The organism is Gilliamella sp. Nev3-1 (assembly GCF_001690435.1).
Lineage (GTDB): Bacteria > Pseudomonadota > Gammaproteobacteria > Enterobacterales > Orbaceae > Gilliamella > Gilliamella apicola_C.
In genome coordinates this window covers 1-57,671 of sequence record NZ_LZHN01000074.1, presented here as the reverse complement: position 1 = coordinate 57,671, position 57,671 = coordinate 1, and the positions used below count along the sequence as shown (strand labels likewise).

The 57,671-nt window shown below is 35.3% G+C and carries 45 protein-coding genes, 1 tRNA gene, 2 rRNA genes and 3 pseudogenes; 23 read left to right on the top strand and 28 right to left on the bottom strand.

Features of this window, described 5'->3' with window-relative positions:
* Nucleotides 1–76 precede the first annotated feature (76 nt).
* Together A9G40_RS11820 and recC are read right to left on the bottom strand one after the other, a co-directional pair.
* Nucleotides 77–868, bottom strand: coding sequence for a TatD family hydrolase (locus A9G40_RS11820; RefSeq protein WP_065583198.1), 792 nt, complete (start codon nt 866–868; stop codon nt 77–79).
* A gap of 10 nt (nt 869–878) precedes the next feature.
* A complete protein-coding gene (gene recC, locus A9G40_RS11815; protein WP_065583197.1) occupies nt 879–4,085 on the bottom strand; it encodes an exodeoxyribonuclease V subunit gamma in 3,207 nt (1,068 codons plus the stop codon).
* A gap of 766 nt (nt 4,086–4,851) precedes the next feature.
* Between recC and A9G40_RS11810 the strand changes: the two genes are divergently transcribed.
* Nucleotides 4,852–5,064 carry a Flp family type IVb pilin gene (locus A9G40_RS11810; RefSeq protein WP_065583196.1) on the top strand — a complete coding sequence of 71 codons (213 nt, stop codon included), beginning with the start codon at nt 4,852–4,854 and terminating at the stop codon, nt 5,062–5,064.
* A gap of 689 nt (nt 5,065–5,753) precedes the next feature.
* Here the strand turns inward: A9G40_RS11810 and treC are convergent.
* The 6 genes from treC to A9G40_RS11785 all read right to left on the bottom strand — a co-directional run bounded on the left by treC (nt 5,754) and on the right by A9G40_RS11785 (nt 13,292).
* Nucleotides 5,754–7,427 (bottom strand): alpha,alpha-phosphotrehalase, encoded by a 1,674-nt coding sequence (gene treC, locus A9G40_RS11805; protein WP_065583195.1) that lies wholly within the window; start codon nt 7,425–7,427, stop codon nt 5,754–5,756.
* 74 nt (nt 7,428–7,501) lie between these two features.
* The gene (gene treB / locus A9G40_RS11800; RefSeq protein WP_065583194.1) at nt 7,502–8,929 is read right to left on the bottom strand and encodes a PTS trehalose transporter subunit IIBC; all 1,428 of its coding nucleotides are present in this window, start codon (nt 8,927–8,929) and stop codon (nt 7,502–7,504) included.
* A 178-nt stretch (nt 8,930–9,107) separates the two neighbouring features.
* Nucleotides 9,108–10,070: a trehalose operon repressor TreR gene (gene treR, locus A9G40_RS11795; protein ID WP_065583193.1), complete on the bottom strand. Its 963-nt coding sequence runs from the start codon at nt 10,068–10,070 to the stop codon at nt 9,108–9,110.
* A 35-nt stretch (nt 10,071–10,105) separates the two neighbouring features.
* The gene (locus A9G40_RS15070; protein WP_176700494.1) at nt 10,106–10,270 is read right to left on the bottom strand and encodes a hypothetical protein; all 165 of its coding nucleotides are present in this window, start codon (nt 10,268–10,270) and stop codon (nt 10,106–10,108) included.
* A gap of 209 nt (nt 10,271–10,479) precedes the next feature.
* The gene (locus A9G40_RS11790) at nt 10,480–11,592 is read right to left on the bottom strand and encodes a 5-methylcytosine restriction system specificity protein McrC (RefSeq protein ID WP_065583192.1); all 1,113 of its coding nucleotides are present in this window, start codon (nt 11,590–11,592) and stop codon (nt 10,480–10,482) included.
* The gene (locus A9G40_RS11785; protein WP_065583191.1) at nt 11,592–13,292 is read right to left on the bottom strand and encodes an AAA family ATPase; all 1,701 of its coding nucleotides are present in this window, start codon (nt 13,290–13,292) and stop codon (nt 11,592–11,594) included. Before A9G40_RS11785 ends, A9G40_RS11790 begins: the two co-directional genes overlap by 1 nt.
* A 465-nt stretch (nt 13,293–13,757) precedes the next feature.
* Here A9G40_RS11785 and A9G40_RS11780 point away from each other — a divergent pair, with 465 nt between their 5' ends.
* Nucleotides 13,758–14,285, top strand: coding sequence for a hypothetical protein (locus tag A9G40_RS11780; protein ID WP_065583190.1), 528 nt, complete (start codon nt 13,758–13,760; stop codon nt 14,283–14,285).
* A 29-nt stretch (nt 14,286–14,314) separates the two neighbouring features.
* Here A9G40_RS11780 and A9G40_RS11775 read toward each other — a convergent pair whose 3' ends face one another.
* Nucleotides 14,315–14,644, bottom strand: a complete 330-nt coding sequence (locus tag A9G40_RS11775; protein ID WP_065583189.1) for a winged helix-turn-helix transcriptional regulator — start codon at nt 14,642–14,644, stop codon at nt 14,315–14,317.
* Nucleotides 14,645–14,829: 185 nt separating this feature from the next.
* Here A9G40_RS11775 and A9G40_RS11770 point away from each other — a divergent pair, with 185 nt between their 5' ends.
* Nucleotides 14,830–15,465: an NAD(P)-dependent oxidoreductase gene (locus A9G40_RS11770; protein ID WP_065583188.1), complete on the top strand. Its 636-nt coding sequence runs from the start codon at nt 14,830–14,832 to the stop codon at nt 15,463–15,465.
* A gap of 395 nt (nt 15,466–15,860) precedes the next feature.
* On the opposite strand, the gene A9G40_RS11765 is transcribed toward A9G40_RS11770, so the two are convergent.
* Complete coding sequence (locus A9G40_RS11765; protein WP_065583187.1) at nt 15,861–16,367, bottom strand: NADAR family protein; 507 nt, start codon at nt 16,365–16,367, stop codon at nt 15,861–15,863.
* A gap of 331 nt (nt 16,368–16,698) precedes the next feature.
* On the opposite strand from A9G40_RS11765, the gene A9G40_RS11760 reads away from it, so the two are divergent.
* The 6 genes from A9G40_RS11760 (at nt 16,699) to A9G40_RS11735 (ending at nt 25,497) form a co-directional block, all read left to right on the top strand.
* Nucleotides 16,699–19,278, top strand: a complete 2,580-nt coding sequence (locus A9G40_RS11760) for a type I restriction-modification system subunit M (protein ID WP_065583186.1) — start codon at nt 16,699–16,701, stop codon at nt 19,276–19,278.
* Entirely contained in the window at nt 19,275–20,519 is a 1,245-nt protein-coding gene (locus A9G40_RS11755; RefSeq protein ID WP_065579465.1) for a restriction endonuclease subunit S, read from the top strand. Before A9G40_RS11760 ends, A9G40_RS11755 begins: the two co-directional genes overlap by 4 nt.
* 13 nt (nt 20,520–20,532) lie before the next feature.
* Nucleotides 20,533–23,613, top strand: coding sequence for a type I restriction endonuclease subunit R (locus tag A9G40_RS11750; RefSeq protein WP_065583185.1), 3,081 nt, complete (start codon nt 20,533–20,535; stop codon nt 23,611–23,613).
* Nucleotides 23,614–23,672: 59 nt separating this feature from the next.
* Nucleotides 23,673–23,888, top strand: a complete 216-nt coding sequence (locus A9G40_RS11745) for a hypothetical protein (RefSeq protein ID WP_065583184.1) — start codon at nt 23,673–23,675, stop codon at nt 23,886–23,888.
* Nucleotides 23,889–24,057: 169 nt separating this feature from the next.
* Nucleotides 24,058–24,372 carry a hypothetical protein gene (locus tag A9G40_RS11740; RefSeq protein ID WP_065583183.1) on the top strand — a complete coding sequence of 105 codons (315 nt, stop codon included), beginning with the start codon at nt 24,058–24,060 and terminating at the stop codon, nt 24,370–24,372.
* Between the two features lie 1,048 nt (nt 24,373–25,420).
* Nucleotides 25,421–25,497, top strand: a tRNA-Met gene (locus tag A9G40_RS11735).
* A 39-nt stretch (nt 25,498–25,536) separates the two neighbouring features.
* Here A9G40_RS11735 and metF read toward each other — a convergent pair.
* From metF to A9G40_RS11715, 4 genes are all read right to left on the bottom strand, one after another.
* Nucleotides 25,537–26,412: a methylenetetrahydrofolate reductase [NAD(P)H] gene (metF, locus tag A9G40_RS11730; protein WP_065583329.1), complete on the bottom strand. Its 876-nt coding sequence runs from the start codon at nt 26,410–26,412 to the stop codon at nt 25,537–25,539.
* Between the two features lie 132 nt (nt 26,413–26,544).
* Nucleotides 26,545–28,818 (bottom strand): 5-methyltetrahydropteroyltriglutamate--homocysteine S-methyltransferase, encoded by a 2,274-nt coding sequence (gene metE, locus A9G40_RS11725; RefSeq protein ID WP_065583182.1) that lies wholly within the window; start codon nt 28,816–28,818, stop codon nt 26,545–26,547.
* A gap of 175 nt (nt 28,819–28,993) precedes the next feature.
* Nucleotides 28,994–29,545, bottom strand: coding sequence for a YagU family protein (locus A9G40_RS11720; RefSeq protein WP_065583181.1), 552 nt, complete (start codon nt 29,543–29,545; stop codon nt 28,994–28,996).
* A gap of 597 nt (nt 29,546–30,142) precedes the next feature.
* On the bottom strand, nt 30,143–30,706 hold the full coding sequence (locus A9G40_RS11715) for a hypothetical protein (RefSeq protein ID WP_065583180.1): 564 nt from the start codon (nt 30,704–30,706) through the stop codon (nt 30,143–30,145).
* Between the two features lie 304 nt (nt 30,707–31,010).
* On the opposite strand from A9G40_RS11715, the gene recN reads away from it, so the two are divergent.
* The 5 genes from recN (at nt 31,011) to A9G40_RS11690 (ending at nt 35,877) form a co-directional block, all read left to right on the top strand.
* Nucleotides 31,011–32,672 carry a DNA repair protein RecN gene (gene recN, locus A9G40_RS11710; protein ID WP_065583179.1) on the top strand — a complete coding sequence of 554 codons (1,662 nt, stop codon included), beginning with the start codon at nt 31,011–31,013 and terminating at the stop codon, nt 32,670–32,672.
* A gap of 51 nt (nt 32,673–32,723) precedes the next feature.
* Nucleotides 32,724–33,950 carry a bifunctional phosphopantothenoylcysteine decarboxylase/phosphopantothenate--cysteine ligase CoaBC gene (gene coaBC / locus A9G40_RS11705; RefSeq protein ID WP_065583178.1) on the top strand — a complete coding sequence of 409 codons (1,227 nt, stop codon included), beginning with the start codon at nt 32,724–32,726 and terminating at the stop codon, nt 33,948–33,950.
* Entirely contained in the window at nt 33,934–34,392 is a 459-nt protein-coding gene (gene dut, locus A9G40_RS11700; RefSeq protein ID WP_065583177.1) for a dUTP diphosphatase, read from the top strand. The genes coaBC and dut overlap by 17 nt, the downstream gene beginning before the upstream one ends.
* Entirely contained in the window at nt 34,389–34,982 is a 594-nt protein-coding gene (gene slmA / locus A9G40_RS11695; protein WP_065583176.1) for a nucleoid occlusion factor SlmA, read from the top strand. Before dut ends, slmA begins: the two co-directional genes overlap by 4 nt.
* A 61-nt stretch (nt 34,983–35,043) precedes the next feature.
* Nucleotides 35,044–35,877 carry a mechanosensitive ion channel domain-containing protein gene (locus A9G40_RS11690; protein WP_065583175.1) on the top strand — a complete coding sequence of 278 codons (834 nt, stop codon included), beginning with the start codon at nt 35,044–35,046 and terminating at the stop codon, nt 35,875–35,877.
* Nucleotides 35,878–35,940: 63 nt separating this feature from the next.
* On the opposite strand, the gene cysE is transcribed toward A9G40_RS11690, so the two are convergent.
* The gene (cysE, locus tag A9G40_RS11685) at nt 35,941–36,702 is read right to left on the bottom strand and encodes a serine O-acetyltransferase (protein ID WP_065583328.1); all 762 of its coding nucleotides are present in this window, start codon (nt 36,700–36,702) and stop codon (nt 35,941–35,943) included.
* A 188-nt stretch (nt 36,703–36,890) separates the two neighbouring features.
* Complete coding sequence (locus A9G40_RS11680; RefSeq protein ID WP_065583174.1) at nt 36,891–38,132, bottom strand: oligosaccharide MFS transporter; 1,242 nt, start codon at nt 38,130–38,132, stop codon at nt 36,891–36,893.
* 210 nt (nt 38,133–38,342) lie between these two features.
* Between A9G40_RS11680 and A9G40_RS11670 the strand changes: the two genes are divergently transcribed.
* The 3 genes from A9G40_RS11670 (at nt 38,343) to A9G40_RS15550 (ending at nt 41,585) form a co-directional block, all read left to right on the top strand.
* Nucleotides 38,343–39,347 (top strand): LacI family DNA-binding transcriptional regulator, encoded by a 1,005-nt coding sequence (locus A9G40_RS11670; protein WP_065583172.1) that lies wholly within the window; start codon nt 38,343–38,345, stop codon nt 39,345–39,347.
* A gap of 558 nt (nt 39,348–39,905) precedes the next feature.
* Nucleotides 39,906–41,387 carry a SulP family inorganic anion transporter gene (locus tag A9G40_RS11665; protein ID WP_065583171.1) on the top strand — a complete coding sequence of 494 codons (1,482 nt, stop codon included), beginning with the start codon at nt 39,906–39,908 and terminating at the stop codon, nt 41,385–41,387.
* A gap of 75 nt (nt 41,388–41,462) precedes the next feature.
* The gene (locus A9G40_RS15550; RefSeq protein ID WP_255307315.1) at nt 41,463–41,585 is read left to right on the top strand and encodes a hypothetical protein; all 123 of its coding nucleotides are present in this window, start codon (nt 41,463–41,465) and stop codon (nt 41,583–41,585) included.
* Nucleotides 41,586–41,588: 3 nt separating this feature from the next.
* On the opposite strand, the gene A9G40_RS11660 is transcribed toward A9G40_RS15550, so the two are convergent.
* On the bottom strand, nt 41,589–43,058 hold the full coding sequence (locus A9G40_RS11660) for a glycoside hydrolase family 32 protein (RefSeq protein WP_065583170.1): 1,470 nt from the start codon (nt 43,056–43,058) through the stop codon (nt 41,589–41,591).
* Nucleotides 43,059–43,373: 315 nt separating this feature from the next.
* Between A9G40_RS11660 and A9G40_RS11655 the strand changes: the two genes are divergently transcribed.
* Complete coding sequence (locus A9G40_RS11655) at nt 43,374–44,333, top strand: aminoimidazole riboside kinase (RefSeq protein WP_065583169.1); 960 nt, start codon at nt 43,374–43,376, stop codon at nt 44,331–44,333.
* Nucleotides 44,334–44,428: 95 nt separating this feature from the next.
* On the opposite strand, the gene ispC is transcribed toward A9G40_RS11655, so the two are convergent.
* The 3 genes from ispC to deoC are packed head-to-tail and all read right to left on the bottom strand — an operon-like array spanning nt 44,429 to nt 47,093.
* The gene (ispC, locus tag A9G40_RS11650) at nt 44,429–45,607 is read right to left on the bottom strand and encodes a 1-deoxy-D-xylulose-5-phosphate reductoisomerase (protein ID WP_065583168.1); all 1,179 of its coding nucleotides are present in this window, start codon (nt 45,605–45,607) and stop codon (nt 44,429–44,431) included.
* A gap of 1 nt (nt 45,608) precedes the next feature.
* Nucleotides 45,609–46,370: a DNA-binding transcriptional repressor DeoR gene (gene deoR, locus A9G40_RS11645; protein WP_065583167.1), complete on the bottom strand. Its 762-nt coding sequence runs from the start codon at nt 46,368–46,370 to the stop codon at nt 45,609–45,611.
* A 57-nt stretch (nt 46,371–46,427) separates the two neighbouring features.
* Nucleotides 46,428–47,093: a deoxyribose-phosphate aldolase gene (gene deoC / locus A9G40_RS11640; RefSeq protein WP_065579448.1), complete on the bottom strand. Its 666-nt coding sequence runs from the start codon at nt 47,091–47,093 to the stop codon at nt 46,428–46,430.
* A gap of 1,279 nt (nt 47,094–48,372) precedes the next feature.
* On the opposite strand from deoC, the gene A9G40_RS11630 reads away from it, so the two are divergent.
* The 5 genes and pseudogenes from A9G40_RS11630 (at nt 48,373) to A9G40_RS14800 (ending at nt 51,572) form a co-directional block, all read left to right on the top strand.
* A complete protein-coding gene (locus tag A9G40_RS11630; protein ID WP_081302198.1) occupies nt 48,373–48,675 on the top strand; it encodes a transposase in 303 nt (100 codons plus the stop codon).
* Between the two features lie 53 nt (nt 48,676–48,728).
* On the top strand, nt 48,729–49,037 hold the full coding sequence (locus tag A9G40_RS11625; protein ID WP_176700493.1) for an IS3 family transposase: 309 nt from the start codon (nt 48,729–48,731) through the stop codon (nt 49,035–49,037).
* Between the two features lie 174 nt (nt 49,038–49,211).
* Nucleotides 49,212–49,565, top strand: a pseudogene (locus tag A9G40_RS11620) (integrase core domain-containing protein); the annotation flags it as partial.
* A gap of 96 nt (nt 49,566–49,661) precedes the next feature.
* Nucleotides 49,662–50,222 carry an NAD(P)H-dependent oxidoreductase gene (locus A9G40_RS11615; protein WP_081302253.1) on the top strand — a complete coding sequence of 187 codons (561 nt, stop codon included), beginning with the start codon at nt 49,662–49,664 and terminating at the stop codon, nt 50,220–50,222.
* Nucleotides 50,223–50,460: 238 nt separating this feature from the next.
* Nucleotides 50,461–51,572 (top strand): annotated as a pseudogene (locus A9G40_RS14800) (IS3 family transposase).
* Nucleotides 51,573–51,833: 261 nt separating this feature from the next.
* Here A9G40_RS14800 and A9G40_RS11600 read toward each other — a convergent pair.
* From A9G40_RS11600 to A9G40_RS11565, 8 genes and pseudogenes are all read right to left on the bottom strand, one after another.
* Nucleotides 51,834–52,205 carry a hypothetical protein gene (locus A9G40_RS11600; protein WP_141675262.1) on the bottom strand — a complete coding sequence of 124 codons (372 nt, stop codon included), beginning with the start codon at nt 52,203–52,205 and terminating at the stop codon, nt 51,834–51,836.
* Between the two features lie 471 nt (nt 52,206–52,676).
* Complete coding sequence (rpoH, locus tag A9G40_RS11595) at nt 52,677–53,537, bottom strand: RNA polymerase sigma factor RpoH (RefSeq protein WP_065566153.1); 861 nt, start codon at nt 53,535–53,537, stop codon at nt 52,677–52,679.
* Nucleotides 53,538–53,738: 201 nt separating this feature from the next.
* Nucleotides 53,739–54,698 (bottom strand): permease-like cell division protein FtsX, encoded by a 960-nt coding sequence (ftsX, locus tag A9G40_RS11590; protein WP_065583163.1) that lies wholly within the window; start codon nt 54,696–54,698, stop codon nt 53,739–53,741.
* Nucleotides 54,695–55,354 (bottom strand): cell division ATP-binding protein FtsE, encoded by a 660-nt coding sequence (gene ftsE / locus A9G40_RS11585; RefSeq protein WP_065583162.1) that lies wholly within the window; start codon nt 55,352–55,354, stop codon nt 54,695–54,697. Before ftsE ends, ftsX begins: the two co-directional genes overlap by 4 nt.
* Nucleotides 55,355–55,363: 9 nt before the next feature.
* Nucleotides 55,364–56,287 (bottom strand): annotated as a pseudogene (ftsY, locus tag A9G40_RS11580) (signal recognition particle-docking protein FtsY); the annotation flags it as partial.
* 135 nt (nt 56,288–56,422) lie between these two features.
* Entirely contained in the window at nt 56,423–56,986 is a 564-nt protein-coding gene (locus A9G40_RS11575) for a pseudouridine synthase (RefSeq protein ID WP_065583161.1), read from the bottom strand.
* 147 nt (nt 56,987–57,133) lie between these two features.
* Nucleotides 57,134–57,249: ribosomal RNA gene (rrf, locus tag A9G40_RS11570) — 5S ribosomal RNA — on the bottom strand.
* A 170-nt stretch (nt 57,250–57,419) separates the two neighbouring features.
* Nucleotides 57,420–57,671, bottom strand: a 23S ribosomal RNA gene (locus A9G40_RS11565); the annotation flags it as partial.

Sequence of the window (57,671 nt, the reverse complement as noted above, 5' to 3'; positions counted from 1 at the left end):
AACAGCTGATTACATAGTCTGATCATATAAACCTGCGATGAGTTTAATAAAATCATTCTATAATAATAAAGTTATTTTAGTTGCTTTGTGTGATTTTTATTCTATTAATGCTACTAAATAGCGTTAAGGTATTTGTTAAAATCGTGTTCAGTATGTGATCTGCTGATTCATTGCGTAATTGGGTCAAAATTTTAAATACTTCAGCGATATATTCAGGGCGATTTATTTGTCCTTGGCGGCCACTTAATGGCATATCGGGGGCATCAGTTTCAAGCACAAGACATTCTAACGGTAATTGAGCAATCGTATTGCGAGTTTTGTTCGCTCGTTCATAACTAATTACGCCACCTACACCAATATAATAACCCAGCTTAACAAATTGCATGGCTTGCTGATAGCTACCTGAAAATCCATGTATTACACCACGACAAGGTAAGTTGGCTCGGTGTAATTCGTGGTACATAATATCGTGCGCTTTGCGTGAATGAATCAAAACGGGTAAATCAAACTGTTTGGCAAGCGCTAATTGTGACCTAAAAAATAATAATTGTTGTTGCCAATCAATACGTAAATCATAGCGATCGAGTCCGATTTCACCAATGGCAATTAATTTTTTAGGTTTTTGTTTAACAATATTGGTTAACCGCTCTAAATCAGCCATGGTATGTTGATAAATAGGATGCAATCCCAAAGCGGCATAGAGTTCATAGTAATTATCCGTTAGTTGTAAAACAGTATCAAAATAGTTAGCACTAACTGCAGGTATGATTAACCCAACAATACCCGCTTGGCGAATCTTATCTATTGAATCGGCAAGATAATCGGTAAAAGGTGGAAAATCAAAATGACAATGTGTATCAATAAACATAATACCCCCCTTATTTTACCGTTGTTTGATGTAATAAAATAGGCAATAAAAACCGCTGGCAAGCAAATATAATTTGTTCAATTAATGCATCCGTTAAGTCAGGGTAAAGGCGAGTATAATAACTGTCGCACTCAGCAGATCGGTTAAATCCGCCTTGCCAAGTATTTAAAAGCTGATTGGTAGCTTTATCGCTCGCGACAATCTCACCGGTTTTTTTATTATAAGCAGCCATTAACCAACTCCATGCGCTTTGTACTGGCAATAATAAAGGCTGATTAATACCGTGTAAATAACCCTCCACTAATGTGGTTAATATCGCAATTGCTTTATCATGGGGTAAGTGTAAAAAACGCCACTCAGTATCTTCCCGGCCATAGAGGCGGCTTTGATTTTCAACTTGATCTGGATTTAAGATACAATAAACTAAATGATCAATCCACAGTGAAATACCATCTCGAATCGACAGTTTTGCAGGACGCCATGCCAATATACCGTCTTCTTGCACATGGGTTAACCAACCTTGTAATTGGACATGTTGCCCATTGGTCAAAATAGTTAAATTGACCTCTTGCGTTGTCATAACCAATCGTTCTTGGTTAATTTTATTCGCTAATGGTTGCAATGATTCGACTTGTTTATCATAAATAATTTCACCAAAGGTACCATCGGGTAATTCACCCGTTAACGCTAAACGTTGATAAAAATCATCGTATTGTTGCAGTTCATTGCTGATCAGCTGATTTAAAATCAGCAAGTTCAATTGATAACGTTTTAAACTATCAAGATTAAAATTTTCGGTATCGGGTAAGGTATCATCCAGATAATTGATATAAAAATTAAACCGTTTTTGTAAAAAAAAACGAATAGAGTGTTGGTAAAATCGTTTTAATTCATCGAGATTGATATTATCGACATCAATAACAGGTATTTCACTAATAAATAATTGGCTTTCACCTTGTTGTAATGCCGCAGGTAACCACTCATCGGCATAGCTTTTGGGTTCCTGTAAAAAATTTTGAGGATTAAAGGGTGTGCGTGTATGGTTTACACGTAAAAAATCCAAGCTGTTAGCAAAACTAACCGTGTTTATGGGTATATTATAATATTGGGCAATATAATCCCAAAGTTCATTAACTAGTATAGAGGGATAACGTTCACTGTTATCTTTCATCTCACGACCAATATAACTAATATACAGCTGTTTTTGTGCAGATAAAATTGCCTCTAAAAAAAGGTAACGATCATCGGTGCGACGACTGCGATCGCCTCGTCTTGGATGCTGTGCGATTAAATCAAAGTCAAGTGGAAGCGACATTCTTGGATAATCCCCGTCATTCATTCCCAATAAACAAACAACTTTAAAGGGAATGGAGCGCATTGGCATCATGGTACAAAAGTTTATCTTACCGACTAAAAAACGATGTGCTAAATGATTTTGTTCTAAGCGTGATTGCATGGCATCATGCAAAATCGTGATAGAAATATTTTCCATATAATTGGCTGACAGACCACTATTAGTCAACGCTTGCCACTCTTGTGCTATCATCAATAAAATGGATTCACGTTGTGAATTGCTGACAAAAAAATCATTAATTAATTCAAGACAACAAGGCTGCCAATCAATGAGTGGTTTTTCTTCGTTTAAGATAACAAACCACTTATTTACCACTTTAATAAATTCGGCTAATTGACCGATTAATTCGGCATCTAAACCGGTTGCACCATCATAAGGTAATATCTGTTGCCACCCCCCATGCTCACTACTCATCGTATAGCCAAGTAATAACCGTTCAAGCCCAAATAACCAACTATGTGCACTATCAAGCCCAAAACGAATGCCCGATTCCACAATCCAAGTTCGTAGCAAGGCTAATTGCGATTCACTAATGGCAAATTTTTCGGCAATAGCAGGGATTTCTAATAAGTTAAATAGCTCTTCGGCCGTAAATCGGCTTTGAGGAAAATTTAAGATAGTGAAAAAACCTTGCACAATCGGATCAATATTTCGGGCTTTTTGATCAGAAATAGTAAAAGGTAAAAATCGCTTTCCAGAAGCATTTGCAAAAACAGCGCGAATATAAGGAACATATTTATCAATATCCGACACCATAACAATGCAATCACGTAACTCCAATGTAGGATCTTCATCAAAAACCGATAACAGATAATCATGTAACACTTCAACTTCTCGCTGTTCACTATGGCAGGCATGAAATGAAATGGACTTATCCATAGGTGACATATGTTTATTACAAAATTCGCTTTGATAAAGATCCAAAATATCTTGTTGTATGGTCTGTAACAAACAAGAACAATCCAGATCGACAAACGCTTCAATATCTTGCTTATGGCTAAATTCTTGTAGTAAAAATAGATTATCTCGACCTAATTTCCCCCACGAAGTTAACAATGGATTAGGGATTTTATCTGGTGTGTTTTCGATATCTGATAATTGTTTTTCAACAATATCTCCCCAATACCATTTACATGGATTATTAAACATTAAATGGACATCAATATGTTGCCCAAGTGCTGAAAGTAATGAGAGATAAATAGGGGGAAGCGAAGTAATACCAAAAATAAAAATACGATCAGGTAACGGATCTAAACAAGCACGATCAAAATGTTTATCTAACAAAATCTCAAGCATTTGCTGATAAATATTAGCCCGATGATAAGGTTGGCTGATAGCTATTAGCTTACGCCAAAGCTCGGCTTGCCACGTTTCATCAGAATGATAATTTAATTCGGCAACAGTTTGATTGGCTTCCCATTTTGCCAGCCAATCAGGGCGATAAACTAAATATTGGTCAAATAACCAAGCGATACGAGTTGCTAATTGATAACGTTTTCTATCGTGTTTATCATCATTAAGATAATGGCTAAGTGCAATAAATTCAGGCTGCTTAATAACTTGGGGTAATAAGTAATATAAACGCCACGTCATTGATTCAATATTATAACTATTTTCAGTTGGCGCATTGGGTAACAATTTTTGGTATAGCTGCCAAATAAACTGTGTAGGAAAAAGAAAGTCAACATTAGCCACAATACCCAATTCATCAGCTAACGCAATTTGTAACCATTGTGCCATACCTTGACTTTGCACCATAACGATATCAGGTATGAATACGTCCTCTAATGGTTGTCTGAGCATCAATTCACTTAATAGTGTCTTAAGCAGATCAACTTGGTTAGAATGATAAATGATAAACATATTAGTGTAGCAGCAAATTTGATAAGGTTGTTTAGGATTATCGCTGATCGTTACTAATAAATCTAGCCATCTAAAAACTATTCTTCTACTTTATATTTTTGCTTAATTTTGGCTAGATGTTCTTGCAATGTAGCATTAAATGCCTCCACTATCCATTTAGGTCAGCCTTGACCTTTAATGATATCATGGTTGGTTGAATTAAGTTTCTTGTTCCCATTTGTATTTACCATCTCTCAGGCTAGCTAAGTCTTTATCGAGCACATCAGATGGCAAACAATAACGCTTCAATAGTTAATCAAGGTTGAAATTATTTTTTGCTACTTAATTTAATTGGCAAATTGCCAACTACAATGTCGATCAACATAAAACAACAGTTTTTTCATATCTGTATTAAACCAGATTAAACACGACTAGCATCGTTAAATTTCTCTCATTCTGATTAACGAAGTTTACTCATCGATTACTCGATGAGTGTTTCAATACATTCAATAGAATTGCAACAAGTCTTTGCTGTTTATGCTTATTGGTACAATCGCAAACAATGACATTCATCGTTAGGTTGACCAACAATAGAAAGTAACGAAAACCGACTTCTTAATCTAATTGCTTGAATATTGCTATTTCTCTGGCTTTTTTATTGATATTATTCTTTAATTTTTACGAATAATTATTGTTTCTTTGGTGTTAAAGTTATATAATCGACGAGCCTTATAAAAATTGAAAGAACTAGGTTTACGCAATAAAGGAAATATTTAGGGAGAAAGTTATGGTGTGCTTATCGGGTCTTAGCACTCAAATAAGAGCTTTTTTAAATAAATCTATTAAAAACAAACAAGGTGTGATTGCCATTGAATACGCCGTTGTTGCTGCAGGTTTAGCAGCAATTATTGCAATTATTTTTAGCACAAACGGTCCAGTTAGCTCAACGCTATATTATATATTTACCCAAGTATCAGCGAAAATAGCTACCGTAATTTAGCTAATGTTCCCCCCGCCTTTTCCTACTTGTGTGAATAATCAATGACAATACTGGAAACGTTAATTTTAAATAGCTCTGGTCATCTGATGTATTGAGAAATTTGGCATTGCTAAAGCTTTTCCAATTTGCTCATTAATTTTATGCTAAAAATTCCACCTATTGTTTTTTTAGATTATATTTTTTGTAAAATTTATTCAGAATTTTATACCGTTTAAATATGAACAATTATATAAAATGAACTGTTTTAATGATTATAGACAAAATGTCGCCGTATGTTAATAGACATTTAGTATGTATACGTTAAATAGAGCATTAGATATTTAATATCTTTCCTTATAATATTACACTTTACTCTTCCGCCTTATTTATCTTATAAGACAAGGTAAATATTGTATTTCCTTACTCGATTGGCTAGATCGCCAGGTAGGTTAGTGAATGTTTGCCATTGATAGGATTTGTATGCGCTATTTGATCCTAAATTAAGCCTCCGCACTAACCAAATTGAATAGTACATGGTTTGCCACCCATTGTGACGACATAATAGGCATTCAGCGATTTGATACACGAAATGTCAAATTCAGCTAAGGAAATATAAATTTTGGTTAATATGTACAAGTTTTTATATCACTTACTACCATTATGATCATATAAAAATAGGCAATCTATCTTTGATTGCCCATATTGCTTGCTTAATTATTTTGTTGTAGCCAATACATTGCTTCATAAGGCCTTAATGTTATTTGCGAACCTAAGAACGGGCTATCTGGATAATTACTTAATAATTGACTCCAGTTTAGATGTTGTAATTGTGTTGGTAATTCGTAATTGATTTTTTTATCAGTAAGATTAATTATTACCAATAGTTGTTGCTGATAGTAACTACGTACATAAACCCAATAATCGGCAATATTTGGGGTAAAATCGTGATAGTCACCTAAAATAAAAATCGGATGCTGCTTGCGGAGCGCAATTAAAGTTTGATAACAATAAAACACTGAATCGGGATTATTGAGTGCAGTGTTAACATTAATTTGTGGATAATTATCGGCAACCTCAATCCATGGTTCACCTTGCGTAAAGCCAGCATTAACTGAGTTATCCCATTGCATTGGGGTTCGACTATTGTCTCTGGATTTGCTGGCTAAAATGGCTAAGATTTCCTGCTTTGTCATGCCTTGCGCGAGTTTTTCTTGATAGATATTCAGGCTTTCAACATCGCGATATTGAGTAATATCCGTAAAATGAGGGTTAGTCATACCAATTTCTTCACCTTGATAAAGATAAGGTGTTCCTTGTAAACCATACAGCAACATGGCTAGCATTTTGGCCGATTGTGTATGATATTGGTTTTCGTTGCCAAGTCGCGATACAATGCGTGGCTGATCATGATTACACCAAAAAATGGCATTCCATGCTTGATTATGCATGCCCGTTTGCCAATAACCGATAATTTTTTTAAGCTCAATTAAATCAGGTTTAGCTAAACACCACTTATAGCCATTAGGATAATCGACTTTTAGATGATGAAAATTAAAGGTCATAGTCAATTCTTTACCATCTAATGCGGCATATTTTCGGCAGTTTTCTAGTGTGGTTGATGACATTTCGCCAACCGTTTTCAACTGATAGGGTTGAAACACATTAGCACTCAGATCCTGTAAAAATTCATGAATACGTGGGCCATCGGTATAAAATCGTCTTCCATCACCATTTTCATCATTAGGAAAATTCTGTTGTTTAGATACTAAATTAACCACATCAAGCCTAAGCGCATCGACCCCCTTATTCGCCCAAAATTGACACACTTTCTTGATTTCATCACGAACGGTTGGGTTTTCCCAGTTGAGATCGGCTTGTTCTTTAGCAAATAAGTGTAAATAGTATTGCTCCGATGGTTGATGCCATTGCCACGCTTTACCGCCAAATTTTGATAACCAATTATTTGGCTCTGCTCCATTTGGAGAGGCATCTTTCCATATGTAAAAGGAGCGGTAAGGGCTATTTTTATCTAAAGCTGCTTTAAACCAAGGATGCTGGATTGAAGTATGATTAAACACCATATCCATCATAATTCGGATATCTCGTTGATGAGCTTGTGCAATGAGTAGCTCAAAATCAGCCATTGTGCCATAGCTTGGATCAATATCGTAATAATCCGAAACATCATAACCGTTATCAATTTGCGGCGACGGATAGATTGGCGTTAACCAAATGGCACTAATTCCAAGGTTTTTTAAGTAATCTAATCGCTTAATAATACCTTGTAAGTCTCCAGTTGAATTTGCGCCACTAGCTTGAAAACTTTTTACATAAATTTGATAGATAGTCCCATTTTGCCACCAAGGAATTGTAATTTTGTTCATTGTGCACTCTTTTTGTTAATCAGTTAATCACTTATCGTTTAGTTAATACAACGATAAAAAGTGACATCAATAAGTTAGCGGATATTTAACGTGCCTTGCTTCTGTTTTATTTTATAAACTAACGAGGTTAAAACAATCGGAACGACAATTGCTACCAACATAGCAACGGCATAAATTGACCAATATATCGGTTTGATAGTTAATATGCCAGGTAAGCCACCAACACCAATGCCATTAGACAACACGCCAGCTAACCCACAAATTAATCCAGCTAATGCCGAGCCAATCATGGCGCATAACATCGGGAACTTATAACGCAAATTAATGCCATACATAGCAGGCTCAGTCACGCCTAAATAGGCTGATATCGCCGCAGGTACAGAGACTTCACGTTCATTTTGTTTTTTACTGGCTAAAATAATACCAACCACGGCTGAAGCTTGAGCTATGTTAGATAAAGCAATAATGGGCCAAATTGGTGTTCCACCCATACTATTGGTCATCTGCATGTCAATAGCAAGCGTGGTGTGATGAATACCTGTAATCACCAGTGGTGAATAAATAAAGCCAAAAATAGCCGAACCAATAAAGGCATAATCACCTGTCATTAAGTATTTAACAATATAAGCAATACCATTACCTAACATGCGGCCAAATGGACCTAAAATAAAATGGGCTAAAAACACAGAAACAAGAAGCGCACCAATCGGCACAATCACTAGATTCAAGTAATCAGGTACAATTTTGCGTAATCGTGTTTCGATCCAACCCAACGCTAAACCAGCAAAAATAGATGGAATCACCTGCGCTTGATAGCCGACTTTTTCGATACTAAACCAACCAAAATCCCAAACATCAGGTATTTTACTGCCAAGATCATAAGCATTCATCAATTGTGGTGAAACCAAAGTGATACCTAAAACAATACCTAAAATTGGCGATCCTCCCATCTTTTTCACAGTAGACCAACAAATGGCAACTGGTAAAAAGTGGAAAATCGCTTCGCAAGGTAACCAAAGTATACTGTAAATTGGAGCCAGCCAATGATAGGTTTGTATAAGCGGCTTACCATCAATAGTTGGCATTTCGCCAATAATATTACGTAATCCAAGTAATAAACCACCAGCGATTAAAGCTGGTAATAATGGCACAAAAATTTCCGCTAAGTTAGAAATAAACCTTTCAAAAAAAGACATATTCTTTTTAGCTGCAACTTTAGTTTGCTCTTTGCTTGCTTCATCTAAATTTAATTGCTGGATCAATACTTTGTAATAACTATCAACATTGGTACCAATGATAACTTGAAATTGCCCAGCATTATTAAAACAACCTTTCACAAAAGGCAGTTCTTCTATAGCTTGGACATCAGCTAGCTTAGGATCAACTAAGGCAAACCTCAATCTTGTTAGACAATGGGTAACACTGGCAATATTTTCTTTCCCACCAATCAACTCGATCAATTGCATTATCGATTGGCTAGTTAATTGGGTATTTTTAGCCATAAAAGGTCTCCTTTAAATTAGAATTAGCCTTTTTATTTCACTAATAATCTGGCTATTTTGAATATAGATTAAGCATAGATGGAATTGAATAATTAATAAATGGGAACGTTCCCTTTTTTGTGATTGATATCACAAATTAGAGCAAAATAAGCACAAATTAAATAAAAATAACTACGGGTTAACTTATTAAATAGCAAGGAATGGTGATACTTTTCAGCTCAAATTGATTTTGTAACATATTCAGTAACTCTTGAGCCGCATAACTACCGGCTTTATCAAAACCGAGTTCAACTGCACAAGTCTTAGGGAAAAGAAAACTCAGTAGCTCACTAGTGCCAATACTACCAACCACAATATGTTCAAACTGTTTTTCGTGTAAGTATTTATTTAATCCTAATGCGATGCTATCTGTTGCACAAACAATTGCCGATGGGTTTTGTGCTAATACCGGTATGGCGAGCTCATAGCCTGAGCGATAACTTAATTGACCTAAGGCTGCATTTGGGATCAGTTGATATTGCTGACAAAAATTCAGATAAGCTTGGTAACGCCGAGCGCCAGTGGTCTGGTCTTGTTGATCAATACCAAGATATCCAATTTTTTGATGTTTTTGTGAATGATATAAATAGGTAAGTAGCGTGTTTACTGCTCCTATATCATCATAACAAATACAAGTATGAGCAGGAAACTTTCTGGCAATCACCACACTTTTATTTTGCCAGAAGGGTAATAATGAATGTTCAAGCCCAGTAAAAGCAAAAATAACCACACCATCAGCTTGCTTGTCTTTTAGCATGGATAAATGCTCTTTAACTTTAGCAGCACTAAATTGACTCTCCATAATAATAGGATCATAACCATGCTGATAAAAAATAGGCAACATGCTGCGAACAGCTTGATTTTCTGACCATGAATCAAGACGGGTCACAATAATACCAATGACCTTATTGCCATAACCACGCATGGCTCGAGCTGATTTTGACGGCGTAAATTGATGCTGTTCAATCATTGCCATTACCTTGGAGCGTGTACTGGCTTTAACCATTGGGTCATGATTGATCACCCGTGACACCGTCGATTTGCTTACCCCACAAAGCTTTGCAATATCTTTAATCGTCAAATTGTTTGAAGATATGCCCATAATAAATTTAGCCAACAAAAATCAATAAAATCATACTAATCTATTTTAGAAAAAATAGCGATTTTAGATTGTTGATATCGACTTGATAAACTAGCGACACAATTAATGACTAAAACAAAAAAGATGAAAAATTTCATTGCATTTCTATATAAAAATCGTTCAGGAAAGCCATTGATTTTATTGAAGTTTTTATTTGACATTTTTAAGTGAAATCAAGCAGTTATAAGGTGGATGCTGCCTGTAGTACTGTTAGATTTCAAGTTGTTTCCTTTCACAATATCTTGAAATTATTATCAATAAGCTTTCAGAAATGAACTTTCAGATTAAACCCTGTTTCAATATGATATTTAGGTTTTCCATTTTGACTGTTTGGTTTTTTAGCAAAAATTATCACAGCATCCAATTTAAGCTAGTAAGGTAAAAAATCATTTAATAATGCCAATAAGCTCTCTTTGATTTTTGTATTATCTTGGGTTAAATCAATAGTACAAAATGATAATTTATGTCCTTGAATAGTCATATTTTCATTCACCGTCGCACCGACAGTTGGGTATAGCAACATGCCAGAGGCGCAAACCGATAAAGGATCACTATCTTTTTCCTGACTTCTTAAATAAGCATACAATTGATAAAGGTGATGACTACTAAACGAGTTAGATCTAAATCGTGTTTCTTTTAGAATTGAAGTACATTTAGTATCAATAATTAAACGTTGTGTATGACCGCGATTTTCAAGAATTAAATCGGTTTTCATAGTTGGCAAATAGGTGGTGATATTATCAGTCGCATTGCTATATTGCCAATTTAATTTTTTACCCGCATAAATAGTCCATTGCCGAGGATCTAAATTTACACGATAAAAGCCAACTATCGCTTTTTCAAATAATTCACGTAACCAATGATCGGTTTTTTTTAGTTGTTCAATGGTATGTAATCCTTGGAATTGAGTGGGAATTGACAAGCTAAAAATCAGTTTTGCTAAAGAGATTAAAGTATTATCTTTAAAATTTGCATGGTTAAAACGCTCCTTTTCATAGCAATAATACGTTGTTTGACCAATTTTCAACGCAGTAAATTGATGAATGATTTTTCTACATTGTTCAATTAAGCTCGCATCTTTCAATTGTTTTACTAATAGATGAGCCGCAGCATGAATATAGCGATTTTTAGGGGTATCAATCGTTAAATCATCATATCGACATTGAATTTTACCTTTTGCCAATAATTGCTTACGCTGAGTAGTTAAAACCTCTATTTTTCCTCTGACACGATTAAGCGCTTTTGTTGTGAGCTGATAATCTGCGGCAAGATGATGTATTAACCATTTATTTGCTGCCTGACAATATAGTTTGGCAGCGAGCATTATTAATTCCTCTGGGTTATTTTCTAGTTCTATTCTCTGCTTTTGCCCTACAGTTTTATAATAATCAGAAGCATAGAGCAAAAGTAGCCATATGTTTCTAATTGGTATTTTGGCAACGGTCGTATTGGTTAATAGCGGATGATTATTTATTGTGGTCATTATTGTGCATTACCTAATAATATATTCATCGCATCGCTAAATTTTTCAGGCTCGCCAAACCAATACTCTTCTAATAGAGGCTCGATTTCTGAACGAACAATATGTTCAAACCAATCTTGCGCAGCCATTTCTTGGTTAGGACAAGTAAAATAGCTATGTCCAATGGTAAATGCCTTGCCGAGTGAACTATCATTACTAATATATTGATTTAATGCCTCTATACGGTGCCTTATATCTTGTAATTGTTGCGGTGAAAAGGCGTGTTTTTCTTGCACATAGTTGAGCCAATTTTCGCCAAAATGAGGACTTAAATGGTAAAAGGCAAAACGACGACGTAAAGCAAAATCGAGCATCGCTAACGAACGATCGGCAATATTCATAGTGCCGATAACATAAAGATTGGCGGGAATAAATACGCCTTTTTCATTTTGGTGTTGGTATGTTAATTCTAATGCCTCATTTGGATTTCGTTTATCAGCTTCAAGTAGCGTTAACATTTCACCAAAAATTTGTGCTGGATTGCCACGATTAATTTCTTCAATCACAATCACATAATTTGATTGAGAATCTCTCCTTGCTTGATTAATTATCTCTAAAAAAGGTCCATCAATCAGCGCTAATTTTCCATCACTGGTTGGTCGATAGCCGCGGATAAAATCCTCGTAAGACATATTAGGATGAAATTGAATTGCTTTGATATTCTTTGAATCTTTATAACCAACAATAATATTCGCTAAACGCTTGGCTAACCATGTTTTACCTGTCCCTGGTGGACCTTGTAAAATAATATTTTTTTTAAACCTTAAGCTATTTAATATGGCTTGCAACTGTTGTTTATCAACAAAACAACCTTCATTGATTAAATTATCCAAGGAATAAGATTGCTTCATTATTACTGGCTCAGTCGTGTCTTGATTATCTGAACTGTCTTTTTCTAGATAGCTTGCATCTGTCTCTAGTAATTGGTATTTTCCATTTCCCAAAAATAACAAAATATTATCATTTCTCAGTTCTTGAAGCCTATTATCAATGCTTGATTTTATCGTTTTATTATTAGGAAATAATTGCTGAATTTCTTCTTTATAATGATCAAGAAATTCCGATCGAGTAAATATATTATCATTTTTCTGATAACATAATTGTTTAACACGACTTAATACAATATCTTTCCAAGTATCATTACTTGATTCGTTCATATTGTCAGCATTGTTATTACTATTAACATTGTTACTATTAATATCCCCATACCGTGAACGCCAATAAGGAGCATTACGGAACACGTCAATTTCTTGTGGCTTATCATCAAAAGTAAAATTAATTAATTGTTCTGAAAACCAATTATCAGCTTTAACTTGCCAAATGACAGCGACATTAGTGTAAAAATACCACTTTTTATTTAAATCAGTTCGTTGCCAATTGACTTCCAATAATTTACCATCGCCGTAGTTCTTTGTTACGACCCCAATAGCCTTAATTTTCATAACAGAAACATTAAGGCCTTTATTATCAAAGGGTAAATTGTGCTTTTCCGTATAAGTTGATTTGATGGCAATTTTGTCACCAACCGCAATTGAACGCACTAGCTTTAAATATTTATCGTTATAACCACTTTCCCAAATGCCTGCACTAATAAAGTGATCGGTTTGATCTTTGCCATTATAGCTAGCACTCAAAAACCAATATGTTTTTGTCCCGTCCAATTGCTTTCCTTTCTGATTATGTTATTTATTTTTATGCATATTTTAAACTAATTTATTGTTAACCAAAAATAGAATGTTGATAATTTTTTGCTGACTATTGTTATAAAGTTATTTATGTTTTTACAATACATAATCAAATAGTTAAATAATAAAAAAGTAGATGGTTTTGAATAAATCTATTAATGACTTAAAAGTGTTGTGCATGCATATCAGATTGAATTTTTTTACATAAAATGATCTTGTTACTAGGCAAAAGAAATTGGTTAAGTTAGGTTATAAAATTATGCATCCTAATACATTGTCAATCACATAACTGATATAGGATGTAATATCATGTCCACCATTTTACCATTGCAATTAAAATGACTTTATTTAACTAAATTTTGATAAGCGCTATTCGATAAAATTATTTTTTGCAATAATACGAAATAATTGAAATGATGATTTTAAAAGGAAAATATAAAGGTGTCATACAGATTTTTATGCAGTTCACTGCTTATTTTCGGCTTTTCAACATATGCATTAGCGATCGAAACAAATAATACCATTGAGTCACAATTTAAAGCGGCTTTATTATGCAAGGTTGATCCAATTGATGGTCGTGATGCAAAAGTGGTTAAACAACTCAGCGAGCAAAACATTACCGTAAAAAATTTAGAAGAAGATGGACTGATTAATTTAGAGTATCACTTTGCTAAACCGCTGGAAATAATGAATACCACTGTGTCACAGATTAAATATCAAGGCGATAGTGGTTCATACTTTTATGCGATTGCTAAAGGTGATATAGATACATTTGCCAAATCAATGGCAGCAACCCCAATCCCTGCCGATTTAAAAGAAGCAATGTCTTGGGGTGATATAGGTCAATATTATCAATATACAGCCCCAGTCACGGAAGAAAATCCTTTTCCTAGTATCATTCTTATCGGCCGTGACAAAAATGTTAAATCAGATGAGTTTTATTTTGGCTGTGAAGAATTTGACGGCTAATCATGATTAATTTAAGGATGGGTAAAAGGTTACTCATCCGCTTTTAATTTGTAAGCCTTTCCCCACGCTAACATGGCATCATGTACCTGTTTTAGACTTTGTCCAACCTCAGTTAACGTATATTCAACCCTTGGTGGAACCTCGGCATACACTTTACGGGTTAATAGCCCACTTTTTTCCATAGCTCGCAGGTGCTGAGTTAAGACTTTTTGCGATATGCCAGTCAGCGATTTTTTTAGTTCACCAAAGCGTTTGGTTCCCGTAAGTAAATCACGCACAATTAATATTTTCCATTTGTCACCCATTAACATTAATGTGGTTTCAACAGGACAAGGTGGTAACTTTTCATTAAGTGACATAAATAATAAATCCTTTAAATTCAATAATAATATTATTTTGGTAACTATCTTACTAATTAGTACCTACTTTACAATAGAAACGTTGAATACTAATCTAAAAATACTTATTTAGTAACTAATTTTTTCGAAAAGATATTTATTAAATTTAAAAAATATTAATTTAAACAATACGAAAGGAGTATACAATGAAAATTGCTGTAATTGGTGCAAGCGGTAAATCAGGCTCATTAATTGTTAAAGAAGCGCTTTCACGTGGGCATGATGTCACGGCGATTGTACGTAAGCCAACTTCTCACGTCGATCCAAAAGCAAAAGTATTGGTTAAAGATCTGTTTGATCTGACTTATGAAGATTTAAAGCCTTTTGATGTGATTGTCGATGCTTTTGCCACATGGACACCAGAATCATTGCCATTACATCAAACCAGCTTAAAACACCTTACTGATATTTTAAAAAATAGACCTAATCGATTATTAGTTGTAGGTGGTGCAGGAAGCTTATACGTTAATCCAGAAAATACTATTCGTTTAGTCGATACACCTGAATTTCCTGATCAATTTAAACCATTAGCGACTAATATGGCTAATGCGCTTGATGAACTTAGAAAATGTGATGATGTGCAATGGACTTATTTAAGCCCTGCTATTGAGTTTATTGCGGATGGAGCAAGAACAGGCCACTATAAAGCTGGCGGTGAGCAAGTGTTATTCAATAATAAAGGCCAGAGCCAAATTAGCTATGCCGATTACGCCATTGCAATGATTGATGAAGCAGAAAACGCTAAACATATTAAGCAACGCTTTACCATTGTTACTGAATAATCACACTAAAATAGCGTGATTAAGTTTTTTGAGTAGTTATAGAGATTTATGTTAAACAATAGCTAGTAGAATAATTCAGAAAAATTTTTAAACCCTTTACACTTTTATTTATTGTTTAGCATTGTACCTCGTTTTAAACGTTTTTAGCGTTTAGTGAAACACATTAACCCAGAGCCATAACCCAAAGGGAGCGAGAGGATCCCTTTGGGTCATTTTATCGATACTCTCGTAAAGTGTTGCCTACGGTAAATTGCCCTACCAAGCGAGAATAATTTTGTTTAGACTTTAGTGAAAAGCAGTAAATTATTGTCGATAAGGCTTCAGGTAATATGGTATTTGAGTATACAAATCTACTTATTGGGGAAAATATACCTAAAAATGTAAGTCCGCCTTATTTAATAACTTAATTTAGATTGTTCTTTTAATGCCTTGCGCACTGCCATCAAAACTTCACCTAATAAGTTTTTTCCTCGCCATTTGGCCATATTAAATCGCATTTCATCATCCATGCTTAAACCGATTCCCCAAACTTTATCATAAGGGCTGGCTTCTGCTAAAACTTTATCTTTGGTTGATAATAACGATTTTTTAAGCTCCGCATTTTGAGAAAACTTTGCATAATTACCTTTAAAAACAATTTTTTTCTTATTGTTATCCCATATCGTTTCATCAAAATTACGCACAGCTTGCCCGATCTGCTTTTGCATTTTCGAGGAAGTGATAGATAAAATGGTATTGGCGCTTTCTACATCTTGAAATAACAATGCTTTAGCATACATCATCCACTGCTCTGCACTAGTAAATGTAATATTATCAATGACAAAATGGCAAGGGTACCATTGAGATAAGTAATTGTCAGGACTAAAAAAGAAAATCATTTTCTTTTTTCCAACTTGTTTCATCTTTTGAAATCGCTCCTTGTTTAGAATAATCAAGCTAAAAATTCATTAACGTACAAATAAAACCTAACCATTGATAAAAGTAATACATATTGTATTGGGCTATCACATAATTTCCAATTTAAATACATTCTATCAAATAACAAGCTTCCAGATACCCTAAGCATAATATCTTTTCTTCTCTATTTTACAGCGATATTGACTTTGACTGATTTAGCTAGGATTTTGCGCTAATTATCGCTAAAATACAGTGCAAACTAGGTTGGTTATAAAACCATTAAAAATAACCCTATTTTTATACCAAGATAACATTAGCAAACGAGGTTAATACGTTGTGATTACATCTGAAGAGATTAAAAGTCGATTATGGGATGGCGCCAATGAGCTGCGTGGTTCGATGGATGCCAGCCGTTATAAAGATTATATGTTAGGTTTAATGTTTTATAAATTTTTAAGCGATAAAACATTAGCTGCATTTAAATCGATGACAACCCGAGATGAGATCACCGAGTCCGAGCTTATCACCAATTATTACAATGGTATGGCTGAACGTGGTCCTCAATTAGAAAGCATGTTACAACGTACGTTGGGTTATTATGTTTTACCCGAGCATCTTTATCAAACTTGGATCGCGGATATTAATAAAGGCAATTTTGAAGTGCAAAAAGTGATCGACAGTTTAAATCACTTTGAACGTTCAATTGCCAATAGCAAAGATGCCGATGACTTTAAAAATCTATTTTCTAATTCAACCTTAGATTTAACCGATACCGCTCTTGGTAGTAATTTACATGAACGCAGTAAAAATATTAAAGCCTTAATCTTATTATTTGCCGATCTTGATATGGTCACTTTGCAAAAAGGCGATGTATTAGGCGATGCTTATGAATACCTGATTGGGCAATTTGCCATGGAATCGGGTAAAAAAGCGGGGGAATTCTATACGCCTCGCCAAGTAAGTGAAGTGATGGCACAAATCGCCGCCAAAACACCAAATATCCGTTCGATTTATGACCCGACGGTTGGATCTGGTTCATTACTGCTAACAGTTAAAAAACATTTAACTAAACAAGCACAACAAAGCTTAACCTATTACGGTCAAGAAAAAAATACCGCCACCTATAATCTAGTGCGGATGAATTTATTACTGCATGAAGTTAAACCCAATAAAATGACTATCAGAAATGGCGATACTTTAGCCCATGATTGGCCTGAAGATCCTGAACGTCCTAGCGAGGGCGTCCAATTTGATGCGGTGGTAATGAATCCCCCATATTCGGTAAAAAACTGGAATCGTGCAGGGCTAAAAGTGAGCGATCCCCGTTTTGAAATAGCTGGCGTATTGCCGCCTGATTCAAAAGGTGACTTTGCCTTTTTATTACATGGACTATTCCATTTAGGACAAAGCGGTACCATGGCAATTGTATTACCCCATGGAATCTTATTCCGTGGTGCAGCCGAAGGAGAAATCCGCAAACGATTATTAGAAAAGAATTACATTGATACCGTAATCGGCTTACCAAGCAACCTGTTTACCAACACTGGCATCCCCGTTGTGGTTTTAGTGTTGAAGAAGAATAGACAGCTCAGCGATCCCGTATTAATCATTGATGCCTCAAATACCTTTATCAAAGTCGGTAAGCAAAATGTCTTGCAAGAAAAAGACATCGCCAAAATTGTTGATACTTATGTATCACGTCAAGAGCAAGCTGGCTATAGCCATTTAGCCACTCGCCAAGAGATTATCGCCAATGAATACAACCTCAATATCCCCCGCTATATTGATGCCATTGATGATGATATTGCTCACGACGTTGAAGGTCATTTATTAGGTGGTATACCACAGCACAATATTGAGCAACTGGCGGTTATTCGTGCCACCACCCCCGATCTATTACAGTCGGCATTAGAGCCTGTTCGTCCGAAATATTTCATTTTAAAAGAAGAGATTAGTCAATTAAGCGCTAAAATTTTAAATGATGCACGTGTTCTACAACAATCTGAGCAATTAGCGAAGCAAACGCAAGCTTATATTGACCGCTATTGGTCACAAATCATTGCAATTAATGATCCTGAACAGATTCACCCGCTGATGGAAGTAATGTTAAACGACATAAAAATCTTACTAGCAAGCTTTAATCATCTTGATATCTATGACGGCTATCAGATTATTGCCGAAATTTGGCAAAATACATTACTCCATGACGCTGAAATTATTGCCGCCACTAATTTTTATACCGCAGCACGTAACCGAGTACCGAATATGGTCAACAAAGGTAGCGGTGCTAAAAAACGGTCTGAGCAAGACGGCTTTATCAGCAGTTTAATTCCAAGCGAATTAATCGCTACGGAATTATATGCCGATGAATTAGCTAATATCGACCACAATAAACAGCAAATCCAAACGCTAGAAAGCGAACTTGCGGATCTTATTGAAGCAGCCAAAGTCGAAGACAGCCCTGAGTACGATGCGCTGTATGAATCATTGAAAAAGAATGATGATGACGAACCGCTTGATACATTTGATAATAAAAAACTCAAACAAGAGTTAAAAGAGACACCAAAAGATGCTGAAGCATATTTAACACTTAAAAAAGTCGATAAATTAATCAGCCAAAAATCGACATTAAGTAAACAAATTAAAGCGGACGAATTGGCATTAAAAGAAGCGGTACAAGAACGGATTTTGAGCTTAACGGATCAAGAAATTGACACACTAATGTCTAAAAAATGGTTTGGTAATACCATTGTGTTACTGAGCGAATTAATCGAAAAACCGATTAAAGCCGAATTAAAAACCCTGCAAATGTTAAACGAACGTTATCAAGACACCTTAACTTCGATTGATAAAGAGATCGAACAACTCGAAGCCGAGTTACAAGCAATGATGCAAGATCTGGTGGTAACGCAATGAGTCAAAGTAAGAAATTAATTCCTAAGCGGCGGTTTAAGGCGTTTGAGGATAGAGAGGCTTGGAGTCTTTTAAAACAACTCAATGAATATGCTGAAATATTAACTGGTGGTACTCCTAGTACTCAAATTAAAGATTTTTGGATGCCGAAAGAAGTTCCATGGATGTCTTCTGGCGAAATAAATAAGAAAAGAATTTTTTCTACAGATAATATGATTTCCCAAAAAGGATTTGATAGTTCTAGTGCACGCTGGATAAAAGAGAAGTCAATTCTTATCGCATTAGCAGGACAAGGAAAAACTAGAGGAAAAGTCGCAATAAATGAATTACAAATAACAACAAATCAGTCTATTGCAGCAGTAGTACCAAATGAAAAACTTGATTCAGAGTTTTTATTTCAAAATTTAGGTATGAGATATGAAGAATTACGTTCGATTTCTTCTGGGGATGGTTCTCGTGGAGGATTAAATAAAAAAATCATATCCGAGCTGCATGCTACTATTCCGAATATTGATGAACAGAAAATTATTGGAATTTTTTTCCAAAAACTTGATAACCTTATTAATACTCAACAAAAAAAATTGGAAAAAGCCAAAACCCTAAAATCAGCTTATCTAAGGGAAATGTTTCCGAATGAGGGGGAATTAAAGCCTAGATTGCGGTTTAGTGTTTTTTGTGAAGATTGGACGCCTAACAAATTAGGGGATGTGACGATATGGAGTAAGGGAGCTAATTTAGCAAAAGATGTGTTAAATAATGAAGATAACGGACATCCAGTAATACACTATGCTGACTTATATAAATTTTCTCCCGTAATTGATAATGTAATTCATTGGTCTAAAAGTAATGAAGGTCATATTATACCAAAGAATTCTTTACTTTTCCCTATGTCAGATGTTACTCCTAGAGGTCTGGCTCGAACCACTACTATCACTAAAAAAAATGTAAGAGCTGGTAGTGATACTCTAATTGCAACAATTTCAGATGAAATTAGTGCAGAATATTTATCCTATCAAATAAATGCTAATCATAAGAAAATTTTTCCCTTAGTGACAGGAACCACAGTCAAACATATTAATGCTAGCTCTTTGTCAACATTATTTATTACACTAACGGATATAATTGAACAAAATAAAATATCGACATTTTTTAATTTATTAGAAAAGCACATAAATTTAGAACAAAAAAAATTAGATAAATTAAAACACATCAAACAAGCCTATTTAAACGAAATGTTTGTATAAAAGGAGTTAAGGAATGAGTCAGGTTGTAAAAGATGCCGCAGAAAAAATTTTTCAAGAAAATTTTGTCAGGGAATTAGAAAAATATAAATGGCAGGCGCCTGACTTTTTAGATGGTAATCGACGTAAAGTAACGGTTAATGATTTAGTTACGCATTGGCGGGGTGAACTTAATCGTCTTAATGCCGATCAACTTGAAGGTGTTGAATTAACCGATAACGAATTTAGCCAAGTAATGGCAAAAGTTAACCAACTACAAAACAGTTACCAAGCGGCAAAATTGCTCGCCATGGAAGAGTCAAAAGGCAAAATTGATGGCATCTATCGCGATGATAACCCGCTTATCACCCGTAAGCAAATTACCTTGACTATCTTTAAAAAAGCCGAAGTGCGTGGTGGTGATTCCAGTTATCGCATTGCCCGCGAGGTACAAACCCCTAACGGTAATCGTTTTGATTTGGTGCTATTAATTAATGGTTTACCGTTAATTAATATTGAACAAAAACGGACCGATAAAAACCTTGACGAAGCATTTGAACAGTTTAAGCGTTACTATCGAGATGGTGAATATAGCCACAATTTTATGGCTTTTTCGCAAATGATGGTAATAAGTAGTGAAATCGAAACTCGTTACTTTGCCACGCCTAAATCAATTAGTGACTTTAACCCTAGCTTTGTGTTTCATTGGGCAAATAAATTCAATCAACCGATCAATCATTGGCAACAAGTCATTGAACACTTTTTAATGATCCCTATGGCGCATCAAATGGTGGGCGACTACTTAGTCATTGATGAAGCCAAAGAGGAAGAAAACCGCCGACATATGCTAATGCGCCCTTATCAGGTCTTTGCTTTACAAGCAGTAGAAGGGGCGGCATTTGGTTGGGATAATCCCAATAAAAAACCACATGGCGGCTTTGTTTGGCATACTACAGGATCGGGTAAAACTATCACCAGTTTTAAAACTGCGCTATTTTTATCAACTCGAGCTTATTTTGATAAAGTGGTCTTTTTGGTCGATCGGCGTGAACTTGATAGCCGCACCAGTGATAACTTTAAAGCCTATGCTGCCTTTGAGCCTGTCACGGTTGATGACACGCACAGCACTGCGCAACTTAGAAAACACCTTAGCACGCGCCAAAATGGCATTGTGGTCACCACTATCTTTAAACTGCATAATTTGGTTAAAGCCCTTGAAGAGGGTAAAGATAGTCACTTAGCCGATAAAAAAATCGTCTTTATTGTTGACGAAGCACACCGTTCCACCATGAAAAATATGATGGGCGATATAAAAAACCATTTTAAAATAAATGGGTTATTTTTTGGGTTTACTGGTACGCCGCTTTTTGATGAAAATAAAATTAAAGGCAAAATAAACGAAAACAGCGAAGTGATTAACACTACCGAAAAGTTATTTGGCCCTAAATTACATCAATATACCATTGATGAAGCCATTGCTGATGGCAACGTGCTCGGGTTTCATGTCGATTATATTAATACTGGCGAATTTAGCAGTTATGAAGATTTACGCGATAAGCTTATTGAGCGTATTAAAATCGAAAAACCAGAACAATCCGATCGCGAAATCGCCCGATTAGTACATAGCTGGAGCGAAACCGAAGTTGAAAAGCAAGCTATTGATAAAGAGCTATTAGTTTATCATGATCAAACTCATATACCACAAGTGGTTACAGAGATTTTAAATAACTGGCAAGCACAATCTCAACAGCAACAATTTAATGCTATTTTAACCGTCGCTTATAAAGAACGGGTGATTGCCTATTATCAGGAATTTAAAAAACAACTTGCAAGCCAACAGCAAAAAATCAATATCGCCATGACCTTTAGCTTTGGTAACGAAAATGATCCAGATAATGTCGATCCCGAAATTATCAGTGCCATGTTTAATGATTACGCAGCGTTTACTGGCATTAAGTTTATCGCCGGTGATAAAAAGCATGGCGAACAAGCCTATTTTGAGGATGTGGTCGAGCGTGCTACCCGTGGCGGTAGTGGTCGTAATGGTAAAAATATTGATTTAGTGATTGTCGCTGATCAGCTATTAACAGGCTATGATTCTAAACGACTCAATACTCTTTATGTTGACCGCACTTTAAAGCTACAAAATTTAATTCAGGCTTATTCACGCACCAATCGCGTGTTTGGTTCTAGCAAAGAGTTTGGCACAATTGTAAATTTCCAAACCCCACGCCTGACCGAACAAATGGTTAACCAAGCCCTTGAGCTATATGGTAGTGGTGGTAGCAGTAGCAAAGCGATTGTTGAAACCTATGCCACTGCTGTGCGAATTTTAGCTAACGATTTGGAGCAATTAGTTTTAACCTTAGCCGATCCAACCCAATGGCAATTAATTCAACATGATGATAAAAAACTAACTGAATTTAGCAAAGCGTTTAAAGTTGCCGATGATCAGCTTAATATTGTCCAACAATATTACGAATATCAATGGGATAATGCCACTTTTGGCATGACAGAGCACCGTTGGTTGCAATATGTTGGCGCATTTAAAAACTTAACCGCTAAAGATAATACGACTAAAAAGCCAATCGTAGCACCAACTTTAATCGGTAAAACCAAATTAGCGGGCACACAGGTGATTGATGCTGCCCATATTCTTAGCTTAATTGGATCTAAAGTGAAGCATGTTGATGGTGTGCAAACCGTTAACGACGAAACTAGGCGCATTATCTACGAACAAATCCAAGAATTAAGTCAAATGGGCGAAGATCAGCAAGCAAAAATATTAAAGGAATTTGTCGATTCCGAATTATTAACAGGTCGCCTATCCAGCCAAGTCCATTTTGATCAAGCATTTGCCAATTGGAAAAACGATAAAATCAAACATGCCGTTAACCAGTTTGCTAACGAATGGGGTATTGATAGCAAGCTATTATTACAAGCAATAACTGAATTTGAACTATCAAAATCGGATATTGTGCCTTATTTTGCTGAAATGATTGAAACGATTGATTTAAGCAAAGCAAATAAAGATATTGATAATTTATTTATGCTCAATCTCGCCTTACATGACGAACTTCCACGTTGGATGACTGAGATTAAACAACAATTTAACTGATTACTTTTAAATAGACCCAAACCATTAAAATAAGGTTAATTAAAAACGGATAATTATTTATGGCTTACTACACCAATATTTTTTCACCCGAAACGTATCAAGCTTTTATGAATTCAGATAAAACAGTATCCGGTTTTCGGGTTCGACAAAAATCACTGGCAGAAAAAGTAAAAGCTGGGGATATTTTTATTTGTTATCTCGTTCGACTATCTCGCAGGTGTGGTCTGCTTGAAGTGATTGATGGTCCTTATGAAGATAGTACACCACTTTTTTAGCATCGGATGATCCGTTTATTGTTCGTTTTCATATTCGTGTTAAAGTGTGGTTACCATTAACCCAAGCTATTCCTATTCATTCTGACCAAATTTGGCAACACCTTTCTTTTACTCAAAACATTGATAAAATGGTAAGTTATTAACAAACTGCCTATTACAACAAAATAACATGACCACTGATTATCCCCTTAATGAAGTAGAACATACCACTTCGGTGTATTCGGGTATTTTACGCATGGCGGATTTACTCGCCTTACAACCCAATATGAATATTAAACTACATATTGTCGCCCCAGACAGCCGGCAGGAAAAGGTATTTCAAGAGATCCGTCGTCCAGTATTTTCGTTACTAGAAAGTGGACCATTATCAGATCGTTGTAGCTATATCCCCTACAGTAATTTAAAAGATCTTAGCAAAGCCAAACATTTAGAACGTATGACTGATGCGGTGTTAGAAGATTATACGGAGCACGAAGAATTGTAAAAATCGATAATATCTGTATTTAATATAAACTAAAAAAAGAGCGGTAGTTGATCATCTTTAGTTGTCCCAACTAAGCGGTCTCTTTGCAACAACCTTCTGTTTGTGTTAGTTTTTAATTCAATGTTTGTAATTTTTTATAAGTCTCTTTCTGGGTATTACTAATCTAATTATGTTGCTAGCACTTTGTATGGTACGTTATCTTCGTAAAAATATTGTTTAAATGCATAAAAAGTCGAGAAACAGAAAATTATTTTTTTACATAAAGGTATCTATTACTTGAATCTCTTTGACCAGATTTTAGGGCGTTTAAGCATTTCAATATAAAATGCAACACAATGTGTTTTTATTGGTTATCTGATAATAAAGAATTCATCAACAAAGGTAAGGTCTAATGTTGTTAAATAGTGATAATAACCAAGATACATTTCATCTTTATAAATTTTTAAGCACATTTGAAAACGAGTTCATTATAATCTCCCGTTAAAATCATACTTAAGCTTTAATGAAAAGTAAGGTTTGGGTATCTTGTTTAGTATTAAGTTCTAGTTCTGTGTAGTGATCATTAAGAATATGTTGTAAGTTTGTCATAGCTACTTTTTTAAATTAGTATTGATTAATTCAATATCTGTAGATTTTAGATAATTAGATAGTAGCATCATGTTGATAACTCCCCGATATTTGTTAATCATTATATTAACGTTAATGACTTTTGTTTATTTATCTAAGTGTACTAAAATACTGATGTAAAAAAATCAGTGTGTTACTCATCAAAACTGTTCAGATAGAGAATTGATTTTATTTAATTTTTTATTTTTGTTTTTTAATTGAAATCATATGGTTATAAAATTATTGCTATTTTCAGCACAGTTGGATTTTGCTGTCTTTATTTTTGGAAGAAGGCTAAAATTTTTGTTAAAAACTTTCAAGTAAATTTGTGTTTATATTAGAAAATAGTCTAGATTAACTCAAGAATGTTTAAAAATGTAGCGTTTAAGCTAAATAGGTATTGCTTTTTTATTTTATTACTATAATATAGCTACCTCTTTGGCGCGGGGTGGAGCAGCTTGGTAGCTCGTCGGGCTCATAACCCGAAGGTCGTTGGTTCAAATCCAGCCCCCGCAACCAATTCCTATCAATCCTTGATATATCCTTTTTTCATCATCACTATTTTGATTTTGGTACAGCTAATAATGTTGCGACAGCTTCGCTAATGCGTCTGGCTATGTAGCTATTGTTCATAGTGTATAAATGAATGCCATCCACATTTTGTGAAACTAAATCAACAATCTGATCAATTGCATAAGCAATACCCGCATCACGAAATGCATCAGGATGATGTTCATATTTTTCCATCATTTGTTTGAATTTTTTCGGTAAATTCACCCCACACATCGATACCATGCGCTCAATTTGGTTTTTATTAGTCACTGGCATAATGCCGGCTTCTATCGGCACATTAATGCCCATATCGTGCGCTTTATCTAAAAATGCATAAAAATAGTCGTTATCAAAAAATAGCTGCGAAATCAGTTGATCAGTACCAGCATTGACCTTTTCTTTTAAATGGATCAGATCTTGTTTTAGGGTTGATGCTTCAAGATGACCTTCTGGATAACATGCGCCAATCACGTTAAAATCGCCGTTTTCTTTAATAAATGTCACCAGTTCGCTGGCAAAACGAAAATCATCTTTAGGTTGCACATTCGGGCTGATGTCACCACGCAAAGCAAGCACGTTATCAATCCCTGCACATTTAAGATCGTGTAGGATTTTTTGCATTTCGGCTTTATCAAAATTGATCCCCGGTAAGTGCGCAACACTTTCGATGCCATAAGTATGTTTAACCGAATGCGCAATATCAATGGTGGTTTGACCATTTAAGCTACCACCAGCACCATAAGTAACACTAATAAAATCGGGCTTAAAATAACCAAGCTCTCGCAACGTGCTATAAATGGTTGCTAAAGGTGAGGTTTTTTTAGGGGGAAAAACTTCAAAAGAGAACACCGTTTTTTGATTAAATAATAGATTTGTTTTCATTTGTATCATCCATTCGTTATATCACTTATTTTCCTTATTAATATTTCCGCCACCAAAATAGGCGACGGAATTTTCAGGCTCGTAAAGTACGATGTCTTAGTAAATAAGCTCAGTTTTTTGTAAAAACAGTGCCTAATTCAGTGTTTTTCTTACTTCTAATGTAGCCTCAACAAGATGCTGCAAGCTTTCAATTACTTCTTTTTCGCCACGCGTTTTTAAACCACAGTCTGGATTAATCCATAATTTTTGCTTATCAATTTTTGCCAATAATTTTTCAATGGTTGCTTTAATTTCAGCCACAGGTGGAACACGCGGCGAATGAATATCGTAAACACCAGGTCCAACTTCAGTTTTAAAATTATTAGCATTGAGTACATCAATTAATTGCAGATTAGAGCGAGAAGCTTCGAAAGAAATCACATCAGCATCCATTGCATCAATATCTTTAATGATGTCAGCAAATTCGCTATAACACATATGTGTATGAATTTGGGTATCAGCTTGGACTTTGCTGTGTACTAATCTAAATGCCGGAATCGCCCAATCCAGATATTCGCTGTTCCAATCCGCTTTACGCAGTGGTAATTTTTCTTTTAAGGCGGCTTCGTCAATTTGGATAATCTTAATGCCAGCAGCTTCAAGATCTAACACTTCATCACCAATGGCCAATCCAATTTGGAATACCGATTCTTTTTGAGAGATATCTTCGCGTGGGAATGACCAATTTAAAATGGTGACAGGCCCTGTTAACATGCCTTTAACAGGTTTATTAGTCAGGCTTTGTGCATATTTCGAATATTCAACCGTAATCGGTTTAGAGCGTGAAATATCCCCCCAAACAATCGGTGGCTTAACGCAACGTGTACCGTAAGATTGCACCCATGCTTTTTCGGTAAACACAAAGCCATTTAAGCTTTCACCAAAATATTCGACCATGTCATTACGTTCAAATTCACCATGCACTAACACGTCAATGCCAATTTCTTCTTGCAATTTAATACACTCAGCAATTTTTTGTTGGTTAAATTCAGTGTATTGATTCAAACAAATTTCACCTTTTTTGAATTTAGCACGATTTAAACGTACATCAGGCGTTTGTGGGAATGATCCAATAGTGGTAGTTGGTAATAGTGGCAAATTAAAGGCCTTTTTCTGCGCTGCTTCACGCACTGAAAACTCAGGTAAACGGGTAAAATCAGACGCGTTTAATGCCGCCACTTTTTGGCGAACCGCTTGGTTTGCACCTTCACGTTCACGGGAAAATAGTGTTTGATTAGCTTTATAAGCAGTGTTATTTTCAGGATTTGCATCATTAAATAACTGACCAAGTTCAGCAAGCTCTTGCAGCTTTTCTTGGGCAAAAGCAAAATAAGCACGTTGTTGAATGGTTAATTTGGTCTCATTTTGTAAGGTATAAGGAACATGCAGTAATGAACAAGATGTATTAATTACAATATTTGTGGCTTTTTGCTTGATTTTACCAAGTAAATCTAAGGTTTTTTGGTAATTATTTTTCCAGATATTTTTACCATTAACAACACCAGCAAATAACACTTTATCAGCAGGGAAGCCATTATTTTCAAGTAAAGCAAATGACTGTTTACCTTCAACAAAATCAAGCCCAATCCCATCAAAAGGTAAAGCGACAAGTTCTTTATAACAATCACGCACATCACCAAAATAGGTTTGTAGAATAATTTTGGTATTACCTTTAACCGATAAAATTGCTTGATAAAGTTCAGTAAATAAAGCGATATCGTCTTTATTTAGATCCGTCACTAAAATTGGCTCATCAATTTGGATCCACTCAGCACCAAGCGTTGTGAATTTTTGGATGATCTCTTGATAAGCTTTAATAATATCCGCTTTAAAATCAACAAACTGTTTTTTACCTAAATACTGCGCTAATTTAAAAAAGGTTAATGCACCAATCACAACTGGCTTGGTTTGCACGCCTAGCGCTTTAGCTTCTTGATATTCGTCAAAAGGTTTCGTACCTGTTAACTTAATCTGTACTGAATCTTCAATTTCAGGCACTAAATAGTGGTAATTGGTATTAAACCATTTTTTCATAGCCAGCGCACGCACATCACCTTTTTCGCCCTGATAACCACGCGCCATCGCGAAATAGCGGTCAAGTTCAGATAAACCTAAATCTTGATAACGTTTTGGAATGACATTCAACAAGCATGCGGTATCAAGTACGGCATCATAAAATGAAAAATCATTCGATGAAATAAAAGCAATTTTTTGTGCCGCTTGTTGTTTTAAGTGCTCAGCACGTAGCGCTTTGGCTTCGTTTAATAATTCAGCTTGGGTTTTATTGCCTTTAAAATAGGCTTCTGTTGCAAATTTAAGTTCACGAAGCTTACCAACACGAGGATATCCAATAACAGCAGTATTCATTTTTATTTCCTTTTTATCATTTTTCTTTAGTGATAAAAAAGATAACAAAAAAAATAGACATTGAATAATTCTAGTTTTTTATGGATTGTTATAGTTTTTAACTATAACAACTAAAATAAAAAATCCCACTATTTAAATAGTAGGATTGAACATTAACAGATGAAAGCTAAGCCAGTTATTGGCGCCAGTTACCATGAATTGGTCTTGCAAAATGAGCAAGTACCGCAATCATACACACTTCGATCGATGCTCCCCAATAGATATGACCTAGAATTTCACTCCAAAGTTCATAACCATTTAAATTCCATAACCAACCAACCGTACCTTCCGCATCATAAGCAGGATGGCGGAAACCAAGCAATGGAATTAAAAAACCGTGCATCACAACGGTAATAATAATGCCGTACAATGCCCCATACCATAAGCGGATTTTGTTGCAATAATATGCACCTGCAACATAAACAAAGGCAAAAGCAAAACTAAATAACCAGTGATAAAGTGTCACCGCACCTAAAACGCTTGCCCCTTGGTAAATATAATCAAGCGAGTGGGAATTAATCCCAAGCCAACCAAGCCATGCATCAATGTGCGCTGCTGGTGGCGAAATTTCGCCAGGTACGCGCGGAGGCATATTGACCTCTGAACCCCATTTTACTAATGAACTAAAAAATCCGCCAATAATGGTGGTCCATATAATAACTTGGCGATTTGTTTTATTTCCAAACATACTGGGTATCCCATAGTTAAAATAAATACGTCATCGGATTATACTCCACAGCAGTAGATAAAAGAAGAATAAAAGGGATAGGCTGATTGTAAAAGTTATTGGAATGATGGGGATAGTTACATTCATTGGTTAAAATAATCCTTGAAATCTTTATAAAGTGTTTTATGCCACCTTTAGGTAAAGGTAATTTTCAAAGCAATTAGTCCATGTTGTTGAAAAATAATCGAGCATAACCACTATGTAAATCTAGCTTAAATAAATCATTGAATGTGATTATTTATTATTAAAACGGTATAGAATCCTGAATATTTTTTACAACAATATAATTTAAAATGTGAACAGGTGGAATTATTTGATCAATAAATATTCAGTATAAATAGAATGTGTTATATTCTTTTCGTGTGATTTTACAATGTGATCGGGTGGGTGTTAAGTTGACTTATCATGGTAAATCCTTATGAGTTGTACCAATTTGTTGAGTTGTTGAATAGATTTGTACATAAAAAGTTGGCAGTTTAGAATATTATCAAGATTTTAGAGAGTACGCAGTTAAGGTGATGGAGGGAGCAAAGTAGAATTGGCCCTATAAGTAGAGTCTTATATTTTAATAATCATTGAAGTAAATTCAGCTAACCAATTTTCATACGATAATACGTGTTTAACTAATCCTCTTATATCAGCAATATCATATATAGCATAAAAAATTGCATCAGAGGGACTTATTTGTTTGAATATCTTTTTCATGTCTATTGGATCATTTGTCATAAAAACTATTGCATCTTGATTAGGAATTCTTTTTGCCGCAAAATGAGCAAAAATATTTCTATGATTTCTTCGAAATTTTATTTCTTCAAGTTTCTCTTCTGCTTCTTTTCTTTGTTCATGGCTTAGGTTTAATTCTGAAAGATAAGATATAATTTTATTAACTAAATTAGGAATAATATGTAATTCTTTTTGACTTGTAATTAAAATTCCTTTTTCTTTTAATATATTAAAACAACGCCTAATGTTTAAATCAATAAAATTGTCAGTTTGTATATACATACCTAATATTCTAAAGTCTTCATTAGTTAAATTTTCTAATAACTCAACTTCAAAATTTTTTAATTCATTTTCCAATGCTAATATTTGTTCAGTCCTAAATTCTTTTGGTAATCCCATTTTATTTCTCTTTATTTAACTTTTATCGAAAAATAATCAGTCAATCTAACTTAGAATCAATTATCCCTTTACACTCTGCTTACCGTAATTGATGCAAAACTCAACTAACTCATTTTTTTAAGTTGCATCTAATCATTATTATTAATCTTCATACGACAAAATAATTTTATCAATCTCCCTATACTTTAACACAAGCTTCCCTCCCAAAACACCTCAAAAAATAAAAACAATCACCTGTATTTATTTACAGTGTTTTTACTGCTATACTACCAATATTATAACTAGCCTTATGTATTAATTTATTATGATAACTCAACTTACTATTAATAATTTTGCTATTGTGGATCAGCTTCTTGTCGATTTTACTTCGGGAATGACCGCTATTACCGGCGAAACAGGTGCAGGGAAGTCGATTGCCATTGATGCATTGGGATTATGTTTAGGCAATCGTTCCGATGCCTCATCGATTCGCTATGGTGCAGATCGCGTTGATATTTCTGCAAGTTTTGTGCTGGATGATACACCAGCTGCTTTTGCTTGGCTCAGTGAAAACCAACTTGATGAAGGCAATGAATGTATTTTACGGCGCGTTATTAATCAAGATGGACGTTCTAAGGCTTTTATTAATGGTCGTGCAGTACCTATTTCGCAATTAAAAGATGTGGGGCAGATGCTCATTCAAATTCATGGTCAACATGAACATCAACGGCTTTTGCGAAGTGACTATCAACAGTTGTTACTGAATCATTATATGAATGAGCCAACACTGCTAACGCAGATGTATCAAGCTTATAAGCAATGGAAAGATGCAGTGCGCACTTACCAACAATACGAAGCTTCACGGCAAGAACGTGACGCACATATGCAACTTTTGCAATATCAGTTAAAAGAACTTAATGAGTTTTCGCCAATTGAAGGAGAATATCAACAAATTGACGAAGAGTACAAGCGATTATCAAACAGTGAACAATTAATTAACCTTAGCCAACAATCAGTCATGCTATTAGATGAAGCTGATGATTATAATGTTAATAATTTACTAAGCAGTGTAAAAAATAGCGTTCAAGAACTAGCTGAACTCGACTCTTGCTTAAATAGCGTTTATAACCTGTTAGAAGAAGCCTCTATCCAAATTAAAGAGGCAAGTGATGAACTGCGCCACTATAGCGAGCGTTTAGAACTTGATCCTGCTCGCGCCATGCAACTTGAACAGCGGATTTCAAAGCAAATTGCATTGGCTCGCAAACATCATGTATCTCCGGAAACCCTACCCGAATTACATCAAAATTTGTTAGCTGAATTCAAACAAATTAACCAACAAGATGAGCAAAGCGAACAACTGAAAGCAGATATAAAGAAATATCATCAAATTGCTATTGAAATTGCGGCTAAATTACACCAAAAACGCTTAACAATCAGTAAAACGTTAGCTAAAAATGTGACCGCAACGATGCATGAATTATCGATGCCAAATGGACAATTGAGTATAGATATTGCTTTTAACGAAAATCGATTAAACAGCGATGGGGCTGATCAAGTAACATTTTTAGTCAGTACTAATGCCGGTCAAAATCCACAACCGCTGGTTAAAGTCGCATCGGGTGGCGAATTATCCCGTATTGCTTTAGCAATTCAAGTGCTAACGGCAAAAAAAATGGATACGCCTGCGTTAATCTTTGATGAAATTGATGTCGGTATCAGCGGACCAACTGCCGCCAAAGTAGGGCAGCTATTAAGAGAGCTTGGGCAATCAACGCAAGTTATTACCGTTACGCATTTACCACAAGTAGCAGGGCATGCTAATCAGCACTACTTTGTTAGTAAACAAACTAATGGCAAAAAAACTTCCACAGATATGCAAAAATTAGACAATAATGGACGGTTAAATGAGTTAGCGAGATTATTAGGTGGCGATAAAATTACAGATGCAACGTTAGCCAATGCAAAAGAGCTACTTATTATCTAACTTAATTGTGGTAATATAGCGCTTTCATTTTAGGTGTGAGGGAAGCTTCTCATGAGTTTATCTGGTAAACGTATTTTATTAGGAATTACGGGCGGCATTGCTGCTTATAAATGCCCTGATCTTGTTCGCCATTTAAAAAAAGCAGGTGCGCAAGCACATGTCGTGCTGACGGATTCTGCTAGCCATTTTGTCACCAAAATGACCCTACAAGCCGTGTCTGGCAATCAGGTATCTTGTGATCTCTTCGATCCATCTGCTGAGCTTTCTATGAGTCATATTGAACTCGCCAAATGGGCTGATTTTGTCCTAATTGCGCCAGCAACTGCCAATATTATTGCCAAAATGGCAAATGGAATTGCCGATGATCTGCTTTCTACCATTTGCTTAGCAAGCTCTGCACCGATTGCTATTGCACCTGCAATGAATCAACAAATGTATAAAGCTGTGGCAACTCAACATAATTTATCAGTATTAGCGTCAAGAAATACCTTAATTTTAGGACCAGATAACGGGTTCCAAGCCTGTGGTGATATTGGACCTGGACGCATGCTTGAACCACACGCAATTGTTGAAGAAATTGCACACTATTTTAAAGCAACTTCAGTACTTTCAGACGTATCCATTACCATTACCGCAGGCCCAACGATCGAAGAAATCGATCCAGTTCGTTACATTAGTAATTACAGTTCAGGAAAAATGGGTTTTGCTATTGCAAACGCGGCTGCACAAATGGGTGCAACAGTGACGTTAATTAGTGGGCCAGTTCATTTAGATACACCAAATAATGTCAACCGAATTGACGTTAAAAGTGCTAGGCAGATGTACGATGAAGCACTAAATCACGCTCAAAAATCAACTATTTTTATTTCGTGTGCGGCGGTTGCTGACTATCATGCTAAAACAATTGCGACGCAAAAAATCAAAAAAATAAGCGATAACGATGAACTTACTATTGAATTAGTGAAAAATCCCGATATTGTTGCAAGTGTCGCAGCACTAAAAAACCATCGACCTTTTGTCGTTGGATTTGCAGCTGAAACTCATGATGTCAAAACTTATGCACTAAAAAAATTAATCACAAAAAATCTAGATTTAATTTGTGCTAATGATGTTTCAGATAAAACTATTGGCTTTAATTCCGATCAAAATTCATTAACACTATATTGGCAAAACGGTGAGCAAACGTTACCATTAAGCAGTAAGCAACAATTAGCAACACAGTTACTTCAAACTGTTATAACACGATATAAAGCGAGTCATGATGAAAAGAAAAATTGATATAAAAATATTAGACAAACGACTGGGGAATGAATTTCCACTACCTACCTACGCAACCGCAGGATCTGCTGGCATTGATTTACGAGCAATGTTTGATAAAACAACTGAAATAAAACCAGGTGAAACCATCTTAACGCCTACGGGGCTATCAATGCATATTGCTGATCCTAGCTTGGCTGCATTAGTATTACCTCGTTCAGGACTCGGTTCCAAAAATGGTATTGTGCTTGGTAATTTGGTTGGTTTAATCGATTCTGATTATCAAGGTCAGCTATTTGTTCCTGTTTGGAACCGTAGTCAAACGCCTTTTGTTATTGAAGCAGGCGATCGAATTGCCCAATTAATTATCGTGCCGGTTGTACAAGCAGAATTTAACATTGTTGATGAATTTGTTGAGTCAGCACGTGGTGAAGGTGGATTTGGGCATTCAGGTAAAAAATGATCGTGAGTAGCAAAAATAAAAATCGCAAAGAAGACATATTACAAGCATTGGCAACGATGCTTGAATCCAATGAAGGGACTCAAAGAATCACAACAGCTAAATTAGCCGCAACGGTAGGTGTATCTGAAGCTGCGCTATATCGACATTTTTCAAGCAAAACAAAAATGTTTGAAAGCTTAATTGCCTATATTGAAGATATTTTGTTGTCTCGCATTAATGTCATTATGCAAGAAGAGCCCAATACCTTTACACGCTTGCAACTTATTCTTGCGTTGATATTAGGCTTTTCTGAAAAAAACCCGGGATTAACCAGAATTATGACCGGTCATGCATTAATGTTTGAGCAAGAACAGTTACAAGAGCGGATTAGCCAACTATTTGAACGCATTGAGACTCAAATTAAACAAGTTTTACGTGAAAGAAAAATTCGTGAGGGAGTGGCTTTTATAACAGACGAACGGATTTTATCTAGCCAGTTATTAGCTTATTGTGAAGGTATGATGGCACGTTATTCTCGTTCAGGTTTTAAATATCTACCAACCACTAATTTTGATACACGTTGGGCTTTATTAGCCAAACAATTGGTTTAGTCAATTTGGTAACCCAAGACCTTGATAAAAATTTTTATTACCTATTACTGAGGATAATACGATGAATTTTGAAGATTTTTTAAATCATGCCATTTCGTTTATCAAAAGGTACGATGGAGTGGTATTTAGCTATATTGCACATTTTTGTTTTGCTATTATTATTTTTATTATTGGTAGAACTATCGCTAAATTTATTAGCAACCAATTAAAACGCATATTATTAAATCGCCACGTTGATCCGACTGTAGTTAAATTTGTCAGCGCTTTGTCGTACTATGCCTTTATGGTAATGACATTAGTTGCCGTTTTAGGTCAATTGGGCGTACAAACGGCGTCGATTGTCGCTGTTATTGGTGCTGCAGGTTTAGCTGTTGGTTTGGCATTACAAGGCTCGCTATCTAATTTTGCCGCTGGGGTTATTTTAATTATTTTTCGACCATTTAAAGTCGGTGAAACAGTAATCATCAATAGCCAGCAAGGTGTTATTGACTCCATACAGATATTTTCAACATCTATTGTTACCCCAACCAACGAACTAGTTGTTATCCCTAACAGTCAGGTTGTCAGCGCTAATATTATCAACTATACACGCTTACCTGAAAGGCGTTTAGATTTAGTGATCAATGTAGGCTATAACTCAGATATTCAAAAAGTATACCAAGTGTTAAAGCAAGCAGTTGATAAAACTAATAATATATTAACATCCAAAGAGCCTACCATTCGATTAGATGTTTTAGATGCGTCCTCGATGAATTTTAATGTGTTAGTTTGGACATTAAACGAAAATTATGGCACGGTAAAAGGTGATCTACTTGAAAATATCAAAAATGGATTAACTGAAAATAATATTAATATTCCATACCCAACAATGGATGTAAATCTTAACAATAAGTAGCCAATCAATTATTAAAAACTCCGTCTGTGTTTATCAACGGAGTTTTTTATTATCTAATAATAATTAAATATCTTGATCCATATTTAAAGCTGGTTTTTCACAATCAGGGCAACCCACCACTTTCGCTGGTACACCGGCAACGGTTGTATGTTGTGGCACGGGATCCAACACCACAGAGCCAGCACCAATTTTAGCGCCTTTACCTATCTCAATATTACCTAAAATTGTTGAATGAGCACCAATCATTACCCCTTCGCGTATTTTGGGGTGGCGATCACCGTTTTGTTTACCTGTTCCGCCTAATGTTACTGATTGTAAGATAGAAACATCATTCTCAATCACCACTGTTTCACCAACCACAATTCCTGTCGCATGATCAAACATCACGCCACAACCAATTTGAGCTGCGGGATGAATATCAACACCAAACACTATCGCAATCTGGCTTTGTAAAAAAATGGCTAATGATTTACGGTCTTGCATCCAAAGCCAGTGAGCAATCCGATAAGCTTGTAATGATAAAAAGCCTTTATAATAAAGTAGAGGCGTTGAGTAATAATTAGTTGCAGGATCGCGAATATAGACAGCCATAATATCATTTATAGCTGATTGAATAATGCTTTCATCTGCTTCATACGCCTGCCGAGCAATTTCACGAATTTCAATAGCAGGCATAACCTGAGAAACAAGTTTATTGGCTAAAATATAACTTAAAGCATCCCCTAGGTTTTCATGGTTTAGTAAAGTTGCGTGGAAATAACTAGCTAGCATCGGCTCGCTTTCAACTAATGCTGAGGCTTCTTGTCGAATGGTTTGCCATAACATTTGGGGTTTAACAACAATCTTTGCATCGTTCACAACAAGTTCCTATACACATTAACTAAAATTGCTAACATTGTTTCGCAAACTTAACCTAGAAGCAAGTTTTGTATTCATTTATCATCACATTAAAAAGCAAAATGGAAATTCCATGTTTCCATTTTGTTATCATTGTTAGCGCGAATTTAAGATTATTATTGTTTTGATTTTTGCTCATCGCTTAAAGTAAATATTGCTATCGCCGAAGTCAGTAAAACAACACCGGCAAGGACATAAAATGTTGTCGAATATCCGGTATTATCAAATAATTTACCAACTAGCCATGACAACCCAATAACGCCAAGATTGGATGAAATATTAAACCCAACTAAATAAAGGGTCGCCGATAATCTTGCATCAAAATTACCCACAATATATTTGAACATCGCCAAAATAAATAATGGAATTTCAATTGCATGAAATAACTTAACGAATGATATCAAATAAATATTATCTAACGTTGCAGATAATGCAATTCGGCAAATCATAACTAGTGCAGCAACTAATAACGATCTTTTAGCCCCCATTTTGTTAATAAAATAAGGAGCAATAATCATACAAGTTGCTTCTAAAAAGACTTGGAAGGAATTTAAATAACCATAAACTTGATAACCATCTTCTGGTTTTTCAAAAAAACCAGTATAAAAATTAGGAAATAACTGCTGATCATAGATAGTATAAAAACTATAAGTACCAATAACAAACAACACAAACAACCAAAATTTTTGCAAACCAAACAGCGATAAAATTTCGCCCATTGTTGGTATAGTCGTTGTTTTTTCTACTAAAACAGTATCGTTATTTTCAGTTGGTGATGCTTGATATTGTTTTGGCTTAAACATCATATTAATGGTAAAAAAGATAACCGCAACACCCGACGCCATCCAAAAGTTAATATGAGGATCAATGCCAAATAAAATACCCGCAACAAACGTTGCAGCAGCATAACCAAATGATCCCCAAAAACGAGCAGGGCCAAATTCAAAGCCAAATAATCGACTAATACGTTCAATAAAAGAGTCAATCAAAGCACTGCCCGAAATAAAGCTGGCACTTAAAACTGGTGCACCAATACAAACACCCCAAATAAAATCATTTTTTAATAAAGGCTCATACACATAAATTAAAAAAGGGCCAATAAGAACCATGATAATACTTTGGAAGGTCACTACGGCTTTACCTATTTGTAATTTATCTTGGATAATGCCATAGAAAATCATAAAAAACATGGCTGCAGCAGAATTAGCCGCATAAACAATACCTAACTGTTCACCCGATAAGCCAATTTTACTTTTTAACCAAATGGCATAAAAAGACCACCAAAGCGACCATGCAGCATAAAACGTAATAAGGTAGCCTGACGAGAACCAATAGTTTCTATTTTGTATCATATTCATGTTTATTACTCTTATATTGTTGAAATTTGATGAAGTTTAACGTTAACATGTTAATGTTAACATTATGACCATATTTAATACGAAATAGATAGAATCGATTATCATAAATGTTAACCTCCTCACACTTTTTATCATTTCTATTTGTGATATCATCATGCATAGTAATGGCTGTTAATCATTTTTTATCTTGTTAAACAAAAGGATTTAACTATGGCTTCACTTAAGGATGTTGCAAAATTAGCATCTGTGTCACTGATGACGGTTTCACGTGCAATAAATAATCCTGACAAATTAAATAAAGAAACCTATAAACGAGTTAAACAAGCTATTGAACAACTTAATTATGTGCCTGATTTATCGGCAAGAAAGATTCGTGGTGATAACTCGGGACCTTCTGCTATTGGTGTTTTAGCATTAGAAACCGCCATGACACCGTTTTCAGTAGAATTACTCCAAGCCATAGAAAAAACTGCCCAAAATCATGGATGGAATACCTTTATTGTTAATTTATTTGATGATAAAGATGCCGATCATGCCATTAATACCCTACTGTCATATCGCCCTAACGGTATCATCTATACCACAATGGGATTAAGAAAAGTTGAACTGCCTGAAAAGTTATTAGATAAAAATGTTGTATTAGCTAACTGCATAAGCGATTCAAAGCAACTTGCTTGCTATATTCCTGATGACTATTTAGGTCAATATCAAGCCATGCAAAAGGTGATAAATAAAGGTTATAAAAAACCATTATGTATCTATTTATCAGAAAAAACGCTAGCAGGAAAAACTAGGCGCGCAGCAGCCGAACAAGCATGGATTGATGCGGGTAACAATTTGGAGGATATTACCAGTTATCACACATCAATTTTGTCAGCTAACCTAGCTCAAGAATATATGATGACAATTGATATATTGAAACAACATTGTAATAAAAAAACAGATTTTGATGTATTAATTTGTGGTAACGATCGAATCGCTTTTGTCGCTTATCAATTTTTACTTGGTCGAGGTTTTCATATTCCAAATGATGTTGCTGTGCTAGGTTACGACAATATGGTGGGTACTGGTGAGCTATTTTATCCACCATTGACAACAGTGCAATTACCTCATTATGAAATTGGTGAACAAGCAGCTTTACATATTATTGATGGCAAAACCCAAAATGAAATAATACCTGTAGCGTCACCTTATTTAGAAAGACAATCCTTATAAGAAAAATTAAAGACTATTAAAATGAGTAATGCGGTATTTATCATTTAGCGTGTAATACGTAAAAATACCCATCATTTATATCATGTTATTATCAAACATAAATATACGCCATTCAATTGATAATTAAGTAGGTCTATATCTTATTAACTAGTGGTTGAATATTGCCACAAGAATATGAACAATTGTATTACTAAAGAGAGCCATTTGCTAAGGTCAGCATAGGCTAATATTTGGGTGAAAACCCAACAGATTACATTTATTCTATTTAGGTTAGACATTACTAATGTTATCGTACTTTAACCTCATTAAGATATTATAATATTTAACTATAGTTAAGAAATTAACCTTGTACAACTAGTTAAGTTTTATTATTATAAAAAATAAATTTCATTTTGGAGTATAGCTGTGTAGTTTATTGCGAGTTGTTCTTATCAATAATAATTATAATTGCTCGCGTGATGCACAGAAGTCAGGCTTCCCTATCAAATTTTGACAATTTTCTAACACATTGCTTCACGCTGTAATTTTCTTTTGTTTTTTCAGTGGTGGTAAAATTCAATGCAATCTTTACGTCAAGAATGGTTTTCAAATATCAGAAACGATGTCTTATCAGGTATTGTTGTAGCTCTTGCTCTTATTCCTGAAGCAATTGCTTTTTCAATTATTGCAGGTGTTGATCCCAAGGTGGGATTATATGCTGCTTTTTGTATAGCGGTTATTACCGCTTTTGTGGGTGGCCGTCCTGGAATGATCTCTGCGGCTACTGGTGCAATGGCATTATTAGTTGCAAGTCTGGTTAAAGCGCATGGGATTGAATATTTACTAGCTGCAACCATACTATGTGGTATTTTTCAGATTATTGCAGGTTTTGTCAAATTAGGAAATTTAATGCGTTTTGTATCACGCTCAGTAGTAACCGGTTTTGTTAATGCATTAGCGATCTTAATATTTTTAGCACAACTTCCTGAACTGACCAATGTAACATGGCATGTCTATATGATGACTATTGCAGGGCTTGCTATTATTTATCTCTTCCCTTATGTCCCTAAAATAGGAAAAATTTTGCCATCACCGTTACTCTGTATTCTTATCCTTACGGGTCTCTACATCTATTTTGGGATGGATATAAGAACCGTTGGTAATATGGGAGCGCTTCCTACGAGCTTACCTACCTTTTTGCTCCCTAATGTGCCTTTTAATCTTGATACATTATTGGTTATTCTGCCTTACTCAATTTCATTAGCAATTGTGGGATTATTGGAGTCGATGATGACCGCAACTATTGTGGATGATATAACCGATACACCAAGTGATAAAAACCGAGAGTGCAAAGGGCAAGGTATCGCCAATATTATCGCCGGCTTTTTTGGTGGTATGGCTGGTTGCGCTATGATTGGTCAATCAATGGTGAATATGAAGTCAGGAGGGCGAACGCGTTTATCCTCATTGATAGCAGGATCTATACTTTTATTATTAGTTGTTTTTTTGCAAGACTGGGTGAGCCAAATACCCATGGCAGCATTAGTTGCTGTCATGATCATGGTTTCAATTGGCACCTTTAACTGGGACTCGATAAAAAACCTTAAATCATACCCACTTTCAACCAATATTGTTATGCTTGCAACAGTCATTGTCGTCGTATTTTCCCATAATCTTGCTTACGGCGTATTTACGGGAGTATTACTAGCATCATTGTTTTATGCCAATAAAGTTGCCCATTATTTGCAAATTAAAAAGGAGCAACCAGTTAAACAGCAACGTATTTATAAAGTATATGGACAAGTATTTTTTGCCTCTTCTGCAAAATTTATTAGTTCATTTGATTTAAAAGAGGCTGTGCAAAAGGTAACAATAGATCTTACCCAAGCACATTTTTGGGATATAACGGCTGTAGCAGCCTTAGATAAGGTTGTGATTAAATTCCGCAAAGAAGGTGCACACGTAGAAGTTTTAGGGTTGAATAAAGCCAGCAGTACAATAGTTGATCATTTTGGTGTTTATGATAAACCCGATGCTAAGCAAACATTTAATAACCATTAAAAATAATGGTCTGCGTTGATGGCTCTACATTATCATTTATTGTGCGATTATGTGGTATGGAGTAATAATAAACTTATGACACAAATTGTATGGTCAATTATGTTACCTAAAAAGCCATTTATCGCACAACATTTAAAACTTCTCAATAAAAAGCTCAGTATTCAAAGCCAAACTTCACTGCCAATTGGCAGTGAATAGGCATTACGCATAAATAGATTTTAACTGCCAACTTTCTAGATTGGTGATTTTAGCGTTACCATTTTCAGCAAATAGATTTACAGTTCGCTCTGCTGGTAACTTAGGATAGATACGGCTTGAAAAGCTATATAAATCACCATTAATAAAAACTTCAACAGATGAAGCATCAACATATATATGCAAAGTTAATTTTTGTTTTTTTGGTAATGGTACGCTACGATAACCTTTTAATTCAAGCCCCGATAAACTACGATCGAGTACAATCCGCTCAGATTGTAGATCAACATATAATAATGTAGCTTGTTTACCGTCTTTCGTTGCTGCTAGCTGTAAGCCAAATCGTTCGGCCGTGCTTTGCGTCAAATCAAATTCAACGTTCAGCTCGCAGCTAATAGATTCGATATTGGTGTTTTTAAGCTCATTAGTAAGGGTTAATTCCTCAAATGATTTTGGCTTTTCTCGTAATGCTTCAAGCTCTTTGATGGGACGATTTCTAACTTTATTATCTTGATCTAAAATGAGCTCGCGGGGTAAGGTAAATGCTCCAGCCCATTTATCTTTTTTACTTGGCATGATTGATTCCCACATATCCATCCAAGCAAAAATTAAACGCCGGCCATCAGCAGCAAGAAATGATTGAGGTGCATAAAAATCATGACCAAAATCCATTTCTTGAAAAGGTTTAATCATTGAGAATTGTTGCCCTGGTTGCCAATCACCTACAAGGTAACCTGATTGAAAGCGATTACGATATTGATAACCTTTTGCTTTCATGCCTTGTGGCGAAAACATAAGGATCCATTTATCACCAAGTGGAAAAAAGTCAGGGCATTCAAGCATATAAACATCAGGATCGATATCACTCACCAAAACATGGTCAAATTGCCAATTTTTTAGATCATCCGATCGAAATAACAAAACTTGCCCGACATCTTGTGGGGTTCGTTGACCGACTACCATCCACCATTTACCATCTTTTTGCCACACTTTAGGATCGCGAAAGTGCATAATCCCGCTTTTTGGCGTAAGTATGATGCCTTGTTTTTCAAAATGAATACCATCTTTACTAGTTGCAAGACATTGGGTTTGCTCAATTTGCTCATCATTACCTTGCCCATTTAACCAAATATGACCAGTATAAAATAAACATAATTTGTCATTATTATCCACCGCCGATCCCGAAAAGCAGCCTGATTTATCAAATTCTTGATCAGGAGCAATGGCTATTGGTAGCCTTTTCCATGTGACTAAATTATCACTAACTACATGCCCCCAATGCATTGGTCCCCAGTTTTCATCATAAGGATGATGCTGATAAAAAGCATGATATTGACCTTTAAAATAAATTAAACCGTTAGGATCATTCATCCAACCAGCAGATGGTGCTAAATGAAAATGCGGATAATATTGTTTATTCATTACTTTTTCTAAATTTTTGACAGCTTGATTGGCTTTATCAATAGCAGTAGACATAAAAATCCCCTTTTTATCCAATATTAGATACCTTTATCTAAATAGTATCCTAATTTAATTGTTAACGTTAACTATTAATGTGGTTAGCGATAAAATATGTGATGATAGTCACATATTTCTAATATCAACGATGAATTTTTTGTTAAATAATTTAGTTTATGGCAGACTTCTAAAAACAAGCCATAATTAATTGAACAAAAAATTAAACATCAATGATGTTATTAAAAAGTAAAAAAGATGATGTATTTTACAGAGATAGAGTAATCTATGCTTATGGTAGATTACCGCAGTAACGAACTATAATCGAGTTGAAAAATGAATAATACTAAAGTTTGGTCCCTTGGGGATGCTGTCATTGATTTGTTGCCATTTGGTGATATGAATTATCAAGCTTGCGCTGGTGGGGCGCCAGCTAATGTCGCAATTGGTGTTGCAAAATTAGGATTACCTTCCGCTTTTATTGGTCGGGTGGGCAATGATCCTTTTGGTGAATTTATGGAAACGACTTTCCGTAAATATCACGTTGATTGTCAAAGCCTTGAAAAAGACGAACAACATCGAACAAGTACTGTGGTTGTCGATTTAGGTCAAAATGGCGAACGCAGCTTTACGTTTCTTGTGTCACCTTCAGCTGATCAATTTTTGTCTCAGCAAGCAATACCTGATTTCAACCAAGATATTTTACATTTTTGTTCTTTGGCTCTCGTCGGGCATACTTGCCGGCAAACAGTCAAAACAGCAATCGAACGTCTTACAGCTAAAAGTGGTTTAATCAGCTTTGATGTTAACTTGCGCGAGCAGATGTGGACAAATAAAAACGAAATGCGCACAACTATTACGCAATTTTGCCATGATGCCGATATCCTCAAGTTATCGGACGAAGAACTATTTTGGTTAACACAATGCAATGATTGGCATGAAGCACTAAGTAAACTACAACAACACTATGAAGCACCATTAAAGCTCATTACCAAAGGTAAAGATGGCAGTATTGTATTATGGCAAGGTAAAACCTTTACTTTTGATTCGTTTCATGTAAATAGCGTTGATACCACTGGTGCGGGTGATGCTTTTGTAGCAGGATTATTAAGCAGTATTGCATCATCAGGCATGCCAGAAGATAAGCTCATGTTAGAAAGCATGATGACTATAGCTAGTGCTTGTGGTGCCTTAGCAACTACTCAAAAAGGCGCATTAACCGCATTACCTGATAGTGTATTTTTACAATCATTTATTAGCGATAACCCTACATTAACGGCGAAACAAATGACCTAACAAAGAGTGCCACTAATGGGGCAGTAAAACATAATTTTGGTTGTCAACTGCCCTTACTTAAATTTAATTCATTGTTTATTAAAACTAAATAATATTTAGCACTGGCCACATTGTGATCTTGCCCAATGATCTATTATAAAAACATCATCAATAGTTGACGGTTCAGGAAAAGTTAATTTTTCTAAGGTTTTTGATACATTTTTAGCAATATCCATAAATCCGATTTTATTTTGCAAAAAAGCCTCAACCGCAACTTCATTGGCAGCATTGAGCGCTGTGGTAGCCGCTTGCCCTTGATTAAAGGCATCGATTGCCAATTTTAAACATGGATAACGGTCAAAGTCAGGTTGTTTAAATGTTAACGACGAAATTTGCGTAAAATCTAAAGGTGGTACGCTTGAAGGCACACGACCGGGATAAGACATGGCATAAGCAATTGGCGTGCACATATCAGGCACACCGAGTTCAGCCACCACACTACCATCTTGATAACGTACCATTGAATGGATGATTGATTGCGGATGAATAATAATTTCCATTTCGTCGGCACTGGCATTAAATAGCCAACGAGCTTCAATATATTCCAGCCCTTTATTCATCATCGTTGCCGAATCGACAGATATTTTTTTACCCATCGACCAATTAGGGTGAGCAATCGCTTGCTCAGGGGTGACATGTGCAAGATTGGCTAAATCCCAATCACGAAATGGTCCACCAGAACCCGTTAACACGATTTTAGTAATGCCATGATCGGCAAGGTTAGTAAAACCTAAATTATGCTGTACCATCGTTGGTAAACTTTGGAAAATGGCATTATGTTCGCTATCTACTGGCAACAACTTGGCACCATACTCTTTAACCGCCTGCATAAACAAATGCCCACAGGTTACTAGCGATTCTTTATTGGCCAGCAAAATACGTTTACCTTTTTTAATGGCAGCAAGGGTTGGCTTTAGTCCAGCCGCACCCACAATAGCCGCCATAACTTGATCTATTTCTGGCAATTGCGCTAAATCACAAATGGCTTGTTCACCACTTAACACTTCAACATCCAATTTTAGATTAGCAAGATTTGCTCTTAATTGAGCAGCCGCTTGCTCTGTTGCCATGGCAACGTATTTTGGCTTAAAGTCTAAACATTGCTCAGTCATTTTTATCACATTATTGCCACCAACTAAAGCATAAGCTTTAAATTGATGTGGATTTTGAGCAATAACGGTTAAAGTACTACAACCAATTGAGCCAGTCGATCCTAAAATTGCGATATTTTTCATATTAATACATCAAGTTAATGTTATAGTTATTGAAAAAAGTGATAAATTCCTTAGCAGGCGCTTTATCTGTAATAATTTGGTTAAACAGCGTTAACTCGCCAATAAAAGCCGGCTTAACTTGATTAAATTTAGTATGATCGGCAATCAAAATATTCTGACCTGATTTTTTTATAGCTTGCAATTTCATATCAAGCTCATCAAAATGATAACAAGTTACACCTTGTTCAATATCTATCCCCGCGGCCGAAATAAACGCTTTATTTGGGCAAATCGAATTTAATTCACTATGCTGTCCAATAGCGCTAAAAATCGCATTATTAGCCTGATAATGACCACCACATAAAATTGTCTTACAATTAGATTTATTTTGTAATGCTAAAAATGCGTTTAATGAATAACAGATAGCGGTAAAAGTAACGGAATCATCAATAGCATCAATAATAAAAGGTATTGAGGTACCGCAATCAAAAAAGACGGTATCATTATCAAAAACTAATTTGCTTGCCCGTTTAGCAATGTGTAACTTTTCGTTAACTTGTTTATCTTGTTGGTCTGAAACAAAATATCGTGTTGCTTGATAACGAGCATCGCTGACAATATAACCACCTAAAACACTTAATGAGGCAGAAACACTATTTAAATCTCGCCGAATGGTCATTTCTGAAACCGCTAACAGCTTAGCAGCATCTTTTAAATGAATCTTATCAGTTTTTGTTAAAATTTGAATGAGCTCATTAATTCTTTTTTGTGATTGCATTTCCATTCAGATTCCATCAACGACAATAAGCAACATAACGTCGCTTATTGATGGGTTTATTGATTAATAATTGCTTGATGATGTAGTGTTACCAGAAACAATAGCAATACCTGCACTTGCGCCTAATCGTGTTGCACCCGCTTGGATCATTGCTTCCGCCGTTTCACGATTGCGAATACCACCAGACGCTTTCACACCCATCTTATCGCCCACGGTTTTGCGCATTAATTTAACATCTTCAACAGTGGCACCAGCAACACTAAAGCCTGTTGAAGTCTTAACAAAAGCCACTCCGATTTCTTTACAAATGGTGCAGACTTTAACAATTTCTTCTTTCGTTAATAAACAGGTTTCTAAAATGACTTTTAATGGCACTTGACCACAAGCTTTAAATACCGCTTCGATATCATTTTTAACAGCGTCCCAATCATTGCTTTTTAACCAGCCTACATTAATCACCATATCGATTTCTTGTGCGCCCGCTTTAATCGCCATTTCGGTTTCATAAGCTTTAGCACAAGTCAGCATAGCACCAAGTGGAAAACCAACGACCGAACAAACTTTAACATCACTGCCATTGAGTAAGCTTGCAGCTAAAGGAACATAACCTGAATTCACACAAACAGAATAAAAATGATATTCCTTGGCTTCATCACAGAGTTTACGAATTTGATCTTCCGTCGCATTCATTGCGAGTAAAGTATGATCAATATACTTTGCATAGCTCATAACGAGATCCTTAAATTGTCTTTGTAATAATGTCTAATAAATATTGTTAGTAGGTAAATGAATAGTAATGTTACAAAAATAACAAAGATAAAGCCATAATGTTATTATAATAACATTATGTAACAATTGTATAAAATAGTACAGTCAAAAATAGCTTTTTAAAAAGCAGAGCGCGATCTTACAAAGATTAGATTTAAAAAAGTAAGATTTTTTGTGATGTGTTTAATTTAGCTATTCTTTTATATGCCAATTTTACCACTGCTAACACCGCTTTCGGCGTTGGCAGGTCACTTACGCAACCAATTCGCTTCGTTATTTAATTAGTTCACCGATCTTGTAAGCGAAAGGTCGTGCCTTACGCAGCAACCTTTCTTAAATAGCCTCGGCTAGATTAGTCCATATCAACCTCACGACCAAGGACTAGGGTTTAAGGACCGAAGCGCAAAAAGTCTGGCTAGAGTCTCTCGACCGGTATCTGTATATCTCACCAGTGCCTATCCACACAATGAACCGGTCGAACCGTTCACTATCCGGAGTAGCGTCACTCGTCCAGTGGTCGTCGGTACAACTGGCACCAGGGTAGTTGAGCAAGTTGCCCCACTCAGTGAGGAAACCGGCGTTAATATTGCGCTGGTAATGATTACTAGATGAAGATGGCGTGGTGCCGACTGAACCTTCACAGCCAGAACCACCCATGACACCTATACACTGCGAATTAGTAAAATCCCTTACTCTTGGCATCTGGTAACCGATACTTCTACACCAAGACAATGAATTAAAATAGCCATAGTAATTATATTCACCTCGGGTGACGAACCACTGCTTTAACTTAAATCCATACTTGATAACAGCACTACCATGACTATCTTGACCAACTAACTCGAATGTCGCTGGCAAAGAGGGACGAGGTATATTACCTGGAGAATCGGAATTCATCTGCCCGTTAACGTAACACGTAATCCCCCTGGGCGATCAAAACTACGCCAATCCTCAGCAGATGGGTTAGTCGGAACCACTGTCATACTTGCGGATTACCATGAATGACCGATGGCCAACTCAATGTACTTGGGCCTACCCCACCTATGCCTAAATAAAAGTACAAACCATTAGCACCAGTAGTAGGGAAGTTTTTATCATAATGGGGTCTGTAGACTGGGTAAAGAAGCCCTTATCTGGGTTCCAGATGTTTGATGGACCAGCAAAATGGACAGGCTACACTAATTAGTACCAGTTTAATAAGGTCATTGTTATGATAACCAAAAAACAAAAGGAACCAACAATGACAAATCTCATTTCAAGAAGAGAAAAACGCAGTTTTAGTAATGAATTTAAAAAACAGAGGGTAATGTTATACCAAAATGGTAAAAAACGAGCGGATATTGTCACCGAATACGACCTGACTAAATCCGCATTAGATAAGTGGATTAAGCAATATCAAACCACTGGTGAGTTTACAGCTCAAGCTAATCGTCGTGCTCAAGAAAATGAGCTCATAGCCCTACGTAAAGAGAATAAGCGATTGTTAATGGAGAATGACATCCTAAAGCAAGCGGCGTTGATAATAGGACGAAAATCAAATTAATCACCGAGAATCAACATCGATATAGCTTACGTGCGTTATGTCGATGTTTACAAGTGTCAAGAAATAGCTTCTATTATCAACTACAATTAACCAGTAAAAAAACAGACAAAGAGCTTAGTAAAAAAGTGAAAGCGGTATCTAACGATAACTATCAATCCTATGGAACAAGACGACTACAAGTAGCGCTTAGAAAGAAAAGCATACTATTATCCCGTCGCCGAATTGCTCGAATCATGCAAGAAAATGGATTAGTATCAAAATATACCTGTAAAAAATATCGTGCTAATACAGAACAAAGCAACGAATCAACAGTAAGTAATGAACTTAATCGTGAGTTTACCGTAGGTCAACAACGAAAATAGAGGAAAATAATTTGATAGTCATCTACGTGATGAATGTTTAAAGGAATTTGGCATTCAACGCTCATTAAGCCATAAGGGCTGTCCCTATGATAATGCTGTTGCTGAAGCGACATTATTATTTATTTCGTCTAAAGGGGAAGCTTGTATAAACGGAATGGTAAAAAAGGCGACAATTTGCCAATGCTTCGAATATTAACTGATAGAGGAACGGAGTTTTGTGATGCTATTGAAAAGTATGATTATCAACTTTATCTGACCATTAATGATATTGAACATACTAAGACAAAAACTATGTCGCCACAAACGAATGGGATCTGCGAGCGTTTTTATAAAACTATTTTACATGAGTTTTATATGGTGACATTCCGTAAAAAGCGCTATTCAGATTTAGAAACACTCCAAACAGATCTGGACAATTGGCTGCATCATTACAATAATAAACGAACTCATCAAGGAAAATTGTGCTGTGGTCGAACCCCAATAGAAACATTGCTTGATGGAAAACGGATCTGGGAAGAAAAAATCTGAACCAGATTTAACCTGACAGACACCCAATAAAAACTGGTAACCGTCAGATAAAGAAAACAAACGTTCACAACAGAAATTTATAACGGAGGTAACCAAATGAAACATTGTATTATTTATGCACATCCCTATGAGCTTAGTTTCAATCATGCTATTAAGGATAAAGTTATTAGCCTTATCAACAGTCGTGGAGAACAGTACAATTTGATTGATTTGTATCAGCAACGATTTCAGCCTGTGTTGTCTACTGACGATTTTATTGCACTGCAAAACAATACAGTCAATGATGATGTAAAAAGTCATCAGCAATTGGTAACTGAAGCTGATAATCTCATCTTTATTTATCCTATATGGTGGTTTGGCCAACCTGCCATTTTAAAAGGCTGGATTGATCGAGTATTGTCTTCAGGCTTTGCCTATAAAGATGATGAAAATGGGTTTACTCCACTATTGACGGATAAATCTGCAACGTTAATTGTTACGCTTGGTTCTACACAAGAAGTACTTTTGCAACATGATATGGATGATTTCATGAAAAGTATGATTGTTGGTACATTGAATCTAGTTGGCATAAGTAATGTAAATTGCCAACAGCTTTATGAGGTACCTACGTTAACAGACGAAGATCGTCAAGCTATGCTGGACAATATCTCTATTTAATTATTCCAGCTTAATAACATTGCTAATATAACACTATTAAAAGGTAGCGTTGTATTAGCCTGAGTCTGGGCAGCTTTATTGCTGATGCTGGACTAAAAGTGTGATTAATCGACTTAGATATACGGCCAATTTTGGGTCATGTATTCAATTTTGGACAGGCTACACTAATTAGTACCAGTTTAATAAGGTCATTGTTATGATAACCAAAAAACAAAAGGAACCAACAATGACAAATCTCATTTCAAAAAGAGAAAAACGCAGTTTTAGTAATGAATTTAAAAAACAGAGGGTAATGTTATACCAAAATGGCAAAAAACGAGCGGATATTGTCGCCGAATACGACTTGACTAAATCCGCATTAGATAAGTGGATCAAGCAATATCAAGCCACTGGTGAGTTTACAGCTCAGGCCAATCGTCGTGCTCAAGAAAATGAGCTCATAGCCCTACGAAAAGAAAATAAGCGTTTGTTAATGGAGAATGACATCCTAAAGCAAGCGGCGTTGATAATAGGACGAAAATCAAATTAATCACCGAGAATCAACATCGATATAGTTTACGTGCGTTATGTCGATGTTTACAAGTGTCAAGAAATAGCTTCTATTATCAACTACAATTAACCAGTAAAAAAACAGACAAAGAGCTTAGTAAAAAAGTGAAAGCGGTATTTAACGATAACTATCAATCCTATGGAACAAGGCGACTACAAGTAGCGCTTAGAAAGAAAAGCATACTATTATCCCGTCGCCGAATTGGTCGAATCATGCAAGAAAACGGATGAGTATCAAAATATACCTGTAAAAAATATCGTGCTAATACAGAACAAAGCAACGAATCAACAGTAAGTAAGCAACTTAATCGTGAGTTTACCGTAGGCCAACAACGCAAAGTGTTAGTGACTGATTTAACTTATGTGAGAGTAAAACAACAATGGCATTACCTTTGTATGATTATTGATGTAAGCAATCGAGAAATCGTGGGACGAAGTGCAGGAAAACATAAAAATGCTCAACTGGTTATGGATGCTATCAGCCAAACCCCTATTAACTTAAATTCAGTTGAGTTATTTCATTCAGATAGAGGAAAAGAATTTGATAATCATCTACTTGATGAATGTTTAAAGGAATTTGGCATTGAGCGTTCATTAAGCCATAAGGGATGCCCTTATGATAATGCCGTTGCTGAAGCAACATTTAAAGCGGTGAAAACTGAATTTGTATCAAACACGATTTTTGATTCACTTGAACAGCTCAGGCTACAATTTAATCACTATGTGGATTGGTTTAATTATAATAGACTGCATTCGTCTTTAAATTACCAGTCACCCATTGAATATAAAATGAATCTATGACCTTATCTTTTTGGTACTAAAAAGTGTGGACATACCACTAGGAACTAGGTAATATTACTGTATACCAAAAGGACATCTTTGTAAGAAATTAGTTTTTTTGTATATTATTTAAATACGATTAATCAAATTTATTTGAAGATTATATTCTTGGCTAAAACCCTAAAGAGCGTTATTAATAATCACTATACTTTATTTGTAACTTTAATTGAAGCTGCAGGCAAGATTGGATAGAGTAAAAATAGTTGACAAATAATATCAACTTTAAAACACTGCTCTTTTATTCCAGATGGAATGTTCTACTGGAATCCATTTATCATCTTTTTCTTCAAACCATACGGTTAGATTTTCTTCTTTATTGCTAGCCCATGTGACTTCCCTAATTTTAATATCCCTGCTTTTTATTTGTTTTTGTGTAAAAAACTTAAATAAACCAGCTCTAAACTCAGTAATAAAACCATCCTTTTTACCCAAAATAAAAGTTTTATCCCATAAAGGGGGATATTTTTTTATTAAACAATCTATAGATGCCTTTTTTATATGATTAAAATGTATAAGTTTTTTTATGGCATCGTTATCACTATCATTTAACGCTTTATTAACTATTATAGGATTTTCGTGATTATTTTCTTCCATTATCTTAATTTTATTGCACGAAGATAATAGCAAAATAAATAATATAACGAATCCGCTTTTCTTCATAACTTTATACTATACCAAAAGTTGTATTAGGTAACATAAGTTTTAGCTAATTGAGAATATAAGTGACATTTCGGTCATTCATTTCCTACGATTAGAGTAATATTGCCTTTTAAATACCCCATAGTTAGTACATAACTTACCTAGAAAATTATACTACCTGTTTTAGTCTTTTATATTCAATTTACCTCATATTTATTTAATGTCCCATAAAGTTATTCGGTATTATGAATAATTAGCCATTGTTTTGTTACTTTCCTTGCTTGTTGCAAATTGTTAAAAAATATAAATCTAACACTTCTGGGCGACATGCACGCTGTTTAATAAAATTAATCTCGAAAACATCAGTTGTAAAAAAACCTTACTCTTTATAAGTAAGGTTTAGGAAGTTAACATTAATAAACAAAACTATGCTTCTATAGCAACTCGTAATTTCTTCATTGCATTTTTTTCAAGTTGACGAATCCGCTCAGCTGAAACACGATATTTATCGGCTAGCACTTGCAATGTTGATTTACTATCATCAGAATCTAGCCATCGTGCTTTAATAATATCTTGGCTACGTTCATCTAATTGTGATAATGCATCATGTAACTTATCTGTCGCGTCATTTTCCCAATTATCATTTTCAATTGATTTTGAAAAATCAGAGTTGCTATCTTCTAAGTAGAGAGAAGGTGCAACAATTGAATTATCATCATCATCACTATCTACATCAAATGACATATCTTGAGCCGACATGCGAGACTCCATTTCAAGCACATCCTTACGGCTTACACCCAACTCATTGGCCACCATATCAACTTCAGCATTATTAAACCAACCTAAACGTTGTTTAGTCTTTCTTAGATTAAAAAATAGCTTTCTTTGTGCTTTGGTTGTTGCAACTTTAACAATACGCCAATTTTTAAGTACATATTCATGAATTTCAGCTTTTATCCAATGGATTGCAAATGAAACTAAACGCACACCAATTTCTGGATTAAAACGACGCACAGCTTTCATTAAACCGATATTTCCTTCTTGGATCAAATCCGCCTGTGGTAAACCATACCCTGAATAACCACGAGCAATATGAGCGACAAAACGTAAATGAGACAAAATAAGTTGTCTTGCGGCATCGACATCGTCATGATAATAAAGTTTTTCACCCAATGATTTTTCTTCTTCTGCAGTTAGCATTGGATAAGTGTTAACCATACGAACATATGATTCAATGTTACCTTGTGGAATTAAAGCACCTACTTGGATTTTTATATCAGTATTCATTTAACTCCCCCTTTATCTTAACTAATTCTTGTTACATAAATTAGATGTAACAATCAAAAAACGTAAAACTACTGTCTATTTATTACTTTGACCTTCAGACTATAAATTAGTTCATCCTTTTTATGTAAAATCAATAAAAATATCCCTAAGTTAGCTACTCATCAATACTAATATATATTTTAGTTAGTTACGTAGAAATAGCTAGGTAATTTTTGTCATTTTTAAATATTTTTTTGTTGCAACAAATGATGAAAACCATCCAATAATTATAGTAATAAGTAAAATTAATAGGCTTTCATCCCATAATAAACCTTCAATATGAATTATTGTTCCAAAAGCATCAGAAACATTCAATATGATTGCTTCTATTTGAAAAATAAATATTTCTGATAATGCCAACGCAATAATAGCGCTAATAAAACTAATAAAAATTCCACTATATAAAAAAGGGCGCAGAATAAAACCTTCTGTTGCGCCAATTAATTGCATAACAATTATGGTTTGTTTTCTAGCAAAAATATTCAAACGAATACTATTACCTATTACAAGTGATACAGCAATAATCATAAAGATTGAAATAACCCAAACAATAGATTTCACCATATTTGTCAACGCAGTTAATTTAGTAAACCAACTATCATCTAACTTTATATCATCTATCCCCTCAATATTGAGTAATTCAGCTTGTAACCGATGCACTACCTCTGTATTTTTTGCTTCTTCTTTAGGTATAACAATCGCCACTGCAGGTAATGGGTTTTCATCTAATAGATCTAATGCACTGCTAAAACCAGACCATGCCTTAAACTCTTCTTTTGTTTCTTCTCGAGAAAGGTAATCAACTCTATCAACCTCGATATAATATTTAAGTTTGCTCAATAATTCAGCTGTCTGCTCTGAAGTTAATTCTTTATTAATATAAACAGTGAGATTCGGTGTTGGGTACCATTTATGTGCAGCTTGATTAGCATTCTTCCAAAGTAAATAGCTAATAGTGGGTAACATAATAGAAATTGCAATAACAAAAATAGTCAGTAATGATGCAAAAATATGTTGTGTAAAATCATTAAATGTATTGCGCCAAGCATAACCAATTTGCCTTTTCCAACGAGACAAAAAGTTATTTTGATTTTCTTTCGATTTAGCAGAATTACGTGTCAATTTTTAACCTCTAAACGCCCTTCAGTTAAATGCAATATTCTATGATGCTTGCGGCGAATAAGTCCCATATTGTGTGTTGCCATCAAGACGGTTACACCTGCTTGATTGAATTCTTCAAAAAGTTTTAAAATATCTTTTGATAGTTTATCGTCTAAATTACCTGTCGGTTCATCGGCAAGCAAGACGCTTGGATGGTTAACAATTGCTCGCGCAATTCCCACTCGCTGCTGTTCTCCTCCCGATAATTGTATTGGGTAAAATTTCATTTTATCTATCAATCCGACCTTATCCAACGACGCTGAAACTCGGCTACGAATTTCTTCTGCGGGTTTACCTAAAATGATCAATGGAATAGCAACATTATCATAAACGGTATGGTCCATTAATAACTGATGATCTTGAAACACCATGCCAATAGTGCGACGTAAAAATGGCATATCATGTTTTTTTAGATTTGAAACATCAATGCCATTTAATAACACTTTACCATCATTAGCTTTCTCTAAACCACAAGTTAACCGCATTAACGTACTTTTACCTGCACCAGAATGTCCTGTTAAAAATGCCATTTCTCCGGGTGATAAAGTAAAACTTATATTCTGCAGTGCTGGCTTACCACCAGAATAAATCTTACTTACGCGCTGAAATTGGATCATGAATTTTCTCTATTCATCTTTTTCATCAAATAGGGCATTGATAAAATCATCGGCAACAAAAGGTCTCAAATCTTCAATTTTTTCACCAACGCCGATATAACGTATAGGAATATTAAATTGATCTGCAATACTGAAAATAATACCACCTTTTGCCGTACCATCTAATTTAGTTAATGTCAAACCTGTGACACCTACTGCTTCATTAAATAGTTTAGTTTGGCTAATAGCATTTTGGCCGGTACCGGCATCAATAGTTAACATGATCTCATGAGGAGCTGTTTCATCTTGTTTTTTTATCACTCTGACTATTTTTTTCAATTCATCCATTAAATGAGATTTATTTTGCAAACGCCCTGCTGTATCGGCAATTAACACATCTATTTTTTTTGCCTTTGCTGCTTGTATCGCATCAAAAATAACGGAAGCTGAATCAGCATTAATATGCTGCGCAATAACAGGAATATGATTCCTTTCTCCCCAAACTTGCAACTGTTCAACTGCTGCTGCACGAAAAGTATCACCAGCAGCAAGCATAACTGATTTACCTTGCTGTTGAAATTGACGAGCTAATTTGCCAATTGTCGTGGTTTTGCCTACACCATTAACACCAACCATTAAGATAACAAATGGATTATGGTTACTTATCTCTAAAGGTTTATCTACCCCATCTAAAATAGACTTCATTTCTTGTTTTAAAAGTTCTTGAAGAGCATCAGCATCTTTTAATTCTTTTCTTGAAGCCTGTTGAGTTAACGAGCTTATTAGTTTTTGTGTAGTATCAAAACCAACATCAGCAATAATAAGTTGCTCTTCTAGCTCTTCAAATAAAGCATCATCAATTTTTTTTCCTTTGAATAAACTTAAAAAACCAGCTCCAATATTCTGTTTAGTCTTAAAAAGACCTTTTTTTAAACGAGAGAAAAACCCTTCTTTTTTTTGTTCAACCATAAATAATTCATCCCATGATCACCTAAATATCATTTTATCTTATTTTAGAATAAAGCCCAATTAATTCGATATTTTTAGAAATTATAAAAGATAGAATTCGTTGATCATAGCCAATATTGGTTATAAATAAAGATCTTGAGTTGTGATATATCGCCATTCATTTAATGGCAACTGATGAGCAAACAGATTGTATGCGCCTATTTGAACTCTAACCAATCTTAAACAAGGAAAACCAACAGCGGCACACATACGCCTAATCTGTCGATTTTTTCCTTCTGTGATTGTAATGCTTACCCATGAAGTTGGTATTGTTTTGCGCTCTCTAATAGGAGGAACTCTTTGCCATAATTGCAATGGTTCATCAAGAAAAGTTACTATAGCCGGTGCGGTATAAAATTCTTTTAATTGAATTCCTTTTCTTAACCTATCTATAGCTTTTTGATTAATAATGCCTTCCACCTGTACCCAATATGTTTTGGGTAATTTAAACTTTGGTGAGCTGATTTTTGCCTGTAATTTACCATTATTTGTTAACAATAATAACCCTTCGCTATCAGTATCTAAGCGTCCAGCAGGATAAAAATTAGGTAATGTGATATAGTCTTTTAATGTTTGATATTTTCCATGCACCGAAAATTGTGTCACAACATTAAACGGTTTATTAAAGGCAATTAGTGAACTCATTTCATTCCAACATCAACTTATCATCTTCAATCCGTTATTCTTCGGACTATCCGCTCTAGATATTACTATACAAATCAGAGCTCCATTAAATAAAATACCAAACGTAAAAAAGCCCAGCATCGCTGCTGAGCTTCACTAAATTTAAAAGTCTGGCGGCACCCTACTCTCACATGGGTAATACCCACACTACCATCGGCACTACGGCGTTTCACTTCTGAGTTCGGCATGGGGTCAGGTGGGACCACCGCGCTATTACCGCCAGACATATCCTGTCTTCTCTTCTCTCAATTACCATGTATTATCTCATATCCACAGCAATTGCTCAATCCGGAACAAACTGCTCTCTCATTTATTAAACAATTTAAAGTCAATCTCTCTAAATATATCAACTTCAATCATCCTATCGCGTAACTCCAAAACAACTCCGAGTTGTAAGGTTAAGACTCTCGGTTCATTAGTATCAGTTAGCTCAATGTATCACTACACTTACACACCTGACCTATCTACGTCTTAGTCTCAAACGGACCTTACTGAATCTCTTCAGGGAAAACTCATCTCAAGGCTAGTTTCGTACTTAGATGCTTTCAGCACTTATCTATTCCGCACGTAGCTACCGGGCAATGCAATTGGCATCACAACCCGAACACCAGCGGTGCGTTCACTTCGGTCCTCTCGTACTAGAAGC

What these genes read in the sequence shown, in the direction of transcription:
- A9G40_RS11820 (WP_065583198.1), bottom strand. Translation starts at nt 868, where the DNA reads ATGTTTATTGATACACATTGTCATTTTGATTTTCCACCTTTTACCGAT.
- recC (WP_065583197.1), bottom strand. Translation starts at nt 4,085, where the DNA reads ATGTTTATCATTTATCATTCTAACCAAGTTGATCTGCTTAAGACACTA.
- A9G40_RS11810 (WP_065583196.1), top strand. Translation starts at nt 4,852, where the DNA reads ATGGTGTGCTTATCGGGTCTTAGCACTCAAATAAGAGCTTTTTTAAAT.
- treC (WP_065583195.1), bottom strand. Translation starts at nt 7,427, where the DNA reads ATGAACAAAATTACAATTCCTTGGTGGCAAAATGGGACTATCTATCAA.
- treB (WP_065583194.1), bottom strand. Translation starts at nt 8,929, where the DNA reads ATGGCTAAAAATACCCAATTAACTAGCCAATCGATAATGCAATTGATC.
- treR (WP_065583193.1), bottom strand. Translation starts at nt 10,070, where the DNA reads ATGGGCATATCTTCAAACAATTTGACGATTAAAGATATTGCAAAGCTT.
- A9G40_RS15070 (WP_176700494.1), bottom strand. Translation starts at nt 10,270, where the DNA reads ATGTCAAATAAAAACTTCAATAAAATCAATGGCTTTCCTGAACGATTT.
- A9G40_RS11790 (WP_065583192.1), bottom strand. Translation starts at nt 11,592, where the DNA reads ATGACCACAATAAATAATCATCCGCTATTAACCAATACGACCGTTGCC.
- A9G40_RS11775 (WP_065583189.1), bottom strand. Translation starts at nt 14,644, where the DNA reads ATGTCACTTAATGAAAAGTTACCACCTTGTCCTGTTGAAACCACATTA.
- A9G40_RS11770 (WP_065583188.1), top strand. Translation starts at nt 14,830, where the DNA reads ATGAAAATTGCTGTAATTGGTGCAAGCGGTAAATCAGGCTCATTAATT.
- A9G40_RS11765 (WP_065583187.1), bottom strand. Translation starts at nt 16,367, where the DNA reads ATGAAACAAGTTGGAAAAAAGAAAATGATTTTCTTTTTTAGTCCTGAC.
- A9G40_RS11755 (WP_065579465.1), top strand. Translation starts at nt 19,275, where the DNA reads ATGAGTCAAAGTAAGAAATTAATTCCTAAGCGGCGGTTTAAGGCGTTT.
- A9G40_RS11750 (WP_065583185.1), top strand. Translation starts at nt 20,533, where the DNA reads ATGAGTCAGGTTGTAAAAGATGCCGCAGAAAAAATTTTTCAAGAAAAT.
- A9G40_RS11745 (WP_065583184.1), top strand. Translation starts at nt 23,673, where the DNA reads ATGGCTTACTACACCAATATTTTTTCACCCGAAACGTATCAAGCTTTT.
- A9G40_RS11740 (WP_065583183.1), top strand. Translation starts at nt 24,058, where the DNA reads ATGACCACTGATTATCCCCTTAATGAAGTAGAACATACCACTTCGGTG.
- metF (WP_065583329.1), bottom strand. Translation starts at nt 26,412, where the DNA reads ATGAAAACAAATCTATTATTTAATCAAAAAACGGTGTTCTCTTTTGAA.
- metE (WP_065583182.1), bottom strand. Translation starts at nt 28,818, where the DNA reads ATGAATACTGCTGTTATTGGATATCCTCGTGTTGGTAAGCTTCGTGAA.
- A9G40_RS11720 (WP_065583181.1), bottom strand. Translation starts at nt 29,545, where the DNA reads ATGTTTGGAAATAAAACAAATCGCCAAGTTATTATATGGACCACCATT.
- A9G40_RS11715 (WP_065583180.1), bottom strand. Translation starts at nt 30,706, where the DNA reads ATGGGATTACCAAAAGAATTTAGGACTGAACAAATATTAGCATTGGAA.
- recN (WP_065583179.1), top strand. Translation starts at nt 31,011, where the DNA reads ATGATAACTCAACTTACTATTAATAATTTTGCTATTGTGGATCAGCTT.
- coaBC (WP_065583178.1), top strand. Translation starts at nt 32,724, where the DNA reads ATGAGTTTATCTGGTAAACGTATTTTATTAGGAATTACGGGCGGCATT.
- dut (WP_065583177.1), top strand. Translation starts at nt 33,934, where the DNA reads ATGAAAAGAAAAATTGATATAAAAATATTAGACAAACGACTGGGGAAT.
- slmA (WP_065583176.1), top strand. Translation starts at nt 34,389, where the DNA reads ATGATCGTGAGTAGCAAAAATAAAAATCGCAAAGAAGACATATTACAA.
- A9G40_RS11690 (WP_065583175.1), top strand. Translation starts at nt 35,044, where the DNA reads ATGAATTTTGAAGATTTTTTAAATCATGCCATTTCGTTTATCAAAAGG.
- cysE (WP_065583328.1), bottom strand. Translation starts at nt 36,702, where the DNA reads ATGTTATGGCAAACCATTCGACAAGAAGCCTCAGCATTAGTTGAAAGC.
- A9G40_RS11680 (WP_065583174.1), bottom strand. Translation starts at nt 38,132, where the DNA reads ATGAATATGATACAAAATAGAAACTATTGGTTCTCGTCAGGCTACCTT.
- A9G40_RS11670 (WP_065583172.1), top strand. Translation starts at nt 38,343, where the DNA reads ATGGCTTCACTTAAGGATGTTGCAAAATTAGCATCTGTGTCACTGATG.
- A9G40_RS11665 (WP_065583171.1), top strand. Translation starts at nt 39,906, where the DNA reads ATGCAATCTTTACGTCAAGAATGGTTTTCAAATATCAGAAACGATGTC.
- A9G40_RS15550 (WP_255307315.1), top strand. Translation starts at nt 41,463, where the DNA reads ATGACACAAATTGTATGGTCAATTATGTTACCTAAAAAGCCATTTATC.
- A9G40_RS11660 (WP_065583170.1), bottom strand. Translation starts at nt 43,058, where the DNA reads ATGTCTACTGCTATTGATAAAGCCAATCAAGCTGTCAAAAATTTAGAA.
- A9G40_RS11655 (WP_065583169.1), top strand. Translation starts at nt 43,374, where the DNA reads ATGAATAATACTAAAGTTTGGTCCCTTGGGGATGCTGTCATTGATTTG.
- ispC (WP_065583168.1), bottom strand. Translation starts at nt 45,607, where the DNA reads ATGAAAAATATCGCAATTTTAGGATCGACTGGCTCAATTGGTTGTAGT.
- deoR (WP_065583167.1), bottom strand. Translation starts at nt 46,370, where the DNA reads ATGGAAATGCAATCACAAAAAAGAATTAATGAGCTCATTCAAATTTTA.
- deoC (WP_065579448.1), bottom strand. Translation starts at nt 47,093, where the DNA reads ATGAGCTATGCAAAGTATATTGATCATACTTTACTCGCAATGAATGCG.
- A9G40_RS11630 (WP_081302198.1), top strand. Translation starts at nt 48,373, where the DNA reads ATGACAAATCTCATTTCAAGAAGAGAAAAACGCAGTTTTAGTAATGAA.
- A9G40_RS11615 (WP_081302253.1), top strand. Translation starts at nt 49,662, where the DNA reads ATGAAACATTGTATTATTTATGCACATCCCTATGAGCTTAGTTTCAAT.
- A9G40_RS11600 (WP_141675262.1), bottom strand. Translation starts at nt 52,205, where the DNA reads ATGGAAGAAAATAATCACGAAAATCCTATAATAGTTAATAAAGCGTTA.
- rpoH (WP_065566153.1), bottom strand. Translation starts at nt 53,537, where the DNA reads ATGAATACTGATATAAAAATCCAAGTAGGTGCTTTAATTCCACAAGGT.
- ftsE (WP_065583162.1), bottom strand. Translation starts at nt 55,354, where the DNA reads ATGATCCAATTTCAGCGCGTAAGTAAGATTTATTCTGGTGGTAAGCCA.
- A9G40_RS11575 (WP_065583161.1), bottom strand. Translation starts at nt 56,986, where the DNA reads ATGAGTTCACTAATTGCCTTTAATAAACCGTTTAATGTTGTGACACAA.